This is a genomic window from Erwinia sp. B116 (genome assembly GCF_002865965.1).
In the GTDB taxonomy this organism is placed as follows: domain Bacteria; phylum Pseudomonadota; class Gammaproteobacteria; order Enterobacterales; family Enterobacteriaceae; genus Erwinia.
In genome coordinates, this window is the sequence record NZ_JRZZ01000006.1 from 56,950 (window position 1) to 112,794 (window position 55,845).

General features: G+C 59.0%; 55 protein-coding genes, 5 tRNA genes and 1 pseudogene (2 of these 61 cut by a window edge). 26 read left to right on the forward strand and 35 right to left on the reverse strand.

Annotated features, from left to right (window positions below; genetic code table 11):
• On the reverse strand, positions 1-102 hold the start of the coding sequence (locus NV64_RS06615) for an MFS transporter (RefSeq protein WP_369814378.1). It extends 1,539 nt beyond the left edge of the window; the window shows 102 of its 1,641 coding nt (coding positions 1-102); its start codon is at positions 100-102; its stop codon lies off the left edge, out of view.
• Between the two features lie 61 nt (positions 103-163).
• On the reverse strand, positions 164-595 hold the full coding sequence (locus NV64_RS06620; RefSeq protein WP_056236671.1) for a MarR family winged helix-turn-helix transcriptional regulator: 432 nt from the start codon (positions 593-595) through the stop codon (positions 164-166).
• Positions 596-737: 142 nt separating this feature from the next.
• Between NV64_RS06620 and NV64_RS06625 the strand changes: the two genes are divergently transcribed.
• A complete protein-coding gene (locus NV64_RS06625) occupies positions 738-1,208 on the forward strand; it encodes a GNAT family N-acetyltransferase (RefSeq protein WP_056236673.1) in 471 nt (156 codons plus the stop codon).
• Positions 1,209-1,462: 254 nt separating this feature from the next.
• On the opposite strand, the gene NV64_RS06630 is transcribed toward NV64_RS06625, so the two are convergent.
• Both NV64_RS06630 and NV64_RS06635 read right to left on the reverse strand, forming a co-directional pair.
• Positions 1,463-1,717 carry a hypothetical protein gene (locus NV64_RS06630; RefSeq protein WP_056236675.1) on the reverse strand — a complete coding sequence of 85 codons (255 nt, stop codon included), beginning with the start codon at positions 1,715-1,717 and terminating at the stop codon, positions 1,463-1,465.
• A 216-nt stretch (positions 1,718-1,933) separates the two neighbouring features.
• Positions 1,934-3,535 carry a D-alanyl-D-alanine carboxypeptidase family protein gene (locus NV64_RS06635; protein WP_101505586.1) on the reverse strand — a complete coding sequence of 534 codons (1,602 nt, stop codon included), beginning with the start codon at positions 3,533-3,535 and terminating at the stop codon, positions 1,934-1,936.
• 118 nt (positions 3,536-3,653) lie between these two features.
• Here NV64_RS06635 and NV64_RS23920 point away from each other — a divergent pair.
• A pseudogene (locus NV64_RS23920) lies at positions 3,654-3,804 on the forward strand (integrase); the annotation flags it as partial.
• A gap of 115 nt (positions 3,805-3,919) precedes the next feature.
• Here the strand turns inward: NV64_RS23920 and NV64_RS06645 are convergent.
• The 6 genes from NV64_RS06645 to uvrY form a co-directional block, all read right to left on the reverse strand.
• Positions 3,920-4,005, reverse strand: a tRNA-Leu gene (locus NV64_RS06645).
• 12 nt (positions 4,006-4,017) lie between these two features.
• A tRNA-Cys gene (locus NV64_RS06650) sits at positions 4,018-4,091 on the reverse strand.
• Positions 4,092-4,134: 43 nt separating this feature from the next.
• A tRNA-Gly gene (locus tag NV64_RS06655) sits at positions 4,135-4,210 on the reverse strand.
• A 155-nt stretch (positions 4,211-4,365) separates the two neighbouring features.
• Positions 4,366-4,914 carry a CDP-diacylglycerol--glycerol-3-phosphate 3-phosphatidyltransferase gene (pgsA, locus tag NV64_RS06660; protein WP_101505587.1) on the reverse strand — a complete coding sequence of 183 codons (549 nt, stop codon included), beginning with the start codon at positions 4,912-4,914 and terminating at the stop codon, positions 4,366-4,368.
• A gap of 71 nt (positions 4,915-4,985) precedes the next feature.
• Complete coding sequence (uvrC, locus tag NV64_RS06665) at positions 4,986-6,818, reverse strand: excinuclease ABC subunit UvrC (protein ID WP_056236770.1); 1,833 nt, start codon at positions 6,816-6,818, stop codon at positions 4,986-4,988.
• A gap of 7 nt (positions 6,819-6,825) precedes the next feature.
• Positions 6,826-7,470 carry a UvrY/SirA/GacA family response regulator transcription factor gene (gene uvrY / locus NV64_RS06670; protein WP_056236772.1) on the reverse strand — a complete coding sequence of 215 codons (645 nt, stop codon included), beginning with the start codon at positions 7,468-7,470 and terminating at the stop codon, positions 6,826-6,828.
• A gap of 505 nt (positions 7,471-7,975) precedes the next feature.
• On the opposite strand from uvrY, the gene NV64_RS06675 reads away from it, so the two are divergent.
• Complete coding sequence (locus NV64_RS06675; protein ID WP_056236774.1) at positions 7,976-8,200, forward strand: DUF2594 family protein; 225 nt, start codon at positions 7,976-7,978, stop codon at positions 8,198-8,200.
• Positions 8,201-8,264: 64 nt separating this feature from the next.
• A complete protein-coding gene (locus NV64_RS06680; protein WP_056236776.1) occupies positions 8,265-8,603 on the forward strand; it encodes a GlpM family protein in 339 nt (112 codons plus the stop codon).
• Positions 8,604-8,605: 2 nt separating this feature from the next.
• On the opposite strand, the gene NV64_RS06685 is transcribed toward NV64_RS06680, so the two are convergent.
• The 4 genes from NV64_RS06685 to NV64_RS06700 all read right to left on the reverse strand — a co-directional run bounded on the left by NV64_RS06685 (position 8,606) and on the right by NV64_RS06700 (position 11,321).
• Complete coding sequence (locus NV64_RS06685) at positions 8,606-9,232, reverse strand: acyl-homoserine-lactone synthase (protein WP_056236778.1); 627 nt, start codon at positions 9,230-9,232, stop codon at positions 8,606-8,608.
• Between the two features lie 129 nt (positions 9,233-9,361).
• Positions 9,362-10,084: a transcriptional regulator SdiA gene (gene sdiA / locus NV64_RS06690; protein ID WP_056236780.1), complete on the reverse strand. Its 723-nt coding sequence runs from the start codon at positions 10,082-10,084 to the stop codon at positions 9,362-9,364.
• Entirely contained in the window at positions 10,084-10,299 is a 216-nt protein-coding gene (locus NV64_RS06695) for a hypothetical protein (RefSeq protein ID WP_101505588.1), read from the reverse strand. Before NV64_RS06695 ends, sdiA begins: the two co-directional genes overlap by 1 nt.
• Before the next feature lie 329 nt (positions 10,300-10,628).
• Complete coding sequence (locus tag NV64_RS06700) at positions 10,629-11,321, reverse strand: extensin family protein (RefSeq protein WP_056236783.1); 693 nt, start codon at positions 11,319-11,321, stop codon at positions 10,629-10,631.
• Positions 11,322-11,602: 281 nt separating this feature from the next.
• On the opposite strand from NV64_RS06700, the gene cycA reads away from it, so the two are divergent.
• Positions 11,603-12,997: a D-serine/D-alanine/glycine transporter gene (gene cycA / locus NV64_RS06705; protein ID WP_056236785.1), complete on the forward strand. Its 1,395-nt coding sequence runs from the start codon at positions 11,603-11,605 to the stop codon at positions 12,995-12,997.
• Positions 12,998-13,031: 34 nt separating this feature from the next.
• Here the strand turns inward: cycA and rutR are convergent, their stop codons facing one another.
• The gene (rutR, locus tag NV64_RS06710) at positions 13,032-13,679 is read right to left on the reverse strand and encodes an HTH-type transcriptional regulator RutR (protein ID WP_056236787.1); all 648 of its coding nucleotides are present in this window, start codon (positions 13,677-13,679) and stop codon (positions 13,032-13,034) included.
• 433 nt (positions 13,680-14,112) lie between these two features.
• Here rutR and rutA point away from each other — a divergent pair, with 433 nt between their 5' ends.
• The 6 genes from rutA to rutG all read left to right on the forward strand — a co-directional run bounded on the left by rutA (position 14,113) and on the right by rutG (position 19,135).
• Entirely contained in the window at positions 14,113-15,204 is a 1,092-nt protein-coding gene (gene rutA, locus NV64_RS06715) for a pyrimidine utilization protein A (protein WP_056236789.1), read from the forward strand.
• Positions 15,204-15,956, forward strand: a complete 753-nt coding sequence (gene rutB, locus NV64_RS06720; protein ID WP_056236790.1) for a pyrimidine utilization protein B — start codon at positions 15,204-15,206, stop codon at positions 15,954-15,956. Before rutA ends, rutB begins: the two co-directional genes overlap by 1 nt.
• Positions 15,957-15,969: 13 nt before the next feature.
• Complete coding sequence (gene rutC, locus NV64_RS06725; protein ID WP_056236792.1) at positions 15,970-16,356, forward strand: pyrimidine utilization protein C; 387 nt, start codon at positions 15,970-15,972, stop codon at positions 16,354-16,356.
• An 11-nt stretch (positions 16,357-16,367) separates the two neighbouring features.
• The gene (rutD, locus tag NV64_RS06730) at positions 16,368-17,186 is read left to right on the forward strand and encodes a pyrimidine utilization protein D (protein ID WP_101505589.1); all 819 of its coding nucleotides are present in this window, start codon (positions 16,368-16,370) and stop codon (positions 17,184-17,186) included.
• Between the two features lie 9 nt (positions 17,187-17,195).
• Complete coding sequence (gene rutF, locus NV64_RS06735) at positions 17,196-17,726, forward strand: NADH-dependent FMN reductase RutF (protein WP_056236796.1); 531 nt, start codon at positions 17,196-17,198, stop codon at positions 17,724-17,726.
• An 83-nt stretch (positions 17,727-17,809) separates the two neighbouring features.
• Entirely contained in the window at positions 17,810-19,135 is a 1,326-nt protein-coding gene (rutG, locus tag NV64_RS06740) for a pyrimidine utilization transport protein G (protein WP_056236797.1), read from the forward strand.
• Here rutG and NV64_RS06745 read toward each other — a convergent pair.
• Entirely contained in the window at positions 19,132-20,055 is a 924-nt protein-coding gene (locus NV64_RS06745) for a DMT family transporter (RefSeq protein WP_056236799.1), read from the reverse strand. The genes rutG and NV64_RS06745 overlap by 4 nt on opposite strands.
• Before the next feature lie 220 nt (positions 20,056-20,275).
• Here NV64_RS06745 and NV64_RS06750 point away from each other — a divergent pair, with 220 nt between their 5' ends.
• Positions 20,276-20,506, forward strand: a complete 231-nt coding sequence (locus NV64_RS06750) for a YccJ family protein (protein ID WP_056236801.1) — start codon at positions 20,276-20,278, stop codon at positions 20,504-20,506.
• Positions 20,507-20,657: 151 nt separating this feature from the next.
• Positions 20,658-22,028: an NAD-dependent succinate-semialdehyde dehydrogenase gene (locus NV64_RS06755; RefSeq protein ID WP_056236802.1), complete on the forward strand. Its 1,371-nt coding sequence runs from the start codon at positions 20,658-20,660 to the stop codon at positions 22,026-22,028.
• 67 nt (positions 22,029-22,095) lie between these two features.
• Here NV64_RS06755 and agp read toward each other — a convergent pair whose 3' ends face one another.
• The 4 genes from agp to NV64_RS06775 all read right to left on the reverse strand — a co-directional run bounded on the left by agp (position 22,096) and on the right by NV64_RS06775 (position 28,901).
• Positions 22,096-23,736, reverse strand: a complete 1,641-nt coding sequence (agp, locus tag NV64_RS06760) for a bifunctional glucose-1-phosphatase/inositol phosphatase (protein ID WP_101505590.1) — start codon at positions 23,734-23,736, stop codon at positions 22,096-22,098.
• Between the two features lie 209 nt (positions 23,737-23,945).
• Positions 23,946-26,057 (reverse strand): 3-hydroxyacyl-CoA dehydrogenase NAD-binding domain-containing protein, encoded by a 2,112-nt coding sequence (locus tag NV64_RS06765; protein WP_101505591.1) that lies wholly within the window; start codon positions 26,055-26,057, stop codon positions 23,946-23,948.
• Positions 26,050-27,189 (reverse strand): CaiB/BaiF CoA-transferase family protein, encoded by a 1,140-nt coding sequence (locus tag NV64_RS06770; RefSeq protein WP_101505592.1) that lies wholly within the window; start codon positions 27,187-27,189, stop codon positions 26,050-26,052. The genes NV64_RS06765 and NV64_RS06770 overlap by 8 nt, the downstream gene beginning before the upstream one ends.
• Entirely contained in the window at positions 27,189-28,901 is a 1,713-nt protein-coding gene (locus NV64_RS06775) for an acyl-CoA dehydrogenase family protein (protein ID WP_101505593.1), read from the reverse strand. Before NV64_RS06775 ends, NV64_RS06770 begins: the two co-directional genes overlap by 1 nt.
• Positions 28,902-29,030: 129 nt before the next feature.
• On the opposite strand from NV64_RS06775, the gene NV64_RS06780 reads away from it, so the two are divergent.
• Positions 29,031-29,933 carry a LysR family transcriptional regulator gene (locus NV64_RS06780; protein ID WP_101505594.1) on the forward strand — a complete coding sequence of 301 codons (903 nt, stop codon included), beginning with the start codon at positions 29,031-29,033 and terminating at the stop codon, positions 29,931-29,933.
• Positions 29,934-29,996: 63 nt separating this feature from the next.
• Here the strand turns inward: NV64_RS06780 and lhgO are convergent, their stop codons facing one another.
• The 4 genes from lhgO to NV64_RS06800 all read right to left on the reverse strand — a co-directional run bounded on the left by lhgO (position 29,997) and on the right by NV64_RS06800 (position 32,942).
• A complete protein-coding gene (gene lhgO, locus NV64_RS06785; RefSeq protein WP_056236810.1) occupies positions 29,997-31,277 on the reverse strand; it encodes an L-2-hydroxyglutarate oxidase in 1,281 nt (426 codons plus the stop codon).
• A gap of 30 nt (positions 31,278-31,307) precedes the next feature.
• A complete protein-coding gene (gene glaH, locus NV64_RS06790) occupies positions 31,308-32,261 on the reverse strand; it encodes a glutarate dioxygenase GlaH (protein WP_101505595.1) in 954 nt (317 codons plus the stop codon).
• Between the two features lie 151 nt (positions 32,262-32,412).
• Positions 32,413-32,500 (reverse strand) — tRNA-Ser (locus tag NV64_RS06795).
• A 354-nt stretch (positions 32,501-32,854) separates the two neighbouring features.
• A tRNA-Ser gene (locus NV64_RS06800) sits at positions 32,855-32,942 on the reverse strand.
• A 216-nt stretch (positions 32,943-33,158) separates the two neighbouring features.
• Between NV64_RS06800 and yccA the strand changes: the two genes are divergently transcribed.
• Positions 33,159-33,815, forward strand: a complete 657-nt coding sequence (gene yccA, locus NV64_RS06805; RefSeq protein ID WP_056236813.1) for an FtsH protease modulator YccA — start codon at positions 33,159-33,161, stop codon at positions 33,813-33,815.
• Between the two features lie 104 nt (positions 33,816-33,919).
• Complete coding sequence (gene tusE / locus NV64_RS06810; protein WP_056236814.1) at positions 33,920-34,246, forward strand: sulfurtransferase TusE; 327 nt, start codon at positions 33,920-33,922, stop codon at positions 34,244-34,246.
• A 126-nt stretch (positions 34,247-34,372) separates the two neighbouring features.
• Here the strand turns inward: tusE and yccX are convergent, their stop codons facing one another.
• Entirely contained in the window at positions 34,373-34,651 is a 279-nt protein-coding gene (gene yccX, locus NV64_RS06815) for an acylphosphatase (protein ID WP_056236816.1), read from the reverse strand.
• A gap of 88 nt (positions 34,652-34,739) precedes the next feature.
• Here yccX and rlmI point away from each other — a divergent pair, with 88 nt between their 5' ends.
• Together rlmI and hspQ are read left to right on the forward strand one after the other, a co-directional pair.
• Positions 34,740-35,930 carry a 23S rRNA (cytosine(1962)-C(5))-methyltransferase RlmI gene (rlmI, locus tag NV64_RS06820; RefSeq protein WP_056236817.1) on the forward strand — a complete coding sequence of 397 codons (1,191 nt, stop codon included), beginning with the start codon at positions 34,740-34,742 and terminating at the stop codon, positions 35,928-35,930.
• A gap of 61 nt (positions 35,931-35,991) precedes the next feature.
• The gene (hspQ, locus tag NV64_RS06825; RefSeq protein ID WP_056236819.1) at positions 35,992-36,309 is read left to right on the forward strand and encodes a heat shock protein HspQ; all 318 of its coding nucleotides are present in this window, start codon (positions 35,992-35,994) and stop codon (positions 36,307-36,309) included.
• 30 nt (positions 36,310-36,339) lie between these two features.
• Here the strand turns inward: hspQ and NV64_RS06830 are convergent, their stop codons facing one another.
• Positions 36,340-36,759 carry a CoA-binding protein gene (locus tag NV64_RS06830; protein WP_101505596.1) on the reverse strand — a complete coding sequence of 140 codons (420 nt, stop codon included), beginning with the start codon at positions 36,757-36,759 and terminating at the stop codon, positions 36,340-36,342.
• Between the two features lie 197 nt (positions 36,760-36,956).
• Here NV64_RS06830 and NV64_RS06835 point away from each other — a divergent pair, with 197 nt between their 5' ends.
• Together NV64_RS06835 and NV64_RS06840 are read left to right on the forward strand one after the other, a co-directional pair.
• Entirely contained in the window at positions 36,957-37,598 is a 642-nt protein-coding gene (locus NV64_RS06835; protein ID WP_056236822.1) for a DUF2057 family protein, read from the forward strand.
• A gap of 82 nt (positions 37,599-37,680) precedes the next feature.
• Positions 37,681-38,139 (forward strand): methylglyoxal synthase, encoded by a 459-nt coding sequence (locus NV64_RS06840; RefSeq protein WP_056236823.1) that lies wholly within the window; start codon positions 37,681-37,683, stop codon positions 38,137-38,139.
• Positions 38,140-38,151: 12 nt separating this feature from the next.
• On the opposite strand, the gene helD is transcribed toward NV64_RS06840, so the two are convergent.
• The gene (gene helD / locus NV64_RS06845) at positions 38,152-40,206 is read right to left on the reverse strand and encodes a DNA helicase IV (protein WP_101505597.1); all 2,055 of its coding nucleotides are present in this window, start codon (positions 40,204-40,206) and stop codon (positions 38,152-38,154) included.
• A 130-nt stretch (positions 40,207-40,336) separates the two neighbouring features.
• Here helD and NV64_RS06850 point away from each other — a divergent pair, with 130 nt between their 5' ends.
• The gene (locus NV64_RS06850) at positions 40,337-40,783 is read left to right on the forward strand and encodes a YccF domain-containing protein (RefSeq protein WP_101505598.1); all 447 of its coding nucleotides are present in this window, start codon (positions 40,337-40,339) and stop codon (positions 40,781-40,783) included.
• Between the two features lie 9 nt (positions 40,784-40,792).
• Positions 40,793-42,928, forward strand: coding sequence for a YccS family putative transporter (gene yccS, locus NV64_RS06855; RefSeq protein ID WP_101505599.1), 2,136 nt, complete (start codon positions 40,793-40,795; stop codon positions 42,926-42,928).
• Between the two features lie 13 nt (positions 42,929-42,941).
• Here yccS and NV64_RS06860 read toward each other — a convergent pair whose 3' ends face one another.
• Positions 42,942-43,553 carry a TfoX/Sxy family protein gene (locus NV64_RS06860; RefSeq protein WP_101505613.1) on the reverse strand — a complete coding sequence of 204 codons (612 nt, stop codon included), beginning with the start codon at positions 43,551-43,553 and terminating at the stop codon, positions 42,942-42,944.
• A 213-nt stretch (positions 43,554-43,766) separates the two neighbouring features.
• On the opposite strand from NV64_RS06860, the gene sulA reads away from it, so the two are divergent.
• Both sulA and ompA read left to right on the forward strand, forming a co-directional pair.
• Positions 43,767-44,273, forward strand: a complete 507-nt coding sequence (sulA, locus tag NV64_RS06865; RefSeq protein ID WP_056237171.1) for an SOS-induced cell division inhibitor SulA — start codon at positions 43,767-43,769, stop codon at positions 44,271-44,273.
• Between the two features lie 344 nt (positions 44,274-44,617).
• Positions 44,618-45,688, forward strand: coding sequence for a porin OmpA (gene ompA, locus NV64_RS06870; protein WP_056236830.1), 1,071 nt, complete (start codon positions 44,618-44,620; stop codon positions 45,686-45,688).
• Positions 45,689-45,793: 105 nt separating this feature from the next.
• On the opposite strand, the gene matP is transcribed toward ompA, so the two are convergent.
• Entirely contained in the window at positions 45,794-46,249 is a 456-nt protein-coding gene (matP, locus tag NV64_RS06875) for a macrodomain Ter protein MatP (protein WP_056236831.1), read from the reverse strand.
• 185 nt (positions 46,250-46,434) lie between these two features.
• On the opposite strand from matP, the gene NV64_RS06880 reads away from it, so the two are divergent.
• Together NV64_RS06880 and fabA are read left to right on the forward strand one after the other, a co-directional pair.
• Positions 46,435-48,189 carry a Lon protease family protein gene (locus tag NV64_RS06880; protein ID WP_101505600.1) on the forward strand — a complete coding sequence of 585 codons (1,755 nt, stop codon included), beginning with the start codon at positions 46,435-46,437 and terminating at the stop codon, positions 48,187-48,189.
• Between the two features lie 68 nt (positions 48,190-48,257).
• Positions 48,258-48,776 carry a bifunctional 3-hydroxydecanoyl-ACP dehydratase/trans-2-decenoyl-ACP isomerase gene (gene fabA / locus NV64_RS06885; protein WP_056236835.1) on the forward strand — a complete coding sequence of 173 codons (519 nt, stop codon included), beginning with the start codon at positions 48,258-48,260 and terminating at the stop codon, positions 48,774-48,776.
• A gap of 115 nt (positions 48,777-48,891) precedes the next feature.
• Here the strand turns inward: fabA and rmf are convergent, their stop codons facing one another.
• The 6 genes from rmf to rlmKL form a co-directional block, all read right to left on the reverse strand.
• Complete coding sequence (gene rmf / locus NV64_RS06890) at positions 48,892-49,059, reverse strand: ribosome modulation factor (protein ID WP_072166377.1); 168 nt, start codon at positions 49,057-49,059, stop codon at positions 48,892-48,894.
• 276 nt (positions 49,060-49,335) lie between these two features.
• Positions 49,336-49,899, reverse strand: a complete 564-nt coding sequence (gene pqiC / locus NV64_RS06895; RefSeq protein ID WP_101505601.1) for a membrane integrity-associated transporter subunit PqiC — start codon at positions 49,897-49,899, stop codon at positions 49,336-49,338.
• Positions 49,899-51,539, reverse strand: coding sequence for an intermembrane transport protein PqiB (gene pqiB, locus NV64_RS06900; RefSeq protein WP_056236838.1), 1,641 nt, complete (start codon positions 51,537-51,539; stop codon positions 49,899-49,901). Before pqiB ends, pqiC begins: the two co-directional genes overlap by 1 nt.
• A complete protein-coding gene (pqiA, locus tag NV64_RS06905; RefSeq protein ID WP_056236840.1) occupies positions 51,526-52,800 on the reverse strand; it encodes a membrane integrity-associated transporter subunit PqiA in 1,275 nt (424 codons plus the stop codon). Before pqiA ends, pqiB begins: the two co-directional genes overlap by 14 nt.
• A 31-nt stretch (positions 52,801-52,831) precedes the next feature.
• Positions 52,832-54,745: an ABC transporter ATP-binding protein gene (locus NV64_RS06910; RefSeq protein WP_056236842.1), complete on the reverse strand. Its 1,914-nt coding sequence runs from the start codon at positions 54,743-54,745 to the stop codon at positions 52,832-52,834.
• A 6-nt stretch (positions 54,746-54,751) separates the two neighbouring features.
• Positions 54,752-55,845 carry the 3' portion of a bifunctional 23S rRNA (guanine(2069)-N(7))-methyltransferase RlmK/23S rRNA (guanine(2445)-N(2))-methyltransferase RlmL gene (gene rlmKL / locus NV64_RS06915; RefSeq protein ID WP_056236843.1) on the reverse strand. 1,024 nt of this gene lie beyond the right edge of the window, so only the last 1,094 of its 2,118 coding nucleotides appear in the window; the start codon falls outside the window, past its right edge; its stop codon occupies positions 54,752-54,754.

A 55,845-nucleotide genomic window follows, 5' to 3' on the forward strand; every position in this document is an offset into this window, starting at 1 on the left:
GTTGCTCAGCGCGCCGGTGATTGAAATCAGCAGGCCGACGATGCCAAAAGCGAGCCGTTTGTGCGTGGGGTGTTGCGGGGTTGAGGGGGAACCAGGCAGCATCGGCTTTTCGCCGGGCGCCCACTCCCGTGGCGCATAAGGGTTGGTTTTCACACGCGACACATTACTTACCTTCCGTCGCCACCAGCAGCTGTTGCAGCACCCGCTCAGTGATCCGCAGCTCGCCAGGATCGATATCTGCCAGCAGCTCGCTGCGCAGCGCATCAGCCTGGATTTTCAGATCCCTGTACAGTTCATCCCCCAGTGGGGTAACGTGGAGCAGGCGCTTGCGGCGATCTTCCGCCGGCTGCACACGCTCCACCAGCTGCTGTTTTACCAGCCGGTCGATCAGTGGCACCACGCTTGCATCTTCCAGGCCAAGCGCCTGCGCCAGCGCCTTCTGGGTGATTGGCGTCTCCTGGATCGCAATGGTGGCCACGGCCATCCAGCTGCTCATGCTCAGGCCGTTATCTTTGACCCGGCGATCCACCGCCTGGCGCCAGGCATGAGCGGTAAGATGCAGCAGGCGGGAAAAGTTAAGTTCCTGCGTATTCAATGTTTAGGCACCTAATGATTAGAGATCTAACTAAATGGCCCTGCAATTATAACCGTGCGCGGTTAAACAAGGGAAGAGCTAAGAAAAAGTTTAGATAATTCTGAACCACAGCGCCACGTGGTGGATAAACAAAGGAAAAAAAATGTCATCAAGCGCAATTATACCCCTCAGACAACAGCCTCAGCGTGCGGAGGAGATCGCGCATTTTCTCTTCCAGGAGTGGCACCAGCTGGATAACTGGGCCGATCCTCTCGAGGTGGCTGAACGTCTGCATCAGCGTAATCTGCCGGGCAGCGTCGGCTTTACCCTGCTTGCCCTTAGCGACAGCGGTGAGCTGAGCGGTACGGCCAGCGTCATTGAATATGAACTGAGCGATAACCCCGCCCGCCGCTACTGGCTTGGCGAAGTATTTACCCTGGCCGAGTGGCGCGGCCAGGGGATCGGCTCACGGCTGGTCAACGCCTGCATCGCCCACGCGCGGCAACAGGGGGTGGCAGAGTTATGGCTGTATACGCCGGATCGGCAGGCACTGTATAGACGTCTGGGCTGGCGCGAAGTCGAGCAGCGCGAGGTCAACGGAGAGTGGGTGTCGGTGATGGTGCGGGCACTGTAGTTCCCGGGCAGGCTGTATCAGCCGCGATCTTCAGGCGTAATCCGCAAGCAGTTAATTTTGAAATGGATGCTGCGCTAACGATGATTGCCGGGCTGACGCGATAGCCGTCATTATTCAGGAGGCTGCATTGGCGCTGATTGCCGGGGGTAATGCGATAACACCATTGTTCTGCGGCAGCGCTGACTTAGGGTGAGTGCAGAAGCCGTAATAGCCGGATACGCCTGCGGCAGGCGTATCCGTCTGAGGCCGCATCGTTACGCGGCTTTGTTCACTTCAATTTCGATATCACTGATGATCGATTCAATCTCATCATGCAGCTTGCCCTGGGCATTCAGCAGCTTATCGATCTTGTCCGCCAGGTCCTTATCTTTGTACTCGCCGGTATCGAAAGCCAGCCATTGAGAAGACAGGGTCTCCGCATTATTCTGCGCGTAGTGACGGATCTCCTTCAGCTGAGAAAGAACGTCATGGAGGTACTGCTCTTTAGTTTTGTTTTCAACTTCTGACATGCCTGTTTCCTTCTGTTGGCGTTGGAAGGAATAAGCTTAGCTGGGGAAATCTGAACTTCATTAAGAATATTCGCAAACGCGCTTCCGGCTGGTGACCGGAGATACCGGGGGCTTGCCACCAGACCATTTCAAATGATTTGGTGCAATGAAAAACCATATTATGATAAGTGATGAAATTTATAATAAACAGGTGATCCCGCACCGGCACGCGCAGAATTAGTCGTACTGCGCCTTTATCGCCGCCAGCATCGCTGCACAATCGGTAGCCCGGTCCTGTTTCGCGCTGGCCGCCAGCGCGATGACCACTAATCGCTGATGGTCCGGCATATGCGCCAGACAGAACAGGTTAAACAGGGGGGTCAGCGTGCCGGTTTTGCCGCCGATCACCGTCGGGTCTGAAAACAGCAGATCGTTGGTGTTAATAATATATTCCAGCCGCGGCGCGTTCCCCGAGACCTTAATAGCGTGAGTCTGGGTTCGCCAGCTCTGCATAATCAGAGGATATTGCGTTGCCGCCGCGACCATTTTCAGAACATCAAGCGCGCTGGCGCTGTTTCTCCCCAGCCCGGAGGGCGTGGTAAAACGCGCCGAGTGCATCCCCAGCGCCTGCGCCCTGCTGTTCATCTGTGCCACCCAGCGGCTGACCGCCTGCGGGACGCTGTAACCGCTCTGCCCTTCTGCCGTCAGCAGTTTGCCGCCATAAATCCGCGCAACCATATTCGCCGTCACGTTGGACGAGGGCAACATCAGGTTGTAAACCGCATCCCGCAGGCAGAGCGTATCCCCTTCGGCCAGGTTAGCGCCCGATCCGGTGGCGGGATCGCAGGAAAGCCGGGTAAGTTTCTCGCTATATTCCGGCTGGCCGTCAAGTAACACGATGGCCGTCATGATTTTAGTCAGCGAAGCCAGCGGGTGAATCGCGTTTTCGCCATCAGCGATTAATACCTTTTCCGGATTTATGCTGCCGTCATGGTTAATTATCGCGGCAACACGCGCCTGTGAGGTGGTCACCGATACCTGACTGACCGGATGAAGCGCACGCGGATTGTATTTTTCGGGCCGGCCAGCCGGCGAAGAAGCGCCACCCGGTTTATACCCCGCCGCAAGCCAGGCCTGAATCTTCGCTATAACCGGCTCTGCCGGTAGCGGGCTGGTCGCCACTATCCGCCCTAACAGCAGCGGGCTGGACGGCACCTGGCGGCCAACGGTGCCAAACAGGGTAAAAGGCGTGGCAGGGATTGCGCTAAGCGTAAACGTATCGATCTCTCTGCCATCGACGATCAACCGTGAGGCATCAGGCTGTGCGCTGAGAACCAGCTGCACCCGGTGCCAGACGCCGGGCGATACCGCCACCGGTTGCGGCATCCCCCCTGCCCCTTTTCCCCCTGAAGCACCGGCAATAAACACGCCAAGCAGCGTCGGGAGGTGGGCCAGTGCGACACCGTTGAAGGCACCGTTCTGCACGATTTGCAGGCGAGCGACGGCCCCGGTAGCCTGCTGCCAGATAACACGCTGCATCGTGGCCGGATCAAGGTAGCGATAGCTGAAGCTGAGCAAAGAGTCGGGTTGCGACACCAGCGGAGCCGATCCGGTCAGCCCTTGCCCCCCGGCGCTTTTTCCCGCCAGCGCGACAGCGCCGTCGCTTTCCAGCAACTGCACATCGCAGCATAAGGCATTGCTGAGGGTAACCTTGCCACACAGGCTGTGGAGTCCGATCAGGGGAGACCCGGCTAACGGAGGCTCGGCATATTCCGGCCGGGTAAAATCAAATGCCGTAAACTCCCCTGACGGGAACAGGCTGGCGATTTCATCTGTCATGGCAGGTACCTGCCACCTCGTAGCGATAGGTTTTCAACGAGAGATGACTGTAGCACAGGCAGCAGTTAACAGGTTAAAGGGTTATCTCATTAACGATAAGTCGAGCGCCTCATCGGGTACTCATCACGATCTGAAAGCAAAGGGCATATCAGACCTGTCCGGCAGACTGGCAGACTATTTTCGTTCACAAAAATATTGAGCAGACCGCACGCTATGACAGGAGGATTGTGGTGGCTCCGGTGGTCGGCGGACATAAGAAAGCTGAATAATATTAGGTAGGAGTATTATGAAAGGACCCGCAGAAACAAAAAAACCGCCTTTAAGGGGCGGTTACGACATCATTCAACTGCTTGTTTTTATTCGTTTTAATCGGTAGTGCGAAGATGGTGCCCAGAGTGGGACTTGAACCCACACAGCCATAAGCCGAGGGATTTTAAATCCCTTGTGTCTACCGATTTCACCATCTGGGCATGGGAATAAATTGGAGGCGCGTCCCGGAGTCGAACCGAGGTAGACGGATTTGCAATCCGTAGCATGGCCACTCTGCCAACGCGCCTTAATTCTGCTGTCATCAGAGAAATTTCTCTGCTGAACTAATCTGGAGCGGGAAACGAGACTCGAACTCGCGACCCCGACCTTGGCAAGGTCGTGCTCTACCAACTGAGCTATTCCCGCTTAGCTTTCAACGTCTTACTTGCTGACGTTGACTGCTGCTTTCGTCTGGCAAACCGTGCTGCCTTTCGATGCGTTGCATTCTACTGAGATAGCGAACTGAGTCAATAAAATAATCCTTACTTTGCATCTGTTTGCTGCTTTTTGAACCGCTTAGATCATCCTTCGAACAGATCGCCGCGCGCGGCGCTTAAATATTGATACATCGACCAGAAGGTCAGCACCGCCGCGATGTACAACGCCACCACGCCAACACCCTCAATCAGCGGATTTGGCCGCCACAGCAGCGCAAACAGCGCCAGCATCTGCGCGGTGGTTTTGACCTTGCCAATCCACGACACCGCCACGCTGCTGCGTTTGCCGATTTCAGCCATCCACTCGCGTAGCGCAGAAATAAAGATCTCACGGGCGATCATCGTTGCCGCCGGCAGGGTGATCCACCAGGAGTGGAAGTACTCCGCTACCAGCACCAGCGCGATGGCCACCATCACCTTATCGGCAACCGGATCGAGGAACGCGCCGAAGCGGGTGGTCTGTTTCCAGCGGCGCGCCAGGAAGCCGTCAAACCAGTCGGTGATCGCGGCCACGATAAAGATCAGCGCACAGAGCAGCGGAGCCCATTGAAATGGCAGGTAAAATGCCAGCACAAAGAATGGGATCAACACTACGCGAAACAGGGTAAGCAGGGTCGGAATATTTAGTGGCATAATTACGCTAACTGTTTGGACAGAGTCGAATTTGTTTCTATGTTCCTACATTGCACCGGGTGTTGCAATGCTTAGTGTTTCAGCGCATAGAAGATTTTTTCGGCCAGTGCCTGAGAAATTCCCGGGACCTTCGCTATCTCCTCCACCGAGGCATTCGTCAACGGTTGCAGGCCCCCCATATACTTAAGCAGCATCTGCCGACGTTTAGGACCAATCCCTTCAATGGTCTCCAGCGAGCTGGTGTTCTTCACTTTTGCCCGTTTGTTGCGGTGGCCGGTAATTGCATGATTGTGAGAGTCGTCACGAATATGCTGCAGCACGTGCAGGGCCGGCGAGTCCGGCGGCAGCGAGAACCCCTCCCCTTCCGGTTCGAGGAACAGCGTTTCCAGCCCGGCTTTACGATCGGTGCCTTTGGCGATGCCCAGCAGCAGCGGATGGTGTTTGTCCCACTCCACCTCCAGCCCGGCGAACACCTCTTTCGCCTGGGCCAGCTGCCCTTTACCGCCGTCGATCAGTACCACGTCGGGGATTTTGCCCGGCTCCAGCGCTTTACCGTAGCGGCGGCGCAGCACCTGATTCATTGCCGCGTAGTCATCGCCTGGGGTAATACCGTTGATGTTGTAGCGGCGATATTCGCTGCGCAGCGGGCCGTTGGCGTCAAACACCACGCAGGAGGCGATAGTCTGCTCGCCCATGGTGTGGCTGATATCGAAACACTCCATCCGTTTAATCGGCGGCAGTTTCAGCGTTTGCGCCAGCGCTTCCAGCCGCTGATGAATAGTAGAGTGCTGCGCCAGCCGGGTCACCAGCGCGGTGGCGGCGTTGGTGCGCGCCAGCTTCAGGTAACGCGCGCGGTCGCCGCGCGGTTTGTTCTGAATCGTCACCCGTCGTCCGGCCAGTTCGGTCAGCGAATCGGCCAGCAGCTCTTTTTCTGGCAGGGTGAAATCCAGCAGGATATCGCTGGGTAGCGTACGCGCCTGGCTGCCCTGCAGGTAGAACTGCCCAACGAAGGTCTGTACCACTTCCGCCAGTTCGGTGCCGCCTGGCACCCTGGGGAAGTAGCTGCGGCTCCCCAGCACCTTGCCCTGACGAATAAACAGCACGTGCAGGCAGGCCATCCCGGACTCGAACGCCACGCCAATCACGTCAAGATCATCGCCCTGGTTGGAGACAAACTGCTTCTCGGTGACCCGACGCACCGCCTGAATCTGATCCCGCAGCCGCGCGGCCTCTTCAAAACGCAGCCCCTGCGCCGCCTGTTCCATGCGGGCAACCAGCTGGTTAAGCACCTGATCGTCTTTACCCGAGAGGAACAGCCGCACGTAGTTGATCTGCTGTGCGTACTCCTCTTCACTGACCAGTCCGGCTACGCAGGGGCCCAGGCAGCGGCCAATCTGATACTGCAGGCAGGGGCGTGTGCGGTTACGGTAAACGCTGTTTTCACACTGGCGCACCGGGAACACCTTCTGCAGCAGTGACAGCGTCTCCCGTACGGCGTAGCCGTTAGGGAACGGGCCGAAGTACTCGCCTTTGGCATGTTTAGCGCCGCGATGGCTGGCCAGCCGCGGATGCGCGTCACCGCTGAGAAAGATATAGGGATAGGACTTATCGTCACGCAGCAGCACGTTGTAGCGTGGCTGGTAGAGCTTGATGTAGTTATGCTCGAGCAGCAGCGCTTCCGTCTCGGTATGGGTGACCGTAACGTCAATCTGACGGATCAGGGCCACCAGCGCTTCGGTTTTACGGCTGGCGAGATTGTCACGGAAATAGCTGGAAAGACGCTTTTTCAGGTCTTTTGCTTTTCCGACGTAGATTACCGTTTCCTCGGCATCATACATCCGGTACACGCCCGGCTGGCTGGTGACGGTTTTCAGGAACGTTTTAGCATCAAACACATCACTCACTACTGATTTACGGCTCCGTACTGTACAGACCATGACGAATGGCCAGGTGGGTCAACTCGACGTCACCGCTGATGTTCAGCTTGCTGAACATGCGGTAGCGATAGCTGTTAACCGTTTTCGGGCTAAGACTGAGCTGTTCGGAAATTTCCGTCACTTTCTGCCCTTTGGTGATCATTAGCATAATCTGCAATTCGCGTTCCGACAAACAGCTGAACGGCGAGGCCGCCTTTTGCGGCTCAATCTGGCTAAGCGCCATCTGCTGCGCAATATCTGAGGCGATGTAACGCTGCCCCGCATTCACTGAACGAATAGCGCTGACCACTTCCTGCGGCGCGGCACCTTTACTCAGGTACCCGGCGGCCCCGGCCTGCATCACTTTTGCCGGCAACGGGTTCTCAGTATGGATGGTCAGCATGATGATTTTGCTGTCCGGCGTGTAGCGGATTATCTTGCGCGTCGCTTCCAGCCCGCCAATCCCGGGCATGTTCATATCCATCAGCACCACGTCAACGTTGTTAGCGCGGCACCACTTGACGGCATCTTCACCGCAGTTGGCTTCACCGACTACCTGGATACCTTTAATATCCTCAAGGATACGACGAATCCCAGCGCGTACCAGTTCATGGTCATCAACGAGAAAAACGCTTATCAAACGGAACTCCCTAAATGGCTGAGGCAGGTAACGATTAGTCACACAGGCAGGCTGATTATGTTACTCCTTTTCCGGCGACGAAAGAACAGAAATAATAGCCACATTAAGGCAAACGTTTATTTAACAGACATGAAAAAAAGTAATAATAATAATTATCCCTTTCCAGAAATCTTTTTTAGCTACCATAAAAAACTCAGTAAAGCGCCGACAAACAGAATCAATAAAAACTATACTAATCAATTAGATAATTATTAATCCATGAGTTTTTATTATGCGTAACGGCAATAACATGCTCAGCTTTTGCGCAATTTTTGCATTTTTAGTCACATCATTCAGTGGCGACAGGCAGGCAGGTAAACGCCAGATTCTCCACGCCAGGCATCCTGAAGCAGGCCAACACGTCACGCGATTTTTTTCCTGCAGAGTATGGTATGCTTTTAACACTTTCAGGCAGACGGCCGCGCGGCCAGAAACCTGTTTTTCTTTATGATTTTCAGGAGCGATTATGAGTCAGATTGATTTTTCAACCAGCGATGATGCTAAAACCCTGGCCCACGAAGTCACCTGTCTGAAGCAGTTAGTGACCCTGATGCTGAAATCGATTGGCCAGGCTGATGCGGGTAAGGTGATCATTAATATGGAACGCTACATCGCCCAGCTGGAAGACGCCGAGCAGGCTGAAGTGCTGGGCAATACGGTGAAACAGATTAAAGTCGCCTTCCGCCAGTAACGCTGCCTCAGATACCGTGCTGAATGGCACGGTATCTGCCTTCCCTTACCTGACGAAGATCATCATGGGTTTACTGATTAAAGCCGCCGTCGGCGCGCTGGTGGTGGTGCTGATTGGCATTCTGGCCCGTACCCGCCACTACTACATTGCCGGACTGATCCCGCTGTTTCCGACTTTTGCCCTGATCGCCCACTATATCGTTGCCAGCGAGCGCGGCATTGAGGCACTGCGTGCCACGCTGATTTTCGGCATGTGGGCCGTTCTTCCCTATCTGGCGTACCTGATTTCGCTGTGGTATTTCGTGGCGCTGATGCGGCTTCCCTGGGCGCTGCTCGCCGCCGTTTGCTGCTGGTGCGTGGCAGCCTGGCTGCTGATTACCTTATGGTCGAGGTGGCAGGGATAACCTCACTGCACCTGCTGCCCCCAGTTGGCGGAAACGCCAAGGGTCGGCAGCACCTCTTCCGGCCTGAAGCGTCGGGCGCCGTGGAATTTTTCCGCCAGATGCGGCTGCTCCACCGGAATTTTTACCGCAAAAAGGTTGTCTTCAGACTGAATAATGCCCGGCGGCAGAGGATCGAACTGCACGCGCTGCGCGTCGAACAGATTTTCGAGCAGGGGGGTGGCCGCGCTGAACAGCAGATCGATGCCGGACTGGCTGGCTAACTGTACAGCATGCCAGAGGATAGTTAACGGCAGCTCCGCATCGATCTCCATACGCGCGGAGAAGCGGGACATCTCCCAGACCCGCTGCCCTTCGGCAAGAGGGTGTTCTCCCGGTGCGAGGATGCGGTGACGGTCAGGATCCTGCCACGGCATCAGCCGCGCACAGCCGCAGATGCCGTGCTGGGCTGACCAGGCAATCAGCCACACCACTTCGGAGCGATCGTAGCGATCGAATTCCTGGCCCGGCGTACTGAGGCGGGAGGGAATTGACCAGCCCTGGCCGCTGGCAAAAACGCTGTAGCGGTAACTTCCCAGTTCGGCCAGTAACGATGAGGGCATATCCCTCAGTCTGGTCTGAATAATTTTCATCTCTGCTCCCCTGTCGCTTTCGCTCATGTATTCCGTTTAAACGGTTCGCGCAGGGTTGCTACCCCTGTCGCAGGGTAGACAACCGATTGGTAATACGAAACTACTAAAGTTAGTAGTTGCAACTTCATTTCATATTAATCCGATAGCTGCGGCGTAAGATGCAATTTGCGTTTTGTTCGGTGCATTCAATCGTTTTTGCATGTTTTTCTGATGAAAATTAACCGTATTCAACGAAATACTGAGGATCAGAGATATTTCCATCGACGTTTTCCCCTCAGCCGTCCATTTAAGAATCTCCAGCTCTCTTTTACTCAGCTCCAGTTTTGTCGATGACATGGAAATATCGTTCAGTCGGATTAATGCCGTTAAAAACAGATCCAGCAAATACCTGAGTTTAAGCTCCAGCTCGGTGGTCAGCACGACCTCTCTTTTGCTGCTCGCCGACGAGAATGACAATATACCGATGGCCCTGTTTTTTGCCATCGCGGACGCCGAAACGCCCGCATAAATGCCGTGTTGCCTGGCCGCCTCAAACACGCGTGAATTGCTGTCCGGGAGAGTCTCATCCCATACCCACAGCTCGCCGGGCTGATGACAAATTTTTAACACCGGATCCTGATCATAAAACGCGTGCAACAAATAATAGTCCAGCCACGCCTGCGGATAATTGGTGTAAAGAAACGTTTTGGGCCGGGTAAATGGCACCGGTTGCCGAATATACAGCGCGTAAAAATCGAATTCCATCTCGCGCATTTGCTGCTCTGTTACGCGGGTAATCTGAGCAACGTCAGCGCCCTGACCGAAGGCTGAATACGCTTCGTTTCGCCAACTGAAATAGTTCTCAGCAGTCATCAATGCCTCAATGGAGCCAGGAACATCCTCGCCCGGTTTGCCACCACCGCCGGGGAACCGCCCACACCGCTAATGGCAAGAAAATTAATTTTAAAGATGAATTTTAACGCCGGGCAATCAATTACAGACAGAAGATGATCTTTTTCCTCTGCCTGATTCAGATCGGTAATCAATGAACCCTCAATTAAGGAATGAATAATACCTGAGGTTATCATTACTCCTTGTATCATCCGCGTTCACTCACGTCAGCAATAACAGAACAGAGATACTGATAAATCACCTATAACAAGAATAGGATTTTTCCTACTACTATTCAATAATTTTGACCCGCTTACGTGCAGTTTTAAGTCCAGGTTTGTTACTGCAAATTTATCATAAATGGCATTTTATGCGCCCAACCCCCTTCACTCGATGATTTAATACAATGATAAGTAAGAACTTTACTTTAAAATGCGAAAAGTTTGGTTTTTTGAAGATTGATAAGCCAGCCTGAATAACGGACTTTAGCGGCAGCGCCCACGCCGCACGCTGGTCCGGCCATTGACTAGCGGCACAGATTAAAACCCCGCATGCCTAAATGAAAGTGATTAGCATGCGCAGCGTTGTACTCCGGCCCGAGCGCATTACCAAACCAGACGCACCCTTCACTGAACACCTGCCTCAGCCAGCGCCCCTCGGGGGTCTCCCGCGGCCATTCGCGCAACACGTCGATGCGCTGGCCGTTTGCCAGCCGGAACCCGCTCAGGTCCCACGCGTCAGCGCTGGCGTGTTCGCTGAGCCGCCCCTGTGCCCGATGGTAAATGTTGCGGCAGGCGTAGCTGCCAAGATGCTCGATCCGCACCAGCGGTGACCCCAGTTCGCTGAGAGCTCGCGGCCGCAGCGTCTGGCTGACCAGCATGGTGCTGCTGACCGCCAGCGGGCAGCTGCTGAGAAAACTGCCGCTGAGCCGCACGTCACCGAAACCGGTGATGCGCAGCGGATCGTCCAGTGGACAGTTGCCCGCGGAACGGCCAGGCCGGCTGTAACTGACCAGTCCGGCTTCGCGGGCCCTCGCCATCACGTCCATACAGGCCGCATCGCTGCTTAGCCTTTGCAGTTTATAACGCGTAACCAGCGTCGGAGGATCGCTGACCGACAGCGGAGCGAACGGGTTCCACCACGGCGGCAGCTGCGGCCAGAGTATAGCGGCCCCCCCTGCCAGGGCGGCCAGTAAGGTCAGCGTAACGAGCCAGCGCATCGCTCCTCCGGCACATCAGAAGACCGGCCAGCGCCGGATTTATGTTCATATACAGGCATCGATTCCAGTTTAGCTCCATTTTTTGCGCTTTCCGGCGCTTTTTTACGTTAAGCTCCAAAGCCGTGGTAACGGACCAGGCTTTCGCAGTCGCCGTCACTATTGCTAAAAAGAATTAGTCAGTAACGACTTAAGTACATTATGTTATGTCACTTATGTCTGGCATCGTCAGATCAAGGAAAAGCCAACAGAGCTTACTCGTTATTACAGGACAGGAACCCGTTATGGTAAACCAACTCAAAGAGGCCGCGCCCTCTGAAGACGCGCCGGTGGAACTCCGGCGTAGTCTGCATAACCGTCATATTCAGCTGATCGCCATCGGCGGTGCTATCGGCACCGGCCTGTTTATGGGATCGGGCAAAACCATCAGCCTTGCCGGTCCGTCGATCGTCTTCGTCTATATGATCATCGGCTTTATGCTGTTTTTCGTCATGCGTGCGATGGGCGAGCTGCTGCTCTCTAACCTCGAATATAAGTCATTCAGCGACTTCGCCGCCGATCTGCTTGGCCCGTGGGCCGGCTACTTTACCGGCTGGACCTACTGGTTCTGCTGGGTGGTGACCGGCATCGCCGACGTGGTAGCGATCAGCTCCTACTTCCAGCTGTGGTTCCCCGGGTTCCAGGTGTGGATGAGCGCCCTGCTGTGTATTGTGGTGTTCGTGTCGCTGAATATCGCCACGGTGAAGCTGTTTGGTGAGATGGAGTTCTGGTTCGCGATTATCAAAATCGTCGCCATCGTCGCGCTGATCGCGACCGGCATTGTGCTGGTGGCCATGCACTACCCTTCACCGGGCGGCGGCCATGCGGCGCTGAGCAATATCTGGGATCACGGCGGTATGTTCCCGAAAGGGCTGAGCGGCTTCTTTGCCGGCTTCCAGATCGCGGTGTTTGCCTTTGTGGGTATCGAACTGGTGGGAACGGCGGCGGCTGAAACTCACAACCCGCGCGTGGTGCTGCCGCGCGCGATAAACGCCATTCCGCTGCGCATCATTATGTTTTACGTGCTGGCGCTGCTGGTGATCATGGCGGTAACGCCGTGGAACCAGGTGGTGGCGGATCGCAGCCCGTTTGTGGAGATGTTTGTGCTGATTGGCCTTCCGGCCGCGGCCAGCATCGTTAATTTTGTGGTGCTGACCTCGGCGGCGTCATCAGCTAACAGCGGTATCTTCTCTACCAGCCGTATGCTGTATGGCCTGTCGCAGCAGGGCGTGGCGCATCGCCGTTTTGGCATGCTGTCCCGCCGTGCGGTTCCCACCGCCGGGCTGTTCTTCTCCTGCTTCTGCCTGCTGGGTGGGGTAGCGCTGATCTACCTGATCCCGAACGTGATGACGGTCTTTACCCTGGTGACCACCGTGTCGGCGATTCTGTTTATGTTCGTCTGGACCATCATCCTCTGCTCGTATCTGGCGTACCGTAAAAAGCATCCGCAGCGTCACGCTGAGTCTGCCTATAAGATGCCGCTGGGTAAGCTGATGTGCTGGGTGTGCATGGCGTTCTTCGCCTTTGTCATCGTGCTGCTGACGCTGGAGGATGATACCCGCCAGGCGCTGATGGTCACGCCGCTGTGGTTCCTGCTGCTGGCCGTTGGCTGGTTTATGCGCAACCGTAAAAAAGCCTGATAGCTCAGGGAGGCCGGCATCTGCCGGCCTCTGATTACCGTACCCGAATCCCTTCGATCACCATCCGCTGCACGTTTTCCACCGTCTGCGCAAAAAAGTCCTCATCCGCCAGCGTTTTGCCGGTCACCGCTTCCACCTGGCTGGCAAAGTCGGCGTAGTGCTGGGTGGTTGCCCACAGCATAAAGATCAGATGGTGCGGTTCGACCGCCGCCAGTTTGCCCTGCCCCACCCAGGTTTCAATCACCTGCGCTTTATCTTCCACCAGATGACGTAAATCGCCGGCCAGCTCAGCCTTCAGCAGCGGTGCGCCCTGCAGCATCTCCAGGCAGAACAGCCGGGACGCCTGCGGATGATCGCGCGAGACTTCCAGCTTGAGGCGGATATAGTCACGAATCGCTTCCAGCGGCTGCTGGTCGGCTCGCAGCGCGCGCAGCGGTGCCAGCCAGACGTCGAGCAGGTCTTTCAGAACCGCAATGTAGAGCGCTTCTTTCGAGGGAAAGTAGTAAAGAAGATTGGTCTTAGAGACGTCGGCACGCTCTGCAACCTTATCGAGGCTGGTGCCGTGGATGCCAAAACGGGAAAAAAACTCCAGCGCGGCGGCGAGGATCGCCGTGCGTTTGGCGGCTACCGCACGGGAACGGCGCGTGGCCGTTTTTGTCGGAACATTATCAACAGAATTCACCGTAACTCCTTTTTCCACGGGACTCGCGGAATCATAGCAAATCGCCCGGCGCACTCCTACCCCGCTCGACGGTTCGCTGCAGCCACTCGACGCGGCGCGCTGCCCCACCGGTTCCTCTGCCGGCCGATCCGCTTTTCCTGTTCACCCATGTGCTGCTTATAAGCGAGCCGCGCCTGCTTCCCGGTTCCCGTCCGCACTGCACTTTTAGCGGGCAGCCTGCCTGCTGGTTGTGCAGCCATTTTTGACCAAATGGTCTGTTACAGACCATTCACTCCATTCACCGAAATCAGTAACAGATTAACTGCATGATCTGATTGTACTTTTAAATAGTGGCACGGCCTTTGCAATCTTTCTCACGAGCGCCGCGATCGGGGAGTGCAGGAAGCAACGCAGCGCCGGGATAACATCACACACTTAAACCAAGGGGTTTCGTATGAAAATGGGCGTCTTTATCCCGATCGGCAATAACGGCTGGCTGATCTCCCGTAATGCACCGCAGTACATGCCGACCTTCGAGCTGAACAAGGCGATCGTGCAGCGGGCAGAGCACTACAACTTCGATTTTGCGCTGTCGATGATCAAGCTGCGCGGCTTCGGCGGCGAAACCGAGTTCTGGGACCATAACCTGGAGTCGTTCACGCTGATGGCCGGCCTGGCGGCGGTGACCTCGCGCATTGAGATCTACGCCACCGCCGCTACCCTGACCCTGCCGCCGGCGATCGTCGCCCGCATGGCATCGACCATTGACTCCATCTCCGGCGGCCGCTTCGGCGTCAATCTGGTGACCGGCTGGCAAAAACCGGAATATGACCAGATGGGGCTGTGGCCCGGCGATGAGTACTTCTCGCGCCGCTATGACTACCTGACCGAATATGTCAGCGTGCTGCGCGATCTGTGGGGCACCGGCAAATCGGATTTAAAAGGTGAGTTCTTCACCATGAACGACTGCCGCCTGAGCCCGCAGCCGCAAAAGCCGATGAAGGTGGTATGTGCGGCGCAGAGCGACGCCGGCATGGCCTTCTCCGCCCGCCACGCGGACTACAACTTCTGCTTCGGCAAAGGGGTGAACACGCCGACCGCCTTTGCGCCGACCACTCTGCGGATGAAGCAGGCCGCCGATGCCGCTGGCCGTAACGTCGGCTCCTACGTGCTGTTTATGATTATCAGCGATGAAACCGACGAAGCCGCCCGCGCGAAGTGGGAGCATTACAAAGCCGGTGCCGATGAGCAGGCGCTCTCCTGGCTGACCACCCAGAGCCAGCAGGACCAGCGCTCCGGCAGCGACACCAACGTGCGGCAGATGGCCGACCCGACCTCGGCGGTCAATATCAATATGGGCACGCTGGTCGGATCTTACGCCAGCGTGGCGCGGATGCTGGACGAGGTGGCCACCGTGGAGGGCACCGAAGGCATTTTGCTGACCTTTGACGATTTCCTGCAGGGCATTGAGAACTTTGGTCAGCGCATCCAGCCGCTGATGCGCTGCAGAACAGACGCGATTGATGCCGCACAGGAGGTGGCCTGATGAACCCGAAACAGCCTGTAGTGTGCACCACCGCCAGCCAGCACAATGCCGTGACCCTGCCGGCACGCCCGGAGCCGATCCGGTTCCCGCCGGAGCAGACCGCGCTGATCGTGGTGGATATGCAGAACGCCTACGCCAGCGCGGGCGGTTATCTCGACCTGGCCGGTTTTGACGTTTCGGCCACCCGGCCGGTGATCGAGCAGATTAAGGTGGCGGTCGCCGCCGCCCGCGCCGCCGGCCTGCAGATCATCTGGCTGCAGAACGGCTGGGATGAACAGTATGTCGAAGCGGGCGGCCCCGGCTCCCCCAACTGGCATAAGTCCAACGCGCTGAAAACCATGCGCCGCCAGCCGGAACTGCAGGGCACGCTGCTGGCCAAAGGCGGCTGGGACTATCAGCTGGTCGATCAGCTGACGCCGGGCCCCGGCGACATTGTGCTGCCTAAACCGCGCTACAGCGGCTTCTTTAACACCGCGCTCGACAGCATGCTGCGCAGCCGCGGCATCCGTCACCTGGTGCTGACCGGGATTGCCACCAACGTCTGCGTCGAGTCGACGCTGCGCGACGGCTTCTTCCTCGAGTACTTCGGCATCGTGCTGGAGGATGCCACCCACCAGGCGGGGCCGGCGTTTGCCCAGCAGGCCGCGCTGTTTAATATCGAAACCTTTTTCGGCTGGGTGTCTGACGTCAGCAGCTTCTGCAGCGCGCTGCAGGCAGAACCCATCCCGGCGGCGCAGGCCACCGCCCTTTAACCGGAGCACGCTCATGCCTAAAACGATTATCACCCCGCCGGGCACCGGCGTGCCGATTGCACCGTTCGTCCCCGGTACGCTGGCAGACGGCGTGGTCTATGTATCAGGAACGCTGCCGTTCGATAAGGACAACAACGTGGTGCATGTCGGCGATGCGGCGGCGCAGACCCGCCACGTGCTGGAGACGATTAAAAGCGTGATCGAAACCGCCGGCGGCACGCTGGAGGACGTCACCTTTAACTCGATTTTCCTCACCGACTGGCAGCACTATGCGGCGATCAACGCGGTGTATGCCGACTACTTTCCGGGGGAGAAGCCGGCCCGCTACTGCATTCAGTGTGGCCTGGTGAAGCCCGACGCGCTGGTGGAAATCGCCAGCGTGGCGCACATCGGTCGTTAAGGAGGCTGCGCATGCACATAACCCTTTCCGGCCGTGACGACGCGGCCGCCACTACGCTGGTGTTGTCCGCAGGGCTGGGCGGGCTGGGCAGTTTCTGGCTGCCGCAGCTGGACGCGCTGCGCGCGCGCTATCGCGTGGTGAGCTACGACCAGCGCGGCACCGGGCGCAGCGCCGATAGCCTGCCGGCCGGCTACAGCATGCAGCAGATGGCCGATGAGCTGATCGCGGCGCTGGATGCGCAGGGTATCGATAAATTTGTGCTGGTCGGCCACGCGCTCGGCGGCCTGATCGGCCTGCAGCTGGCGCTGGATCATCCGCAGCGCCTGCTCGGGCTGGTGGTGGTCAACGGCTGGCTGCAGCTGGACGCCCACACCCGCCGCTGCTTCCGCGTGCGCCAGGATCTGCTGCTGAACAGCGGCGTCGAGGCCTTCGTGCGCGCCCAGCCGCTGTTCCTTTACCCGGCGGACTGGCTTTCCCGGCATCAGGCGCGCATTGAAGCCGAGGACAGCCTGCATATCGCCCATTTTCAGGGCACGGATAACCTGCTGAAACGCCTGCAGGCGCTGATGGCCTGCGATTTCAGCGCCAGCGCCGCGCAGATCGCCCTGCCGGTGCTGCTGCTCTGCTCACGCGACGATCTGCTGGTGCCCTGGACCTGCTCTGAACAGCTGCAGGCGGCCCTGCCAGACGCTACCCTGCAGCTGATGGACTGGGGCGGCCACGCGATGAGCGTGACCGACGGCCCGGCGTTTAACCGCTTATTGCTGAACTGGCTGGAGAGCACGCCATTCTCCACGCCCCACCGTCACCCCACTCCCGTTACCGGGTAAGGAACCGCAATGTCCCTGGCCACACTGAATCCCTCCCCTTCCGCCGCCGTGGAACGGCAGCAGTTTCGTAACGCGATGGCGCAGCTGGCGGCAGCGGTCAACATCATTACCACCGATGGCCCGGCCGGCCGCGCCGGCTTTACCGCCTCGGCGGTGTGCAGCGTCACCGATACGCCACCCACGCTGCTGGTGTGTCTGAACCGTTCGTCGTCGGTGTGGGAGACCTTTACCCGCAACGGCCGCCTCTGCGTCAATACCCTGGCCGACGGGCATCAGCCGCTGTCGAACCTTTTCGGCGGCAAAACGCCGATGGCGGAACGCTTTAACGCCGCCAGCTGGACGACGCTGGCCACCGGATCGCCGGTGCTCAGCGGCGCGGTGGCATCGTTTGACTGCACGCTGATCCGCACCATCAGCGTCGGCACCCACGACATTCTTATCTGCGAAGCGCAGGCGCTGATCTGCAACGACCAGGCCCACGGCCTGATCTACTACGACCGTAATTATCACCCGTTGCAGCGCAGCGCCAGTTTACCGTAACGCCGCGGGCAGGGTTTCCCTGCCGCGGGCTACCCGGCGGCGGTGCCGTCACTTAACGCAGTTCCCTCACTCTGGAGAAGACGATGGCGAGTTCCTGGTTTCCTCAATGGTCCAAAACGCGGGCAGGCTCTGCGGAGATTGTTGCCCCCGATGAAGCGTTACCTGCCGGACAGACGTTGGTAATGGGCCTGCAGCATGCGGTGGCGATGTTTGGTGCCACGGTGCTGATGCCGTTGCTGATGGGGCTGGATGCCAACCTTGCCATCCTGATGTCCGGCGTGGGCACGCTGCTGTTCTTTGTGATTACCGGCGGCCGGGTACCGAGTTACCTTGGCTCCAGCGCCGCATTTGTCGGGGTGGTGATTGCCGTCACCGGTTACAGTGGCCAGGGGATGAATGCCAACCTTGGCGTGGCGCTGGGCGGCATTATCGCCTGCGGTGCCCTCTATACGCTGATCGGCGTGATAGTGATGAAGTCCGGCACCCGCTGGATTGAGTCGCTGATGCCGCCGGTGGTCACCGGCGCGGTGGTGATGGCGATCGGTCTGAACCTGGCGCCGATCGCCGTGCGCAGCGTGTCGGCCAGCGCCTTTGACAGCTGGATGGCGGTGATGACGGTGCTGTGCATCGGTGCCGTGGCCGTCTTCACCCGCGGGATGGTGCAACGCCTGCTGATCCTGGTCGGGTTAATCGTCGCCTGGGGGCTTTATGCGCTGCTGACCAACGGCTTTGGCCTCGGTAAGCCGGTGGACTTCAGCCTGCTGAGCGCCGCGCCCTGGCTTGGCCTGCCGCAGTTTACCGCGCCCTCCTTCAGCAGCCATGCGATGTTCAGCATCGCGCCGGTGGCGATCATTCTGGTGGCTGAAAACCTCGGCCATCTGAAGGCGGTAGCCGGTATGACCGGCCGCAGCCTCGATCCGTATATCGGCCGGGCCTTTGTCGGTGACGGGCTGGCAACCATGCTGTCAGGCGGCGTCGGCGGCAGCGGGGTCACCACCTATGCAGAGAATATCGGCGTAATGGCGGTGACCCGGGTGTACTCAACGCTGGTGTTTGTTGCCGCCGCGCTGATTGCGCTGCTGCTGGGCTTTTCGCCGAAGTTTGGCGCGCTGATCCACACCATTCCCGGCCCGGTGATCGGCGGTGCGTCAATCGTGGTGTTTGGCCTGATCGCCGTGGCCGGCGCGCGCATCTGGATCCAGAATCAGGTCGATCTCAGCCAGAACGGCAACCTGATTATGGTGGCGGTGACGCTGGTGCTGGGCGCGGGGGATTTTGCCCTGAATATCGGCGGCTTCACCTTCGGCGGCATCGGCACCGCCACCTTCGGTGCCATTCTGCTGAACGCTCTGCTCAGCCGTAAAGGCGCGGCAGCGCGTGCTGACAGCGTCATCCGCCAGCAGGGTTAAGCGTTATCACACTTCAGCGGCGCGGGCTCCTGCGCCGCTTTTTTTCGTTTCAGCTTCAGCTCGCTGACCAGCACCCCCAGCACGATCAGCGCCCCCCCCAGCAGAGCGATGGCGGGCAGGCGTTCGCCGGCGATCCGCCCGACGATGCCGGCCCACACCGGTTCCCCGGTGTAAATCACCGTAGCGCGGGTCGGTGAGACGCTGCGCTGCGCCCAGTTCATCGTGACCTGAATAATGGCGCTGGCCACTCCCAGCCCGACGGCGCTCCACAGCAGGTACGGGCTAAAGGGCGGTACCGACTCCTGGTTGGGCAGCATCAGCAGAAAACCAAACAGCGAGGCGGTCGCCAGCTGGACCACCGTTACCCGACGCACGTCAACCCGCCCTGCGCTGGCGCTGATCAGGATGATCTCGGCGGCAATCGCCAGCGCGCTGAGCAACGTGACGATCTCTCCCACATTAAAGGCGACCGATCCGACGCTCGGGCCGGCCAGCAGCAGCAGGCCGATGAAAGCCAGCAGCACGCCGATCCACGACATCAGGCCCGGCATCCGCCCGAGGAAGATCCACTGCAGCAGCGGCACCAGCGGCACGTACATGGCGGTAATAAACGCCGACTGGCTGCTGGTGATGGTCTGCATGCCGTAGGTTTGCAGGCCGTAGCCGAGGCTGATGCTCAGGCCGATCAGGGTACCGGCTTTAACCTCCTGCCAGGTCATGCCGCGCATGCTGCGCCAGAAGATCGCCCCCAGCAGCAGCGACGCCGCGGCAAAACGCACGCCGATAAAGAAAAACGGGCCGCTGAACTTCATCGCATGGTGGACGGTGAGAAAGGTGCCGCCCCAGATGATAGTGATCAGCACCAGGATCAGCTCCTGACGGCTGAGAGAGAGTTTGTAACGCGAGAAAAAACCAGCCATAGCCCACCCGGAAAAAAATTTGCGCCAGTGTGCGCACTTCGTGCGGGCGGGTCAAGCACATCGCCACAGGCGCCGGCATGGCGGGTTGCGGGAGCACACCCTATTTTCGCGCCGACAGGCACACCGGCGGCGATCTTCTATACTGAGGAGTCAGGCGCACCGGACGGTGCGCCGCCTGTGGCGAGAGTCCGATCCTTCATCATTCAATCAGGAGAACGGAATGACAACGCATCAAGCAAAAGCCCACCATGTGGCACAGTGGGCCGATCTGCGGCTGACCTCCCATGAGATCGCCGAAGCGATTTTTGAAGTGGCCAACTACGACGAGCGGCTGGCGGAAACCATCTGGGCGCAGCAGGGCAGCGACGACGTGCTGATCCGCGCCTTTGAAAAGACCGACCAGGATATTCTCACCTGGGATAACAAACAGGTCGAACGCCGCAACGTGTAGCCTGCCGGGGCAGGCGTCTCTGCCCCGGACTGCCTTACCGGCCGTGAGAGTCCTCCGAAACACGGCCTGTCCCCTTTTTTGCCTACTACGCTTATTCCGTGCAGCAACACAATGGCCCACTCAGGCTGAAAACTGACTCAAGGAGAGCGCAATGTCCTATCAGAGCATTAATCCCGCAACCAATTCGCTGATTAAGTCCTGGCCCGACCACAGCGATCGGCAGATCGAGCAGGCGCTGGCCACGGCCGATGCCCTCTACCATTCAGACTGGTCCAAAGGGCCTATTCAGCCACGCCTGCAGGTTCTGCATAAGCTGGCCGACCTGATTGACGCACGCGTCGATGAGCTGGCCAAAACCGCCAGCATTGAGATGGGCAAGCTGCTGCGGCAGAGCCGCGGCGAAGTGCAACTTTGTGCGCAGATCGCCCGTTATTACGCCGACAACGCGGAGCGTTTTCTGGCACCTGTCCCCTATCCCACCGACCTCGGTGAAGCCTGGGTCGAACACCATCCGATCGGCGTTCTGGTGGCGGTAGAGCCGTGGAACTTCCCGTTCTACCAGCTGATGCGCGTGCTGGCACCGAACCTGGCGGCCGGTAATCCTGTGCTGGCCAAGCACGCCGCCAACGTGCCGCACTGCGCGGTGCTGTTTGAGCAGCTGGTCAGGGAAGCGGGCGCGCCGGAGGGGGCCTGGACCAACCTGTTCGCCAGCAATGAACAGATAGCCGACCTGATCGCCGACGACCGCGTGCAGGGAGCGGCGCTGACCGGCTCCGAACGCGCCGGCAGCGCTGTTGCCCAGCAGGCCGGTAAACACCTGAAGAAAACCACCCTGGAGCTGGGCGGTAACGACGTGTTTGTGGTGCTGGATGACTGTGACCTTGATAAAGCGGTAAAAAACGGCGCGGGCGCCCGCCTGAGCAACTGCGGCCAGGTTTGTACCGCCGCAAAACGTTTCCTGGTGCATGAAAAGGTCGCCGATGCCTTTCTGCAGAAGCTGACCGAGGCGTTTAAAGCGGTCAAAATTGGCGACCCGCTGGACGAAGCCACCACCCTTGGCCCGCTGTCGTCGGCGGACGCGCGCGATCGCCTGCAGGAACAGGTCAGCCGGGCGCTGGAGAACGGCGCGCAGTTGCTGATCGGCGGCGGTCCGGTAGCCGGCCCCGGCTGCTTCTACCAGCCGACCATTCTGACCGGCATCACCCGCGATAACCCGGCGTATTTCGAGGAGTTCTTTGGCCCGGTGGCGCAGGTGTATATCGTCAAAGACGATGACGAGGTGGTGAAGCTGGCTAACGACTCCCACTACGGCCTGGGCGGCGCGGTGTTCAGCCAGAACATTGCCCGCGCACGCGCGCTGGCCTCACGGATTGAGACCGGAATGGTCTATATCAACTCCGCCAGCGACACCGCCGCCGAGCTACCGTTTGGCGGCGTAAAACGCTCTGGCTTTGGCCGCGAACTGTCCGATCTCGGCATCAAAGAGTTTGTGAATCAGAAGCTGGTGGTCGTGGCATCGTAAACCGTTCGTATAAAAAAAGGCCGACATCACGTCGGCCTTTCTGTACGGCGATTGTAGCGAATGGAACTTAGCCGGCCGCAGGCTGGGCCGGTTTCGCCTCTGCCTGAGGCTGAGCCTCTTTGGCCGCAGGCTGGTCAGCCGCTTTATCCACGGCTTTGTCGTTAGCCGCCTTTTCTGTTGCGGCTTTATCCGCCGCGGCCTTCTCTTTCTCTTTCGCGACCTGCGCAGCCTTGTCCGAAGACGCTTTGGCCTGCGCAGCCTTCTCTGCCGTTGCTTTATCCGCTGCGGCTTTAGCCTGAGCTGCTTTCTCAGACGCTGCTTTATCCGCTGCCGCTTTGTCCGCCGCTGCCTTATCGGCTGCGGCTTTGTCACCAGCCGCTTTCTCTGCCGCATCCGCATTCGCGGCCGGGGCTTTCGCCGCATCAGCCGCTGCAGCTGCCGGAGCCGCTACCTGCAGTGGAGTGCCCTGCAGCGTATCGGTCAGCACTTTGGTGAAGGTGTCCCACGAGCAGAAGCCGTTGGCATCGGTCGGGCAACCGGCCATCTGCAGCGTCACGCGCTTCGGCGGGGTCTCTAGCGACAGCGGTTGTGCATCACGCAACTGTTCGCTGCTCTGGTAAACGTACTCCACCTTGACCAGGTCCCGGTCGTTTTTCTTATCGTGCCAGCGCTGGAACTGCACCATACCACCGATCGGCGTGCGTTCATTCTGCCCGTTCAGTTCATAGGGCTTAAAGTCCATCGCCGACAGCAGCGAAGCAATGTTGGAGTCGTGGCCAACCATCAGCGTCACCGCCGGGGTATCGTTTTTATCCTGCTCTACCAGCAGGCTGCGAATGTAGTCAACCAGCGGTGCGGCAACGTTGCGGGCCACCTGTGGCGAGGTAAACAGGGCATCCTGATAGCCATTTTTGATCGCCGACAGCTCCTGCCACTGCTCCGGGGTTTTGATCTGCCCCCAGGCCACCTGCTCCAGCGGCAGGCCTTCGTAATACTGCAGGGTAAAGGCATCCACCAGCGAATTGCCTACCTTCAGCGGACCGGCAACGTTCGGCTCCTTGCCCTTGTCAGCACTGAAGCTGTTCTGCCCGTCACGGCTCAGATCGCACTGCTTTTTGCCGTCGCAGGCCGCAGAATTTTTGTAATCAATGATTTTTTCCAGCCGCTGGAACGCCGGTTTCAGCGCCAGCTTCTCACCGGCGGCGTTCATCGCCGACAGCGCCTGCTGGTGGAAGGCATCACTGCCGTCTGTGATCTCCGGACTGAAGATCGGATCCATCACGCCCATCTCATCCTGATGGGAAACGCTGATATCACAGCCGGGGAAAGCACCGGTAATAAAGAACTGTGCGGTGGCCACGGTACGCTGCAGGCTGTTGGCATAGGCGTAAATAGCGCCTGGATTCGGGCATTCGCCGTCCTTCACCAGCCCCTGCTGCGCCAGCCATTCACGGGTGTAGCGCCCCATGTAGACCTCCAGCACGCCACCTTTGGTGGTCAGCTGACCTCCCTGCACATCCCACTTTGGCCAGGACTTTTTGGTCGCCTGCGCCAGCACGCTGCCGTTATCCGCCAGCGGAGCACGCAGGTTGTGACGGCTGAGCATCAGTACCTGTTCCAGCTGATAGTCGCTATCGGCCGCCCACGCGGCGGAGCCGGAAAGTGCAGAGCAAACGGCGACTGCACACAGAGTTAACTTATTGATCATAAGTGGGTTCCAATACTCGCTTGAAGTGTAATGAGGGTAATATAGCAGATTCTGACGCCGGCGGTTTAGAGGCTTCACTGCGTTGAAACGAAACAAGATGTTTACACAATGCTCTGCCCCTCTCTGCACAGAAGAAAATAACAGGAAGCAGGGGAAAACAGAAGGCATTAAACGGGCGTCAGGGCGGTGTTACCCACCCTGGTCAACAGTTAGCGGTGATTGAGGCTGGCAAAGGTCTCGCCGGCGGCAACCAGACGCAGCAACAGCGCAGAGGGCTGCCAGAATGCCGGCTCATCGCGGGCATAGTCAGCGATATCAGCGAGGACCTGTCTTAAGCCAATCCCGTCCGCCCGGTACATCGGCCCACCGCGATAGCGCGGAAAACCGTAGCCGTTCAGCAGTACCACATCAATATCCAGCGGCCTGCCCGCGATGCCCTCCTCAAGAATACGGGCACCCTCATTGATCATCGCGGCCAGATAACGCTGGACGATTTCGTCATCGCCGAAGGCGCGTGGCCGAACGCCGGCACGCCGACGCTCGGCCGCAACGATCTCCAGCACCTCCGGGTCGACGGTACCTCGGGGTTCGCCGGTATCGTAGCGATACCAGCCGCGCCCGCTTTTCTGACCAAACCAGCCCCGTTCGCACAGCCGGTCGGCCACCTGCACATAGCGCTCCTGCGGGCTGCGGCTGGCCGCACGGCGCTGGCGGGTCGCCCAGCCGATATCGCCACCGGCCAGGTCGCTGGTCTGGAACGGACCCATCGCAAAACCAAAGTGCCTTAACGCAGCATCGATCTGATAGGGCGAGGCGCCCTCCTCCAGCATCGCCTCTGCGGCACGCCGGCACACCGAGAGTATCCGGTTGCCGATAAAGCCGTCGCAGATGCCGGTGCGCACCGGAATTTTCCCCAGGCGACGCGCCAGCCCGAAGGCGGCGGACACCACGTCGCAGGGCGTCTCCGGCGGGATTACCACCTCCAGCAGGCGCATCACCGGAGCGGGCGAAAAAAAGTGCAGGCCGATCACCTGCCGCGGCCTGCCGGTAACGCGGGCGATCTCCCGAATGTCGAGATAAGAGGTGTTGCTGGCCAGCATGGCGGTGGGTTTACAGTGGTGGTCAAGTTCGCGGAACACCGCCTGCTTAGCCGCCAGATCCTCCCATACCGCTTCCACCACCCAGTCGGCGCTGGCGAGATCCGCATAGCGGGTAGTTCCGCCGTAGCGTGCCAGCCGGGCGTTCACCGCCGCAGCGGTGACCCGCTGCTTCGACACCTGGCGATGATAGTGTTCCTCAATTCGTTGCCGTGCGGCCGCCAGCCGCGGCTCATCCTGTTCGCACAGCACCACTTCCAGCCCGGCGTCCAGCAGCACAATGGCAATGCCGCTGCCCATGTTGCCACCGCCAACTACCGCCACCTGACGGCAGGCGACCGGTGGCATCGGTGCGGTCCTGGCCAGCTTCGCGGTGCTGCGTTCGGCGTTAAAGGCGTAGAGCAGCGCCGCATGCTCGGGGCTGTGCTGACAGCGCATAAACTGTGCGGCCTCCAGTCGCAGCCCCTCGTCAAACGACGATTCACAGGCGGCGGCCACGCACTCAACAATCAGCCCCGGTGAGAACTGTCCGCGATACGCGCTGCTCAGGCTGCCCCGCGCCGCGACCAGCGCCGCATGCCAGGCCGCTACGTTCTTCAGCGCCGCCGTCTGGTGGCGGGTCGGGCGCGGGCCTGAACCGCTGGCCAACAGTTCCCGTGCCAGCGCCAGGCCATCGCGGCGTGCCTCGGTTCCCAACCGGTCCGCCAGCCCCTGCGCTACCGCCTGGGTGGCACTCAGCGGACGGCCGCTGAGGATCAGCGCCAGAGCCGCCTGCGCCCCCATCAGCCGCGGGGCGCGCTGGGTACCGCCCGCTCCCGGCAACAGCCCCAGCCGCACCTCAGGCAGGCCGAGGCGGCAGCCGTCCACCGCCAGCCGGTAGTGGGCGGCCAGCGCAATTTCCAGTCCGCCGCCCAGGGTGTTGCCGGCCATGGCGGCGATCACCGGCTTACCGCAGGACTCCAGCAGATTGCACAGGTCGCGCAGCGCCGGCGGCTGGCGCGGCTGGGCAAACTCGCGGATGTCCGCCCCGGCGGAGAAATGCCCCTCCGCCCCCAGCAACAGCAGCGCCCGCAGGCTGGCGTCGGCTTCCAGCCGCTCCACGGCGGCCCACAGCGCGGCACGCACCGCATGGCTGAGGGCATTGACCGGCGGGTTATCGAGAAGGGCGATCAGGATCTCGCCATCGCGTTCAAGGTGCACAACAGGCCGTTCGACGTTATCCATGATGACTTTCCTTTTTTTTCCGTTCCAGAGCGGCAACCGGCGGGGCCAGCCGGTAGCTGGCCGGGGTGCGGCTGAGTTTGATCGGCGAGGCCACGCCGCGATAGCCGTCACCAATGGTGACCAGCATCTGACGATGGGCGGTATGCGGGTGGTTCAACGCCGCCGGTACGTCCAGCTGTGGCGCGGCAGGCACCCCACTCTGCAACAGCCGATCGGCCACGGCAGCCCCCTGCCGATCGGCCAGCAGCTCCACCAGCAACTGGCGCAGCGGGATGCGGTTGATGGAACGCAGCGCCGGCTCCGCAAAACGCGGGTCGTCACGCAGCGCCGGTGCATCAAGGCAGTCGCACAGCAGGGCAAACTGCCGGTTATTGCCAACGCCGATAAAGACCGGCACGGTGGCCGTCGGGAACACGTCATAGGGATAGAGGCTGACGTGGGCGTTGCCGGTGCGCTGCGGCGGCTGCCGGCTGGCAAACCAGTTGGATGAATAAGGGTGCAGCAGCGAGATGCCGGTGTCGAACAGGCTGCACTCGACGAACTGACCCAGCCCGCTCTGCGTTCGCTCGTACAGCGCCAGCAGAATACCGCTGACCGCGTTCATCCCGGTGCACTGATCGACCAGCGGGATGCCGACCCTTAACGGTTCACCCTGTGCCTCCCCGTTGACGCTCATAATGCCGCACAGCGCCTGGATCGCCGCGTCGTAGCCCACCCTTCCCCCCAGCGGACCATCGGCACCGAAGCCGCTGATGCGGCAGTGGATCAGCCGTGGAAATCGCTGCGACAGCAGGTCAAAACCGAGGCCCCACTTCTCAAGGGTGCCGGTTTTGAAATTTTCAATCAGTACATCGGCATCGGCCAGCAGTTCATACAGCGCTTCAACGCCCGCAGGCGTGGATAAATCCAGCGTTGTGCCGCGTTTGTTGCGGTTGAGGCCAAGATAGTAGGCGGCCACGCCGTCCTGGAACGGTGGCCCCCAGAAGCGGGTTTCGTCGCCCTTCGGCGGCTCAACCTTGAGCACATCGGCACCGTGGTCGCCCAGTACCTGGCCGCAGTACGGGCCGCCCAGCACCCGTGACAGATCGATAACCCGGACGCCGGCTAAGGCTCCGGTGACGTAGAGCGTCATCAGCGGGCCTCCCCGGGCAGTGCCCACGCCGACGCCAGCAGCCGCGCTTCGTCTTCCGCGCTCAGGCCATCGTCTGCCGCCAGCGGGTCGGCGGGCAACAGCTTGTGCTGCAGCACCAGCCCGGCCAGCAGCAGACGGTCTGGCAGCTGCGCCTGCTGGCTCTCCCAGGCCATAATCGTCGCGCTGATCAGGTGGTACAGGGCGCTGGTGGCTCGTCGCACCTGCCCGCCAGCGTTATCGGCCACGGCAGCCTGCACCAGAGCAAACACCCGCTGCTGCGCGTGGAGGAACTGCTGCTGCAGCGAACGGGGCAACTGAGACTCATCCAGCAACCGGCCCAGCCAGGGCTGCAGCGCATCCAGCGAGTGCTCGCGCAGCACGGCACGGCGCACGTCCAGCGCCACAATATTGCTGGTACCTTCCCAGATCGAACCAAGATGCGCGTCTCTGACCAGCCGCGGATCCCCCCACTCTTCGATATAACCGCAACCACCGCGGATCTCCATCGCGTCGCCGGTCACCCTGCGCGCGTCACGGCAGGCGCGGAACTTGATCAGCGGGGTGAGTAGCCGCAGCAGCGCATAGGCCTGCTTATCGCCGCCGTCCGCCTGCTGCAGCACGCAGGCCGTCTGAAACACCATGCTGCGCGCCTGCTCCGCGGGCAGCAGCAGCTTCAGCAGCTGGCGGCGCATTAGCGGCATCTCAATCAGCGTTTTGCCAAACGCCCGCCGGTGACGGGCAATAAAGAACGCTTCGCTGACCGCCCGGCGCATCAGCCCGGCGGAACGCACGCCGTTAGAGAGCCGCGAGTTGTTGACCATATCGGCCATCTGTACAAAACCCCGTCCGGCTTCCCCCACCAGCCAGGCGCTGGCCCCCTCAAGACGAATCTCACCGCTGGCCATCGAGCGGGTGCCCAGCTTGTCTTTCAGCCGCAGAATGCGGTAGGCGTTAAGCGAGCCGTCCGGCAGCGTGCGCGGCAGCAGAAACAGCGAGACGCCTTTCATCCCGTCCACGGCACCGTCAATGCGCGCCAGTACCATCGCCAGCCCGGCATCAGGGTTAGAGCAGAACCATTTGTCGCCGTACAGCAGATAGTTTTCCCCCTGCGCCACCGCCCGAGTGGTGGTGACGGCGATATCGGACCCGCCGCCCTGCTCGGTCATAAACATCGCCCCCTGCAACAGGCTGGCAGGGTCCCGCGAGGTCAGGCACGGCAGATAGCGGTCAACCAACTGGGGTGAGCCGAATTTTTTCAGGGTGCGGGCCAGCGAGTCGGTCATTGAGACCGGGCACATCAGGCCGAACTCCGCCTGCACAAACAGATAGGTAAACAGGTATTTTACCAGCGGCGGCAGCTGTCCCTGCCAGCCGAGCTGGTCCGGGCAGTGAGAGATCGCCGCCAGCGCAAACTCGCTGAACGCGCAGTGCTCCATCTCGCAATACGCCGGGTGTTTAATCACCTGCTGAACGTCGTCGCCGGTACGGGTGCGCTGCTGCAACTGCGGTGGATTTTTATCGGCGCGATCGGCCAGCTCACTCAGCCGCCCCCCCGCCAGCGCCCCAAGCTTCTGCAGCAGGGGTCGCAGATGATCGGCCAGCCCGGCGGGCAGATAGGCGTTAATCAGCGCGTCCAGCGTGGGATCGGTTTGCCACAGGCTGGTGCCGAAAGCGTCCGGAATAGCGTTGTGTTGATCGTTCAAGGGCATCATGGCCTTCTCCTGTCATTGCGTCAGCCCCTACCTTTTGCCGTTTACGCAGGATTGTCTAATACCGTCTGACTATCGGCTGATAGGCTGGAAAAATCGTGGTGCATCAACGGACACTGAGGCAGGCAATAGATGGATATTCGGCATTTACGTTACTTCCTGGTGCTGGCGGAAGAGCTGCATTTTGGCCATGCGGCCAGACGTCTGCTGATCTCGCAGCCGCCGCTAAGCGTGAGCATTCGCCAGCTGGAAGAGAGCATCGGCGCACGGCTGTTTGAGCGCAGCCACCAGCAGGTGCGGCTGACCGACGCCGGGCAGGCGCTGATCCCGGCGGCCCGGGCGCTGATTGCCGGCATGAACACCGCGATGGAGCAGGTACGCGATATCAGCAATGGGGTGACCGGCCACCTGCGAGTCGGATTTGTCGGCGCGCTGCTCTATCAGGGATTGCCCGCGCTGCTGCAACGCTTTCAGCAGCAGAGGCCAGGATTACGGCTGAGCCTGCTGGAGCTGAACACCCGCGAACAGCTGAGCGACCTGCTGCACGGTGGCCTCGACGTGGGCTTTGTCCATCACTGTCAGCTGCCGGCCGGCATTGCGGCGCGGCGCTTTTCCCGCGACCGCATCGCCCTGTGTCTGCCGCAGCAGCACCCGCTGGCAGGCCAGCCGAAGGTCGGTTTAACCCAGCTGCGCGGGGAACACTTTGTGGTGTTCTCCCGCGCGCTGTCGCCGTTTTACTACGATCGCATTCAGTCGCTGCTGCTTGCTGCCAGTATCGACGCGGATGCCCGCTGTGAAGCGCGCCACTGGCTGAGCGTCATTGCGCTGGTGGCAAAAGGATTTGGCGTGGCGCTGGTGCCCGCCAGCCTGGAACATGCGGCGATGGCCGGGGTGACATTTGTGCAGCTCGACTGTGCTGTCACGCAGTCTGAGGGCTGGTGCGTATGGAAAAAGGACGATCCGCGTCCGCTGCTGGCGGCGCTAACGGCCATGCTGCCGCCGCACCTGGCTGAAGATGGCGAACGGGGCCAGTAGATCCTCTCACATCATTATCCAGGGCTGCCGCGTAGCCTGCCCGGGTGCCGCACCGCGTAATCTCTAAAAGCCGTGTTTTGCTGCAGAGCCACACTCCCCTCCTCTTCTGCTCCGGCTAAAACGGCCACGCCTGGCCACGGACAGCGGATGCCGTTTCACCATCTCTTTCACCCGCTCAACGATATGCTGGCCGATAGGGATCGCCGACGTGGCCGCCGGGGACGGTGCATTACACACGTGCAGGGTGCGTTCGCTGGCGACAAACAGAAAGTCGTCGATCAGTTTGCCGTCGGCAGAGACCGCCTGCGCCCTGACCCCCGCCGGGTACGGCTGCAGGTCGGCCAGTTGCAGGCTGGGGCAGTACTTCTGTACCTGCCGCAGATAGCCCTGTTTGAAAAACGAGTTTTTCATCTCGTTGATGCCCAGTGAGAAATTTTGTTTCAACAGTTTGCGCACTCCCGCATTACGCGCCATTTCGAACAGGTCCCGGCAGCTGATGGCGCTTTTCCGGTAGCCTTCGCGACGCCAGGCCAGTACCGCATTCGGCCCGACGGTGACGCCGCCATCAATGGTGCGCGTCAGGTGAATGCCGAGGAAAGGCACGGCCGGGTCCGGGATCGGGTAAATCAGATGATTAACGATGTGGTTGTGCTGGGCGTCGAGGCGGAAATATTCGCCACGGAACGGGCAGATGATAAAACCCGGTTCGATGCCCAGCATGCTCACCAGGCGATCTGCCATCAGACCCGAGCAGGCAATCAGATAGCGGCTGGCCAGCTCCTCCTGTGCGGTTACCAGGGTGACGCGGTCAGCCTCTTCACGCAGCCCGAGGATCTCCGTCTGCAAACGTATCTCCCCACCGGCTTCGGTGAACACCCGCGCCATAGCAACGGTAACCTTATGGTAGTCAACGATGCTGCTGGAGGGTACGAATATCCCGCCGAGACCGGTGATATTCGGCTCGCGCCTGGCAAGCTCACCGGCCGAAAGCCACTCGCGCTCCAGTCCGTTAGCTTTGCTGCGCTTCCACAGCGCCTCCATCCGTTCCATCTCCAGCGGCGTGGTGGCCACCAGCATCTTGCCGCACTGCAGCCAGGGAATCTTCTGCGCGGTGCAAAAGGCTTTGGTCGCCTGGTTTCCCGCCAGGCAGAAATGTGCCTTAAGGCTGCCGGGCTTGTAATAGACCCCGGCATGGATCACCCCGCTGTTATGGCCGGTCTGGTGCTGTGCAAGGCGGTGCTCTTTTTCCAGCACCACAATACGGGCATCCGGGTAACAGGAGATAAGCTGCATGGCGGTGGAGATGCCGACAATTCCTCCGCCGGCAATCGCGAAATCATACATACGATGATGCCCCTCAGTGCCTGGCGGCCACTATTGCCCGCACAGCGGAGTGAAGTAGCCACGCTGGCGCATCAGCTCGCGCCGCAGATCGGGATGCGGGGTAAACCGATCGCGGCCATGCAGCCAGAAATGATTGTTGATCAGCAGGAGACTGCCCACCGGCACCGGGAGGGCGAATTTGGCCGGGCTGTTCTCCAGCGCGTCTGACAGATCGGCCAGCCAGTTCCCCTCGCTGAAGTCCCGCGGCTGCACAAACTGATCGATATAGCTCATCACCGGGCGGCCGCACTCGTCGGTGCTGAAAATCGGGTGATAAACGTTTTGCGGAGCGTTCTTACTCGGCGGCGAGGCCCAGCGCATACTACGGCGGGCCAGCGGGTGGTGAAAAAAGGTTTCCAGCTGCGGCCAGTCGTCCAGATGCAACAGCAGCGAGTCGCCACCCTGCATGTTCTGCTCGTCAATTTTCATCATCATCACGTAGTCGGTGGCTTGCTCGACATAGGTGCCGTCGTTGTGCAGCTCGAGCGGTTTATCCGGCTTACGCAGGTAGCTGTCAGAGCTGTCGACATTTTTCACCACGAAGCGCGCGTAATACTGCCCGCTCATCGAATCGAAGTTGGAGCGACCAATAAGATGGGCAATTGCCGTGGCCAGCCGCACCATATCGTCGGCCTGTTCCACCTGATTAAGCCCATCGGCGGCGATCAGCAAGGCTCCCTGCTCGCGGCCCAGTAAGGTGGTTAACAGCAGCGGGCGCAGCTGACCGCCACACAGTTCGTCCAGAATTTTAGCAACGCGAAAACGCAGCATCGACTTGTACTCCAGCGCCTGCACCGGCCAGCCGCTGCACTGTTGCAGAAAGCGTTGCGTCAGCTCAGCGCTGAAACGCAGTTGGAGCAAACGGCAGGAAACGGCAGAGACGGATAACGACACGCCGGGGATCGGCGGTTTTTGCTGGCGTCTGACGGGGGTTAAGGTTCCCATGATGGAGTTCTCCTGAATGGTCGTGGGCGACAGGCGGCGGCCTGTGCAGACAATCGCAGGTTATATCGACGTTTTTCAGCATGAGCGACATTTGATGCGCAGCACCAAAGCAAAAACCCCAGTCTCTTTCGAGACTGGGGTTTGAATTTGATGGTGGAGGAACAGAGATTCGAACTCTGGAACGGTTTCCCGTCGACGGTTTTCAAGACCGTTGCCTTCAGCCACTCGGCCATCCCTCCACGCTATCAGCCTGCGAACACATCCGCTAACTGATGGAGCGAAGTATAGGGAGTATTGGACACGTTGCCAAGTAAAATTTTCTCTAGTTTGTTGATTTAATGAACATTTAGATTCAGGTGCTGATTAAAGCGCCGTTATGCGCAAATTCACATCACGATCGGGTTATTCTGACGTCAGCCGGGCAAATCCGCGCCGGGAGGATGCAGGGTCGCAGGGTCGCAGGGTCGCAGGGTCGCAGGGTCGCAGGGTCGCAGGGTCGCAGGGGCAATGCTGACGGAGCAGGCTTCAGCAAGCCCGTTATTTTTCCTGCACAAAACAAAACGGGCCAGCTTGCGCTGACCCGTTGAATTTGATGGTGGAGGAACAGAGATTCGAACTCTGGAACGGTTTCCCGTCGACGGTTTTCAAGACCGTTGCCTTCAGCCACTCGGCCATCCCTCCACGTTGGGGCGCACTATAAACATCCCCCTGCGGCTTGTAAAGTTGATTTTTCTGCCAGTGGGCAAAAAAAAGCGTTCCGGCTATCGACTGCTGCAAAAAACGCCGGATTGATGATAAATAAAGCGGGCAAGCGAGTAAAGAAGGGTAAAACGCCTTTTCCTGACGGAAGCCTCTCTTTATGCTCGTTTTTATTTATTGGACCTTGAGAGGTGCTTTATGGATCGCCTTGTTACTTCCGCCAGTGATAGCTCGCTGCTCAGTACCCACCGGGTATTACGTAATACCTACTTTCTGCTTGGGCTGACGCTGGCGTTTTCAGCGTTCACCGCCACCATGAGTACGGTGTTTGCGCTGCCTGCGCCGGGCTTTATTCTGATGCTGGTTGGTTTCTACGGACTGATGTTCCTGACCTATCGTCTGGCTAACAGCCCGGCGGGGATTCTGGCCGCCTTTGCCTTCACCGGCTTCCTTGGCTACTGCCTGGGGCCGATGCTGAACAGCTTCCTGTCCGCGGGTATGGGTGACGTGATTGGCCTGGCGCTTGGCGGTACGGCGCTGGTGTTCTTCTGCTGTTCAGCCTATGTGCTGACCACGCGTAAGGATATGTCGTTCCTGTCAGGTATGCTGATGGCGGGCTTTGTGGTGCTGCTGGTGGCGGTCGTCGCCAACATCTTCCTCAACATCCCTGCTCTGCATATGGCGATCAGCGTGCTGTTTATCCTGTTCTCCGCCGGCGCAATCCTGTGGGAGACCAGCAACATCATTCACGGCGGCGAAACCAACTACATTCGCGCTACCGTTAGCCTGTACGTTTCAATCTACAACATCTTTGTCAGCCTGCTGAGCCTGCTGGGTATGTCACGCAGCAACTAAGCCTTACGGCGCAAGATCCGGCCCCGCCTCGTGCGGGGCTTTCTGTTTAGTGCGGCTGAGTTTTGCTACACTGCGCGCCGCAAAACAAGACGTGGGGCAACAGAGTGCAATTTAACGGTAAAGAGATCGAACGCGATGCGGAAGGCTACCTGAAGGTGGTCACCGACTGGAATGAAGCGCTGGCACCGCTGCTGGCCGCCGAAGAGGAGATCGCGTTAAGCGAGGCACACTGGGAAGTGGTCCGCTTTGTGCGGGAGTTCTATCTGCAGTTCAATACCTCCCCCGCCGTTCGCATGCTGGTCAAGGCGATGGCGCAGAAATATGGTGAAGAGAAAGGCAACAGCCGCTATCTGTTCCGCCTGTTCCCTAAAGGCCCGGCCAAACAGGCCACCAAAATTGCCGGCCTGCCCAAGCCCGCCAAATGCCTGTAATACGCACCCGCGAGGTAACTCCCCTACAGGCGCGTAAGCGGAAGAAGTAACAGCCTGACTTACACGCTGTAGTAACAATTCCCTTAGTGCAGCCGCACGCCCTCTGCCGGGTGCGGACGCGCAGCGTTACCCGGTGGTGAAACCGCTGGGTAGCGCATTGCCGACGTGCGGCTCCACCAGCACCTTATCGACACGCGCGCTGCGCGGACCACCCGCCTGTAACCACGCCAGCAGGGCGTCCAGCTGTTCAGTTTCGCCGCAGGCGAGCACCTCCACGCTGCCGTCATCAAGATTATTCGCGTAGCCGCGCAGCCCCAGCCGTAGCGCTTCACTCCGCGTGCTGTAACGAAACCCGACGCCCTGTACCCGGCCGTGCACCCACATTTTTCGAGCCTCAATCGCCATTTTTCCTCCTTACCCCGGCAGCGATTGCTTTTTGGCAACCGGCACCGGACAATACCCGTCGATCTTTCTGAATATAAGCATAGCAAATATGACCGTTCGTTTAATTCTTGCCAAAGGGCGTGAAAAGTCCTTACTTCGTCGCCATCCGTGGGTCTTTTCCGGCGCGGTTGCCCGCCTGGAAGGTAAAGCCAGTTCGGGTGAAACCATTGACGTCTGCGACAGCCAGGGAAAATGGCTGGCGCGTGCCGCCTGGTCTCCCGAATCACAGATCCGCGCCCGCGTCTGGAGCTGGGACGCAGATGAATCCATTGATATCGACTTCTTCGTCCGTCGCCTGCAGGCGGCCCAGCGGCTGCGCGACTGGCTGGCGGTACGTGACGATCTCGACAGCTACCGGATTATCGCCGGGGAATCCGACGGTCTTCCGGGCGTCACCATTGATCGCTTCGGCAACTTCCTGGTATTACAGCTGCTATCCGCCGGTGCGGAATACCAGCGCGCCGCGCTGATCACCGCACTGCAAACCTGCTACCCTGGCTGTGCCATTTACGACCGCTCTGACGTCAGCGTGCGTAAGAAAGAGGGGCTGGATATGACGCAGGGCGTGGTGCTGGGCGACACCCCGCCAGCGCTACTGCCGATTACCGAACACGGTATGAAACTGCTGGTCGACATTCAGACCGGCCACAAAACCGGCTATTACCTCGATCAGCGCGACAGCCGTCTGGCGACCCGCCGTTACGCAAAAGACGGTCGTGTGCTGAACTGCTTCTCCTACACCGGCGGCTTCGCCGTTTCCGCGCTGATGGGCGGCTGCAGCGAAGTGATCAGCGTCGATACCTCACAGGACGCGCTGGACGTGGCGAAACAGAACGTTGAGCTGAACGGGCTGGACCTGTCTAAGGCGCAGTTTGTGCGTGATGACGTGTTTAAACTGCTGCGCCGCTACCGCGACGAAGGTGAAAAGTTTGACCTGATCGTGATGGACCCGCCGAAGTTCGTTGAAAATAAAAATCAGCTGATGGGCGCCTGCCGCGGTTATAAGGATATCAACATGCTGGCGATGCAGCTGCTGAATCCGGGCGGCACGCTGCTGACCTTCTCCTGTTCCGGCCTGATGACCACCGACCTGTTCCAGAAGATTGTCGCTGACGCCGCGATTGATGCACGCCGTGAAGTGCAGTTTATCGAGCAGTTCCGCCAGGCGGCCGATCACCCGGTGCTGGCCAGCTACCCGGAAGGGCTGTACCTGAAAGGATTTGCCTGCCACGTTCTGTGACTTGAAAAAAGGTTGTCCTGCCCCGATATTATGTTCAGGGCAACTTTTTCAGGAGGTCATGATGATTGCCAGCAAATTCGGTATTGGCCAGCAGGTGCGTCACCAGCTGCTGGGTTTCCCTGGCGTGGTGGTGGACGTTGACGCGGAGTACTCGCTGAAAGATCCGGCGGTCACCGAGATCGACGGTTACGATGCGTTTCGCACCGCACCCTGGTATCACGTGGTGATGGAAGATGACGAGGGCCAGACGGTGCACACCTATCTGGCTGAGGCGCAGCTTTCGTGGGAAGCCCCGGATGACCATCCCGGGCACTCCTCCCTTGATGAACTGGCCGCCTCGGTGCGTCAGCAGCTAAGCGCGCCTCACCTGCGTAACTGAGTCCGGCCCCGCGATCGGCGGGGCCGGATTTCAGGCGCTTTTCAGCAGCCCCAGCCGCGGTATCTCTACCTTCGGGCAGCGATCCATTATTACCTTCAGTCCGGCGTCAGCCGCCAGTACACCCGCCTGTTCATTGATCACCCCAATCTGCAGCCACAGCGTTTTAGCGCCAATGGCGATCGCTTCCTGCGCTACCCCCCACGCGGCTTCAGAATTGCGGAATACGTCAACCATGTCTACCGGCTGCGGAATATCGGCCAGCCTGGCGTACGCCTTCTGCCCCAGCAGCTCCTTTCCCGCCAGCTTCGGGCTGACCGGGATCACCTGATAGCCCTGCGCCAGCAGAAACGCCATCACGTGGTAACTGGCGCGCGCCGGATTGTCACTGGCCCCCACCAGCGCAATGCTGCGGGTGGTATTCAGCACGTCATTAATCGTTTGATCGCTCATCTAAGGCCTCCATTTGCTGATAAAGCGTGTCAGAGAGTGTGGCTGACACGGGCGACGCCATCCGGGGATCGCCGATCCCGGTTGTGCGTTTTATGATATATAGCACGATTAAATATTTTAAAATGTTAATATGCTGCCATACTGAAAGACTTTGATACATTCGAATTTATGCCGTCGCTGACCGGGCTGGAGAAACAATGAAGTTGTATAAGGTTATCACCGGGTTGGTCATGATGCTGGTTGCCGCCGCGGTACCCGCCACCACGTTAAAACTCTCCCCTGAACTGGACCTGCTGGTGCTTGACGGGCGCCGGATTTCAGGATCTCTCCTGAAAGGCGCCGACGGGCTGGAACTGGAACGTGGTGAACATCAGCTGCTGTTCCGCCTGGAAAAAAACCTTAATCCACTGGCCCACCAGCGCGACACCTGGCGCTCAGCACCACAGATCGTCACCTTTATCACCAACAGCCGTTCGGTAGTGATCCAGTTCCCGGCGATCGGTACGCCACACGACGGCAGGGCCTTTGATAAAAAGCCGCAGTTCAGGCTGGTCGATGAGCAGGGTAATGAAATAGCCAGCAAGCGCGACCGGCTGCTGCAGCCGATCAACGGCGATGCGGAACAGGTGATGATCCAGTACAACCTCACCGGTAAAATTGCCTCGGTGCCGCGTTTCGCACAGTCAGGGCAGCGTTCAGCGCTGGCCGGCCCACCGGCCGCAGAGATGGCCGACAGCCACAGCGCCGCCGAGCGTATGTTGCACCTGTGGTATCAGCAGGTGGACTCCGCCACCCGCCAGCGTTTTGTGATGCTGCTGAAGGCGCTGCATACCAGTTGATCCCGCTTTGCCGCTGGCGCTACACTCAACTCCCTGTTTGACCTGATAATAACATCACCCTCTTTGCTCACAGGAAAGTTGAATGGACCAGACAAGCCGTACCCTCGCGCCGAGTAAGCATATTGCGCTGGTGGCGCATGACCACTGTAAAGACACTCTGATGCAGTGGGTAGCCGCCCACAAAACGCTGCTGCAGCACCATACGCTCTACGCTACCGGCACCACCGGCAATCTGGTGCAGCGCGCTACAGGACTGCCGGTCACCGCCATGCTCAGCGGCCCGATGGGCGGCGATCAGCAGGTGGGTGCGCTGATTTCAGAAGGCAGGATCGACGTGCTGATCTTCTTCTGGGACCCACTTAACGCGGTACCGCACGATCCTGACGTTAAGGCCCTGCTGCGGCTGGCCACCGTGTGGAACATTCCGGTGGCCACCAACCTGGCGACGGCCGACTTCATTATCAGTTCACCGCTGTTCTCCGGCGAGCTGGCCATTCAGATCCCTGACTACGAGCGTTACCTGCAGCAACGTCTGAAGTAACGCCCGCTGGCGTCAGGGTTTTCTCAACTGCGGAACGCCCTGACGAATTAACTCTGCAACAAAGGCCGAAGGCTGCTGGCGATCGACCATCAGCCACACCTGGTGACGGGCGCGGGTCAGCGCCACGTAGGCCAGCCGCCGCTCTTCCGCATCCGGGAAATCTTCTGCCTGGGGTAGCAACGCCGCCTCCATTACCGATTCGCGTGCCGCGGCCGGGAAGCCCTCTTTACCCGCGCTCAGCCCCAGCAGGATCACGTAATCCGCCTGCTGCCCCTTACTGGCATGAATGGTCATAAAATCCAGCGTCAGATTAGGCCAGCGGGTCGCAGCCTTATCGAGCAACGGCGGCCGGAGATAGTGATAGCGCGCCAGCAGCAGCACCCGTTCGCCACTTTTTACGTAACCGCTCATTTTATTAATCAGCGCTTCCAGCTGGTCATCCGGCAGCAGCTGTACCGCTTTAGCACCGCCCTTCGTCAGGCTGTTGAGCGGCTTTTTTAACTGATGCGGGTTGCTCTGCACAAAGCGGTTGGCCACCTCGCCGATGCGCTGGTTAAAGCGGTAGGTGGTGTCGAGCACGCAGCGGTCACCTTCACCAAAGTAGTGATGGAACGCGGTGGTCAGGGTCATCTCGGCGCCGCTGAAGCGGTAAATCGCCTGCCAGTCATCACCGACGGCAAACAGCGTGGTCTGGCTGTTCTGCCGCCGCAGCGCAGACAGCAGCGCGGCCCGCTGCGGGGAGATATCCTGAAACTCATCGACGAGGATATGCTTCCACGGGCTGACAAAACGGCCTTTTTCCAGAATATTGACCGCCTGATGGATCAGGCCGGCGAAATCCACCGCTCCCTCCTCCTTCAGCGCGTTTTTCCACGCTTTCAACAGCGGCGCCATCAGCCGGATACGTTTGCTGAACAGATCGCGCACCGCTTCCGGCGCGCTGTCGATCATCGCCGCCTGCGCGCCGCCGTGCGTGCGCATCAGCCCCAGCCAGCGGTCGAGCCGGCTGGCCAGTTTTTTAGCCAGCCGGTCATCCTGCCAGAAACTGCCGTCGTCCAGCTGCCACTCCAGCTCATCGGTCAGCCACTGCCGCCAGCCGCTGGCCTGCGCCTTCTTCTCGCTGCACTGCTGACGCCAGGCGTCGATAAGCAGCCGATGGCGGGCGTCGGTATCGCTTTCAAGACGGCTGACCTTCGGGGACTTCTTGCTGCCCTGCTGAATAATGAGCAGCGCCAGCGAATGGAAGGTGCGGGCTTCAATCTCGTCGCTGTGCAGCCGTTCACTGATGCGCGCGTTCATCTCCTGCGCCGCCTGGCGGCCGAAGGCCAGTAGCAGGATCTGGCTGGCGACCGCCTGCTTACGCAGCAGCAGCCAGCCGGCTCGCGCCACCAGCACCGAGGTTTTACCGCTGCCCGCCCCGGCCAGCACCAGCACCGACTCCTCGCCGTTGACCACCGCCCGCGCCTGGGCATCATTCAGCGGCGAGCTCTCCACACCGTCGAAGAAATCAGCATACTGCTGCAGCATGCGCCGGGTCCATGCACCGTTACGCGTCTGCCGCTGGCTCTCGCTGTCCTGCAGCCACCGCAGGCAGTACTCATAGGGCTCGCTGCAGGCGTCAAAGTCCATCAGCCGGTCAACGGGTAGCGGCAGGGCGGCAAAGGTGTCATCGATCTGCTGTTGAAAGCTGCTGATATCCGCCCGTTTCAGCCAGCGGTCCTGCTGTTCCAGCTCGCGCAGACGTCCGGCCTGCGCCTCCAGCACGACGGCGGCAATGCCGCTCATCTCTTCGCTCCACTGCTGCCACGCATGGCTGAAGTAGTGGAAGAAACGCTGAGTTTCACCCCATTCGGTACCGTGTAAACGCACAACTTTGTCATCCGGCAGGGAGAATTCCAGCTCTCCCCACACCAGCCCACGCTTGCACCTGACGGCCAGCAGCTGGTTAAACGGGATAACGTACTCATGCTTTTCGCCGCTCACCTCGACGCCCGCGTTCAGCAGCCGCACGCGATTATAGGGATGCTGTGCCAGATGTTTGCCCAGCGACGTTGCTTTCAGTTCCATTCCGGTGCCCCTGGGCTGCGGTTATTTTCTTCTGACGACAGTTTAACGGGCGCGGCGATACCGCTCCAGTGCTAAAACACGTTACAATCAAGCGATTGTCCTGACACCCTGTCTGAGAAGGAGCCCCGCGATGCGCGCAGTTCTCAATATTCTGAATTTTGTTCTTGGTGGCTTTCTGACCACGCTATCCTGGCTACTGGCCACCGTAGTCAGCATTATCTTCATCTTCACGCTGCCGCTCACCCGCTCCTGCTGGGAGATCACCAAACTGTCGCTGCTGCCTTTTGGCAACGAAGCCGTTCACGTCGATGAACTTAATCCGGGCGGCAAAAGCGCGCTGCTCAACTCCGGCGGCACGCTGCTGAATATCCTGTGGTTTATCTTTTTCGGCTGGTGGCTGTGCCTGATGCATATTATGGCGGGTATCGCGCAGTGCATCACTATTATTGGCATTCCGGTTGGTATCGCCAATCTGAAAATCGCGGCCATTGCGCTGTGGCCGGTAGGCCGCCGCGTGGTGTCGGTCGAGGTGGCCCGCGCCGCGCGCGAAGCCCGTGCGCGCGGACAGTTCCGCTAAGATCCGGGAATGACTGCACTTATCACCCGCGGGCTGCACCGCTACGCTTTCAATACCAGCTGGCTGTATAACCTGCGCATTACCCTGGCGCTGGCCGGCACCGCGGCGCTGCCGTGGTGGCTGGATCAGATTAGCTGGACCATTCCGCTGACCCTTGGGGTGGTGGCTGCGGCGCTGACCGACCTCGACGATCGCCTGAGCGGCAGGTTGCGTAATCTGCTGATCACCCTGACCTGTTTCTGCATCGCCTCGGTCTCCGTGGAGCTGTTATTCCCCCATCCGTGGCTGTTTGTGGTCGGACTGGCGATCTCCAGCTGGGGATTTATTTTACTGGGTGCACTGGGGCCGCGTTACGCCACCATCGCCTTTGGCGCCGTGCTGATCGCTATTTATACCATGCTTGGCATCAACCTGTTTGAGCAGTGGTATCTGCAGCCGCTGCTGCTGCTGCTGGGAGCCGTGTGGTACAACCTGCTGACACTGAGCGGACACCTGCTGTTTCCGATCCGCCCGCTGCAGGATAATCTCTCCCGCTGCTTCAGCCAGCTGGCGCAGTACCTGGAAGCGAAAGCCAGCCTGTTTGACCCGGACCTGGAGCAGGATGACCGCCAGGCGCTGATAGCCGTAGCGATGGAGAACAGCAAACTGGTGGCGGTGCTTAACCAGGCGAAAAGTTCGATTCAGTCGCGCCTGCGCGGCGATCGTGGCCAGCGCGGCACCCGGCGCACGCTGCACTTCTATTTTGTCGCACAGGATATACACGAACGCGCCAGCTCGTCGCACGTGCAGTACCACCACCTGCGTCAGTCATGGGGGGCCAGCGATATCCTGTTCCGCTTCCAGCGTCTGCTGACGCTGCAGGCACGCGCCTGTGAGCAGCTGTCGCAGGCGATCCTGCTGCGCGTGCCCTACCAGCACGATGTGCGCTTCGAGCGAATGTTCCACAACCTCAATGCCACGCTGGCGCGTCTGGATGGCCAGCAGCCGGACAGTACCGAGCTGCAGGCGATGCACTATCTGCTCAATAATCTGAAGGCGATCGACGCCCAGCTGGCCACGATTGAGTCCGGACAGAACCCGCCCGGCACACCGCCGTCCGATCAGCGGCTGTCCAGCGACGGCCTGACCGGCTGGGGCGATATCCGCCTGCGGCTCAGCCGCCATCTCAGCCCGGAATCTCCGCTGTTTCGCCATGCGGTGCGCCTGTCGCTGCTGTTATGCACCGGCTATGCCTTTATTCAGCTGACCGGGCTACAGCATGGTTACTGGATCCTGCTGACCAGCCTGTTCGTCTGCCAGCCTAATTACAGCGCCACGCGCCGCCGGCTGACGCTGCGTATCCTCGGTACGCTGGCGGGCATCGCCATTGGTCTGCCCCTGCTGTGGCTGGTTCCCTCCACCGAGGGGCAACTTCTGCTGATCGTGCTGTTCGGCGTGCTGTTTTTTGCCTTCCGTAATGTGCAGTACGCGCATGCCACCATGTTTATCACCCTGCTGGTGTTGTTCTGCTTCAACCTGCTGGGAGAGGGCTTTGAGGTGGCGCTGCCGCGCATCATCGATACCCTGCTGGGCTGCGGTATTGCCTGGCTGGCGGTGATGTTTATCTGGCCTGACTGGCGATTCCGCCGGCTGCCCGCCGTGGCACAGCGCACCCTGAACGCCAACTGCCGCTATCTGGATGCGATTCTGATTCAGTATCATCAGGGTAAAGATAACCGGCTCGACTATCGTGTGGCCCGCCGCGATGCGCACAATGCGGACGCCGAGCTGGCATCGGTGGTCTCCAGCCTGTCAGCCGATAACAAAAGCGACCGGGCATTGCGGGAAGCGGCGTTTCGACTGCTGGGCCTGAACCATCTGTTCCTCAGCTATATTTCCGCACTGGGCGCGCACCGTGAACGGCTGGAAAGCGACGAGATGCTGCAATTGCTGGATGATGCCGTCTGCTATGTCGATGACATTCTGCACGCGGACGTCGCAAATGAAGACCGCGCGCAAAGGATGATCGACAATCTTGCCGAGCGTATTCAACACCAGGAGAGCCAGGATAATACCAAAGAGCCGCTGGTGCTGCAGCAGGTCGGTTTACTGGTCGATCTGCTCCCTGAAATTGCCCGGCTTAACAGGCGTCTCGCCAGCCGTTAACGGCCCAGACCAGTTATCGCCGATCGCGCTGCGCATTCAAGTAAAACCAGATGCGCAGCTCCTCCTTCACCGCACGCGGCAGGGCTTCGTAATGGCGGCCGACAATTGCCCCCTCCAGCGCGAGGAGTGCGGCAAGGCCAAGGTTTTTATTGCAGGCCCGTAGTTTCAGCCAGCACTGTTTCGCTCCCTGCTGACGGAGATGGTTGATGGTATAAATACCCACCTGGCGCAGCAGCATCTCCATACGAAACCCCATATTGGGCAGATCTTTAATCCGCCGGTTGCTGATGCGCGCCTCGCGCTGCCGCTGGGCACCTTTCAGGCACAGGCTGGAGAGCGCCACCAGTTGATCGCTGTCCGACCAGAGCGCGTTGTCTACCCGATAGTAGTTCATCTCAACCGGCACGCCGCGCTTATGCATACTTAGCGGCACCATTTTACGTTCCGCGATGTAGGGCTGCACCTGCTCACAAGCCCGCAGGTAGAGTTCCCCCTCCGCCACCACCGCGAATACGGTCTTTTCTACCGAGAGACAATAGCCGCCAAATTGCGTGCGTGATTCCACGCAGCCCAGCGCGGCCAGACGCTGTTTGGTGGCTTCAATTCTATCCTTTGAACTTTTCATCATCATCCTCCGCGTCGCTTAAGAAAACTCTCACAACTTCCTTTAAATCAACGCACTGAGGATGCCGCTTCCCCTGTTACTCGTTCAATCAATAATTTAGATAACGCCGTTTTAGATTGCGATTTTGAGAGACGTCATCAAAAAATAAGGTTGATCTTTGCTCAGCAGCCATATACTGTATATTCATACAGTAACAACGTGAGCGAAGACATCATGCGTACTCATTCCCTGAAATCTCAGTCTGTTAACAGCACCTGGCATGGAGCAGCGCGCGGCACCCCCTCCCCTGCCTGCGCCAGCGGCATGGTCAGCGAACTGGTTTACAGTCAGAATCAACCCGGCATGACTCAGCTGTTACTTCTGCCGCTGCTGCAGCAACTGAGTACCCAGTCTCGCTGGCAGCTGTGGCTAAACCCGCAACAAAAGCTAAGCCGTCACTGGTTGCTGCAGTCAGGGCTGCCGTTGGAAAAAATGATGCAGGCCCCCCACTCAGGTTCGATTGCGACCGTGGAAGCGATGATCAAAGCGTTGCAAACCGGAAATTACAGTGTGGTGCTGGGCTGGTTTGATGAGGAAATATCAGAAATCGACCGGCAGCGGCTGGAGCAGGCCGCCGGTTCAGGCCAGGCGCTTGGTTTAATAATGCGGCCAGAACGCTCAGTTTCTGCGCAGGAGAGACCGTTAAAAGGATTAAAAATTCACTCGAGTTTGTATCATTAAGTAAAAATAGGATTTTTCTCAGGATTTTTCGTTGTGCAATGCCGTGCGGGCCTCCGATTATGTCATACCGGGGCTCAGGGATGATTTGGCTGGGGATTTAGACCGTCATTCACCCTCAGAATTCACTCGGAAATGTTAAAAGTTTTGTAAGAAACGCCCTTTTTTTGCTGAGTGGCCTCACATCTTACTTGTAAGTTTGCCGGTACGTTGTAGACTTTATCTCGCCAGGGTGCTCAAAAACCTCCTTTTTTGGAAGAGTCATAAATGAGCTCATAGCCCGGCAAGGATAACCAAAGAGCTTATTTTAAGCTCATTGCCTATTTGGATGATAACGAGGCGCAAAAATGAAAAAGACAGCTATCGCAATTGCAGTGGCACTGGCTGGCTTCGCTACCGTAGCGCAGGCCGCCCCTAAAGATGACACCTGGTACACCGGTGCTAAACTGGGCTGGTCTCAGTACCATGACACAGGTTACTACGGTAACGGTTACGAAAACAACAATGGTCCTACCCACGAAAATCAGCTGGGCGCGGGTGCATTCGGTGGTTATCAGGCTAACCAGTACCTGGGCTTCGAGCTGGGTTATGACTGGCTGGGCCGTATGCCTTACAAAGGCACCGTGACCAATGGCGCATTCAAAGCGCAGGGCGTGCAGCTGGCAGCTAAACTGAGCTACCCAGTGCTGGACAACCTGGACGTGTACACCCGTCTGGGTGGTATGGTATGGCGTGCAGACTCCACTCAGAAACGTTCTGATGGCAGCCGCATCTCTGACCACGACACCGGTGTTTCTCCACTGGCCGCGGTTGGTGTTGAATACGCACTGACCCCTGAGTGGGCTACCCGTCTGGACTACCAGTGGACCAACAATATCGGCGACGCCGGTACTGTGGGCACCCGTCCTGACAACGCCTTGCTGAGCGTAGGTGTTTCTTACCGCTTCGGTCAGGAAGAAGCTGCTGCACCGGTTGTTGCTCCGGCACCAGCCCCGGCTCCAGTTGTTGAAACCAAGCGTTTCACTCTGAAGTCTGACGTGCTGTTCAACTTCAACAAATCTACCCTGAAGCCAGAAGGCAAGCAGGCTCTGGATCAGCTGTACACTCAGCTGAGCAACCTGGATCCGAAAGACGGTTCAGTAGTTGTTCTGGGCTACACCGACCGTATCGGTTCAGAGCAGTACAACCAGAAACTGTCTGAGCAGCGCGCTCAGTCTGTGGTTGACTACCTGGTCTCTAAAGGTATCCCGGCTAACAAAGTTTCTGCACGTGGCCAGGGTAAATCTAACCCGGTTACCGGCAGCACCTGTGACAGCGTGAAAGGCCGTGCGGCCCTGATCGACTGCCTGGCGCCAGACCGTCGTGTAGAGATCGAAGTTAAAGGCATCAAAGACGTTGTGACTCAGCCACAGGCTTAAGTCATCCCGTGATGCAAAAAAACCCCGCTCTGCGGGGTTTTTTATTGTCCTGATTTTGTGCAGTACGGGCGATACCTGCATCGGGTTAACGTACCGTTCCTGACGTTACTCCGGTTTGCCAAGCATATCCTTTAGTCCCTGCTTCAGTGAAGACATCTGGCTGGCGTACTCTTCTTTGCGTTCGGCATCTTCAATCAGCTGCACGATGGTTTCCGACAGCGTGCTGTCACGACGCTGGGCCAGACCGGCAAGGCGCTGCCAGACAAGATACTCCAGATCGATGGATTTCTTACGCGTGTGCTGATGTTCCGCATTGAAATGACGCTTGCGGCGGGCGCGGATGGTCTGTTTCATCCGGTTTTCAAGCAGCGGATTGATGTGTGCAGCAATCCAGTTGGCGACGTCAACCGGCCGGTTCTCCATCGCCAGCAGCTCCTCCACCACCGCCTGGGCGGCGCTCTGCTCAATATAACGCGTGATCAATTCTCCCTCGCGGTGTTTTTTCACCAGGTACTTCCATTTCCACCCGCTTTCAAGATTTTCCAGTTGCTGATATTTCATCGGAATCTCATGCTGATCACATAACGACTTAAGAATAACAGCTTTTTTTCATCTGGCAGTAAAGAAAACCGACGAGGTGAGATGAATAATGTGTCTGCCGCCGCGTAAGCGCATGTCTGCGGTGCTTAACAGGCTGAATTATTGTATAATGCTGCTTTTATTCCAATGTGAAAAATACGATAACTTTGACCAGCAACCAACTCGAGTGGCGTGCCCTACAGCCCGATACTGAACGCTTTCAACATCTTCTTTCCCAGGACGTTGTTGCCGATGCAGAGTGCTTTGCCTCGGTACAGTCGCGCCTGTTTAATGGCCTGAACCTGTTCCTGCAAACCCCGGCAAAAGTACCGCTTATGCTGGTTAAATGTGCCGAAAGTGCTGAATATCTGGCTTTACTGCACCGTATCCTCTCCTCCCTGCACGAGGATGAACCGGATGCGCTGTATGGTGGTTCTTATCAGATCGACGGTACGACCGTTCACTGGCATCCGGCACAGAGCACCGGCGAGCCGTTCGCCAGTGAAGGCGGCGTCCATTGCGCCGACTGGATTGAAGCCGAGCAGCTGTTTGGCTGCGTGCGCCAGTACCAGGGCAACGTCCAGCTGACGCCGGGGCTGGTTCACCAGGCCAACGGCGGTGTGCTGATCCTGTCGCTGCGCACGCTGGTGGCACAGCCGCTGCTGTGGATGCGGCTGAAGCAGATGCTGACCACCGGCCAGTTCATCTGGTACTCGCAGGATGAAACCCGCCCGCTGCCGCTGGCGATACCCGCGATGCCGTTGAGTTTCCGCCTGCTGCTGATCGGCGAACGCGACGTGCTGGCCGATTTCCAGGAGATCGAGCCGGAACTGGCCGCGCAGGCGCTGTACGCTGAATTTGAAGAAAATATTCAGCTGGCGGAAGATGAAGAGTTCAGCCAGTGGCAACAGTGGGTGACCGGTATCGCTCAGGACCTGGGCTATGAGGCCCCGGCTGCCGACTTCTGGCCGTTACTGGTGCGTGAAGGCGCGCGTTACACCGGCGATCAGGATACGCTGCCGCTCGATCCCCTGTGGCTGACCAGCCAGTTGCAGGAGGCCGCCCTGTACAGTGAGGCCGGCCTGCTCAGCGGTGAAAACCTCAGCGATGCGTTGACCACCCGCGAATGGCGTGAAGGCTTCCTCAGTGAGCGGATCCGTGATGACATCCTGCTCGATCAGATCCTGATTGAAACCGAGGGTGAGGCCGTTGGCCAGATTAACGCCCTCTCGGTGATCGAATTTCCCGGCCATCCGCGGGCGTTTGGCGAACCGTCACGCATCAGCTGCGTGGTACACATCGGCGACGGTGAGTTCACCGACGTTGAGCGCAAGGCCGAGCTGGGCGGCAATATTCACGCCAAGGGCATGATGATCATGCAGGCGTGGCTGATGGCCGAACTGGACCTGGATCAACAACTGCCCTTCTCGGCGTCGATTGTGTTTGAACAGTCCTACGCCGAAGTGGACGGTGACAGCGCCTCGCTGGCTGAACTCTGCGCGCTGGTCAGTGCTCTGGCTGACCAGCCGATCAATCAGCAGATTGCGGTCACCGGCTCCGTCGACCAGTTTGGCCGCGTGCAGCCGGTCGGCGGCCTGAATGAAAAAATTGAAGGCTTCTTCGCCATCTGCAACCAGCGCACCCTGTCAGGCAGCCAGGGGATTATCATCCCGACGGCCAACGTACGTCATCTCTCTTTACAGCAGGATGTGGTGGACGCGGTGCGTGAGGGTAAATTCCACCTGTGGGCCGTCTCAGGCGTGGAAGAGGCGCTGCCGCTGTTAACCGGCGTGGAATGGTACAAAGAGAAGCAGCCTTGCCTGTTACAGTCCATTCAGGAGCGTATCGCACAATTCAACCTGCCAGACGCGCGTCAGCGCCCCTGGCCGCTGCGCTGGTTAAACTGGTTCAACCAGCGCTGACAGGGCTTGCTCAGCTTACACGTGTTCGCTAAACTTCGTGCTTCATTAAAATAAGGCTTATAGAGAATATGGTAGATAAACGCGAATCCTATACAAAAGAAGACCTGATCGCTTCTGGTCGCGGTGAACTGTTCGGTGCTGAAGGCCCGCCACTGCCGTCCGGCAACATGCTGATGATGGACCGTGTAGTTAAAATGACCGAAGACGGCGGTAACTACGGTAAAGGCTTCGTGGAAGCAGAGCTGGATATCAATCCGGACCTGTGGTTCTTCGGCTGCCACTTTATCGGCGATCCGGTGATGCCTGGCTGCCTCGGCCTTGATGCCATGTGGCAGCTGGTTGGCTTCTACCTCGGCTGGTTAGGCGCTGAAGGTAAAGGCCGCGCGCTGGGCGTGGGCGAAGTGAAATTTACCGGTCAGGTGCTGCCGACCGCGAAGAAAGTCTCTTACCGCATCCACTTCAAACGCGTGATCAACCGCAAGCTGGTAATGGGCGTGGCAGACGGTGAAGTGCTGGTTGACGGTAACGTAATTTATACAGCCACCGACCTGAAAGTGGGCCTGTTTAAAGACACTACCGCGTTCTGATAGTTTTGCCCCCGCGTTCACCCCCGGCAGAATATTGCCGTGCCGGGTGAACCGCGGGGTACAAAACGAAAACCTCCGCTTAAGCGGAGGTTCATTCCTTTTCTGTGAACAGGGGTTACGCGTTAACCGTCCTGTCCTCCATGGCCTGTCGCCAGCCTCCCAACCAGTGAGATCGTGCATCCAGTAATTGGTATGGACACATCTCTTTAGAGCGCCCGGTAATGCCGGCCTGATAACCTCTTGAATGTGCCCGATCCAGGCGATCTCGTTTCTGTCTCTTCATGCCGCGTTTCCCTCATCTGAGTCTTGGAATCTGGTGGAAAGAAAACAGTGGTTAGATTGTGCGCAACCACAGGACAGTTTTACCCCGGCTAAAATGAAAGATCAACGCGCAATTTTCACGCCAGCGTCATAATAGTGACGTAAAAAAATCGTAATCAGCGTGACTTTTTTTAGCGAAAAGCACCCTAACCTGCTGACGGGACGAAAAAAAACCTTTGATTCTGAAAATTCTGAATTTTCAAAAATCAAAGGCTTAGGCACTAAGTAAAGATTTTAATTAAGGTTTTGCAGCAATCGCATTAGCCATCTGCCGGCTGGCCTGCAGCCAGCCCTGCGCGAGCGTACGCACCATCGCGTCATAGCCATCCTCCGGCTGCGGCAGGGTAATGGCGAAGCTCTGCCGGCGCAGCTGTCCATCATGCTCCAGCACCCAGGCACCGCTGACCACTACGTGGCCATCATAACGGCCCTGGAAGCCGGTCACCGTCACGTTAAGCGTATCGTGGTCCGCCGCGGGCTGAGTGGTGGTCACCAGCGCGCCGGGTAACGCGGCGCTCAGGTTGCTGACCAGCGTCTGCTGCAGCTGCTGATCCAGCGGGCTGGCCCACAGGTTGCTGCTGGCAATCACGTACTGCACGTCGCTGGTCTGGTAAACCACGCCGTTGCCCGCCAGAGAATCGGGCACCGCAACGTGTTCAACCCACAGCGGGCGCATCTGCGCCTGACTGCTGACCGCGGTACCAGCTGCCGTCAGGTTTGGCAGCTGGTAGTAACGGGTCTCGCTGGTGCTGCTACAGGCGGTCAGCACCAGTGCCAGCGCAACCGGCATCCATTTGATCATTATTTCGCCCTCTTCGGCTGTGGGTCTTCGCCAGGTTTGGCCTCAAATACCAGCGCGTTGCTCTTGCTGTTCAGCGTGCGTAATACCGGCTGCAGCTCGCGCAGCACCTGGTCGAGACGCTGCATATCGCCGACCATCTTATTGTAAACCGGTGAGCCCGGCTGGAAGCCTTTCATGCTGCGGTTCAGCTCACGCAGCGTGCCCTGCATATCGGCGGGCAGCTGCTGCATCGACTGGCTGGAGGTGATCTTGTTCAGATTATCCAGCGTTTTCTGCAGCTCGCGCAGCGTGCGCTGGCTCTCTTTCAGCGTACCGGTCGCCTCATTCACCATCGGGTTCAGCGGCAGCGCGTTGATCTTATCCAGTGATTCCATCAGCTTCTGCTGGATCTGCGCCAGGCCACCGCTGGTGGTCGGGATCAGCTCATAGTTAGCGAAAGTGGTCGGGCCGGTAACCGCTTTGGCGTTAGCGTAGAAATCCAGATCGACGTACAGCGAACCGGTCAGCAGGTTAGCAGACTTCATCGAGGCGCGCAGGCCGGATCGGATCCCGTCCTTCAGGTGCTCTTCGAAGTTAAAGTCGTCACCCAGCTGCTTGCGGAAACGGTCCGGTTCGATGCGGATCAGCACCGGGATGCGGTAGTCGTTGTTCAGGCGCTGCGCGATGCCCGGCGCGGTAAACGGCACTTCTGCCACGGTACCCAAACGAATGCCGCGGAACTCCACCGGCGCCCCGGCCTGCAGGCCGCGTACCGAGTCGTTGAAGAACAGCAGGAAGTCTTTATGGTCGGTATACAGCGAATCCTGGGTGCTGCGCTGGTCGTCGAAAAGCTTGTATTCCGCCTTGTTCTGCGCCAGCTCTCCACGGTCCCAGCCGTCCGGGACGTCAAAGCTGACCCCGCCGCTGAACAGCGTAGTCAGCGAGCCCATCTCGACTCGCATGCCGTTCGCTGACATATCCACCGCGATACCGCTGTCCTTCCAGAAGCGCACGTTGGTGGTGATCAGGCGGTCATAAGGCGCGGCGACAAACAGCTGATAGGTCATCAGGCGTTTGTCGGCGTCAAAGGCGCTGGTCTCCACGGAGCCGACGCGGTAGCCGCGGAACAGCACCGGATCGCCGGCGTTAAGCTGTCCGGCCTTGCTGCTGTCCAGCGTAATACGAATACCCTTCGCATCCGGCGGTGCCAGCGGCGGCGCATCCAGCAGCTTATACTGCTCGGCACGTTCGCCTTTTGAACCCGGCTGCAGCTCGATATAGGCCCCGGAGAGCAGCGTGCCCAGCCCGGTGATGCCTTCACGGCCGATGGCTGGCTTCACTACCCAGAAGGCGCTGTCTTCGCGCAGCAGCTTTTCCATACCGGAATTCAGCCGCGCGGTGATCTCGACATGGTGCAGATCGTCGGTCAGCACGGCGCTTTCGACCACGCCAACGTCGACGCTGCGGCTTTTGATGGTGGTTTTCCCCCCTTCAATGCCCTCGGCGTTGGTGGTGATCAGCGTCACCAGCGGCCCCTGATGGCTGAAGTGGTAAAACAGGATCCAGGCACCGATCAGCACGGTGACGATCGGAATGATCCACACCGGTGACCAGCGTTTAATCTGATCTACCTTTGCGGTAGCGTGGTTATTGTCCGTCACGTGAAGACTCCTCAAGACTTTTTTCTCTGGTCCGATCCCAGATTAAGCGGGGATCAAAGGTAATGGCAGCAAACATGGTCAGGATCACCACCAGCGCAAACAGCAGCGCCCCGATGGCCGGGTAAATACTCATCAGCCGCCCCATACGCACCAGCGCAGAGAGCACGGCAATCACGAACACATCGATCATCGACCAGCGGCCCACCAGCTCAACCAGCTCATAGATGCGGTGCATACGGTCGCTGTCTCGCGGTTTCATGCTGTGCCCGTTGGCATCCCAGCACAGCCAGGCTATCGCCAGCATTTTCAGCGACGGCACCATAATACTGGCGATAAAGATCACCAGCGCCACCGGATAAGAGCCATCGCTCCACAACAGGATCACCCCGGCCATAATGGTCGAGTTCATCTGAGTGCCCAGCGCTTCAGTGACCATAATCGGCAGCAGGTTAGCCGGAATATAGAGCACCAGCGAGGTAATCAGCAGCGCCATGGTCCACTGCAGGCTGTGCCTGCGCCGCGCATGCCCGTGCGTGCCACAGCGCGGGCAGATAGCGGTGTCGCTGGCCAGCACCGCGGTACAGCAGGTGCAGGAACGCAGACCCTGACGCAGACCGCTGATGGCCGGCACCGGTTTTGTAGGCAACGGCGGCAACGGCGCCACCTGCTGCCACAGCGTGCGCCTGTCGATGCACTGGAAAGCGCGCAGCTGAAGCAGGCAGAACAGGCACCAGGGCACGAAGCTGAGGCCAATGCCGATATCGCCGTAGGCCATCAGCTTGACGAAGCTGACCAGCACGCCGGCGAGGAAAATCTCCGCCATGCCCCAGCTTTTCAGCTGAAACAGCGTGCGCGCCAGCGTTTTTTTCAACGCTGGCGGCACCCGCAGCGGGTTAACCAGCAGCAGGATCGCCACCATGCACAGTGCAGGTACGCCCTGAACAAACAGCAGGAACAGCGTCGCCAGACTGCTGTAGTCCTCCGCAACCATAACCGAAGGGATACGCATCAGGGTAATTTCGCTGCTCAGACCGGCAACGTGCATATTGACGAAGGGAAAAAGGTTGGCCAGCAGCAGCATAAACAGCGCCGCCAGTGCATAGGCGGTTGGCCGCCTGCGCGGCTCAACCCAGTTCATTTGGAGTGTGGTATGACAACGCGGGCAGCTTGCTTTGCTGCCCGGCCGGAGTTCTGGCATTTGTGTCATCAGGTCACACTGCGGACAGAGCATCCAGTGATGCGCGTGGTGCGACGAACACATACCTGACCCTCGGTGAATTTAACTCACTGCCTTATTCGCCGTTACTTAACGACTCAAGGTATTCCCAGCGCTCAAAGGCCACTTCCAGCTCTTTTTCCGCAACGGCCAGCGCATCCAGTACCGGCTGCGTTACCTCACGGGGCTGATTGAAGAAACTGGCGTCCGCCACCTGCGCCTGGTAAGACTCCAGGGTGGCTTCCAGCGCTTCCATTTTCTGCGGCAGCTGCTCCAGCTCACGCTGTAGATTGTAGCTCAACTTTGCCACCGGTTTTTTGGCCGTTTCCGCTTTTACATTTTCCTGACGCGGCTGGGCGCTGCTGCCTTTAGTAACCGCACGGGTTTGTTTAAAGGCGCTGCGCTGCAGCTGGGCATCATGATAGCCACCAACGAAGGCACCGATCTCGCCGTTGCCTTCAAAAATCCAGCACTCGGTCACGGTGTTATCGACGAACTGACGGTCGTGGCTGACCAGCAACACGGTGCCCTGATAGCCGTCGATCAGCTCTTCCAGCAGCTCCAGCGTTTCAACGTCCAGGTCGTTGGTCGGTTCATCAAGAATCAGCAGGTTGCTTGGCTTGAGGAACAGGCGTGCCAGCAGCAGGCGGTTACGCTCACCGCCCGACAGAGCGCGCACCGGGGTCATTGCGCGCTTCGGATGGAACAGGAACTCCTGCAGGTAGCCCAGCACGTGGCGTGGCTTACCGTTGACCATCACCTCCTGCTTGCCTTCCGCCAGGTTGTCCATCACCGTCCGGTCCGGATCCAGCTCGGCACGGTGCTGGTCAAAGTAGGCCACTTCCAGCTTGGTACCGATATGTACACGGCCGCTGTCGGCCTTCAGCTGGTCGAGCATCAGCTTGAGCAGCGTAGTTTTACCACAGCCGTTCGGGCCAATCAGGGCAATTTTATCGCCGCGCTGTACCTGACGGGAGAAACCGTTCACCAGCTGTTTACCGTTGATGCCGTAAGCGACATCTTCCAGCTCAAAGACGATCTTGCCGGAGCGGCTCGCCTCTTCCACCTGCATGTTGGCTTTGCCCATCACTTCACGGCGTTCAGAACGTTCGCGACGCAGCGCTTTCAGCGCACGTACTCGCCCTTCGTTACGGGTACGGCGTGCCTTGATACCCTGGCGGATCCACACCTCTTCCTGCGCCAGCTTGCGGTCGAATTCGGCGTTCTGCATCTCTTCAACGCGCAGCGCTTCCTCTTTGCTCAGCAGGTAAAGGTCGTAGTCGCCCGGCCAGGAGACCAGCTTACCGCGGTCAAGATCGACGATTCGCGTCGCCATATTGCGAATAAACGAACGGTCGTGAGAGATAAAGATAATGCTGCCCTGGAAGGTCTTCAGGAAGGTTTCCAGCCAGTCGATGGTCTCAATATCCAGGTGGTTGGTCGGCTCATCGAGCATCAGCACCTTCGGGTTGCTGACCAGCGCACGCCCCAGCGCCGCCTTACGCAGCCAGCCGCCGGAGAGCGATGACAGCTCAACGTCCGGCTCCAGACCGATCTGCTTGAGCACGTCGTGAATACGGCTCTCCAGCTGCCACAGGTTCTGGTGATCGAGGATGGTCTGCAGACGCGCCATCTCGTTGAGGTTCTTATCGCTCGGATCTTCCATCACCAGATGGGAAATCGCATGATAGGCTTTCAGGTGTTCAGCCTGCTCCTGCACGCCTTCGGCGACGAAATCATACACCGAGCCCTGCACGTTGCGCGGCGGATCCTGCTGCAGACGCGCCACGATCAGATCCTGCTCATAAATAATGCGCCCGTCGTCCAGCGGCTGTTCCCGGTTGATGATTTTCATCAGCGTGGATTTGCCGGCACCGTTACGCCCGACCAGACAGACGCGCTCGTTCTCTTCGATGTGCAGCTCAGTGTTATCCAACAGCGGCGCATCGCTGAATGAGAGGTAAGCGCCATGAATACTGATTAATGACATAACTCTTTATTCCTTACCGGCGTGCGTCAGCAGCCAGCAGTTGTGAATTTGACGGTTGCGGGCAAAATCCTGTGACTGGGTTTTGTCCGTAATTTCGCGGGCTTCCAGGCCCAGCGCGGCAAGGCCGGCCAGATCCATTTTGAAACCACGCTTGTTGTTCGAGAACATAATGGTGCCGTTATTGCGCAGCAGACGCTTCAGATCGCCCATCAGAGCCAGGTGATCGCGCTGTACGTCGAAGCTCTCTTCCATGCGTTTGGAGTTGGAGAAGGTCGGCGGATCGATAAAGATCAGGTCGAACTGTTCGTCGGCGTCGCGCAGCCAGCTCAGGCAGTCCGCCTGCATCAGGCGGTGCTGGCGGCCGGTCAGGCCGTTCAGCCGCAGGTTGCGCTCGGCCCACTCCAGGTAGGTGCGCGACATATCAACGGTGGTGGTGCTGCGCGCGCCGCCCAGGCCGGCGTGCACGCTGGCGCTGCCGGTGTAGGCAAACAGGTTAAGGAAATCTTTGCCGGCGCTCATCTTGCCCAGCATTTTACGCGCGATGCGGTGATCGAGGAACAGCCCGGTATCGAGATAGTCGGTCAGGTTCACCCACAGTTTCGCATCAAACTCGCGCACTTCGAAAAAGTCGCCCTTCTCGTTCATCTTCTGGTACTGGCTGGTGCCCTTCTGCTTTTCACGCGTCTTCAGCACCAGACGGTTGGCCGGCAGCTCCAGCACGCTGAGCGTGGCGGCGATCACGTCAAACAGACGCTGGCGGGCCTTGGTTGCATCGACGGTTTTCGGCGGCGCGTACTCCTGAATAATCACCCAGTCGGCGTAACGGTCGACCGCCACGTTGTAGTCAGGCAGGTCGGCGTCGTAAATACGGTAGCACTCAATGCCCTCCTGGCGCGCCCACTTGTCCAGCTTCTTCAGGTTCTTACGCAGGCGATTGGCATAATCATCTGCCAGCTGTGCCACGGCGCCGCCTGACGGGTTGGCCGCCAGCTGATAGTTTTTCTGTACGCAGTCCAGCGGGCCATTTTTCGCCTTAAACTGGCGATCGGCGCGCAGCTGCAGGCAGCTCAGCAGCTCCGGTGAGGCGCTGAACAGCGACA

Bases quoted from the DNA above. Each gene is read 5' to 3' on its own strand.
- NV64_RS06625 (WP_056236673.1), top strand. From the start codon at position 738: ATGTCATCAAGCGCAATTATACCCCTCAGACAACAGCCTCAGCGTGCG.
- NV64_RS06630 (WP_056236675.1), bottom strand. From the start codon at position 1,717: ATGTCAGAAGTTGAAAACAAAACTAAAGAGCAGTACCTCCATGACGTT.
- NV64_RS06635 (WP_101505586.1), bottom strand. From the start codon at position 3,535: ATGACAGATGAAATCGCCAGCCTGTTCCCGTCAGGGGAGTTTACGGCA.
- pgsA (WP_101505587.1), bottom strand. From the start codon at position 4,914: ATGCCACTAAATATTCCGACCCTGCTTACCCTGTTTCGCGTAGTGTTG.
- NV64_RS06675 (WP_056236774.1), top strand. From the start codon at position 7,976: ATGAGTCAGATTGATTTTTCAACCAGCGATGATGCTAAAACCCTGGCC.
- NV64_RS06680 (WP_056236776.1), top strand. From the start codon at position 8,265: ATGGGTTTACTGATTAAAGCCGCCGTCGGCGCGCTGGTGGTGGTGCTG.
- NV64_RS06685 (WP_056236778.1), bottom strand. From the start codon at position 9,232: ATGAAAATTATTCAGACCAGACTGAGGGATATGCCCTCATCGTTACTG.
- sdiA (WP_056236780.1), bottom strand. From the start codon at position 10,084: ATGACTGCTGAGAACTATTTCAGTTGGCGAAACGAAGCGTATTCAGCC.
- NV64_RS06695 (WP_101505588.1), bottom strand. From the start codon at position 10,299: ATGATAACCTCAGGTATTATTCATTCCTTAATTGAGGGTTCATTGATT.
- NV64_RS06700 (WP_056236783.1), bottom strand. From the start codon at position 11,321: ATGCGCTGGCTCGTTACGCTGACCTTACTGGCCGCCCTGGCAGGGGGG.
- cycA (WP_056236785.1), top strand. From the start codon at position 11,603: ATGGTAAACCAACTCAAAGAGGCCGCGCCCTCTGAAGACGCGCCGGTG.
- rutA (WP_056236789.1), top strand. From the start codon at position 14,113: ATGAAAATGGGCGTCTTTATCCCGATCGGCAATAACGGCTGGCTGATC.
- rutB (WP_056236790.1), top strand. From the start codon at position 15,204: ATGAACCCGAAACAGCCTGTAGTGTGCACCACCGCCAGCCAGCACAAT.
- rutC (WP_056236792.1), top strand. From the start codon at position 15,970: ATGCCTAAAACGATTATCACCCCGCCGGGCACCGGCGTGCCGATTGCA.
- rutD (WP_101505589.1), top strand. From the start codon at position 16,368: ATGCACATAACCCTTTCCGGCCGTGACGACGCGGCCGCCACTACGCTG.
- rutF (WP_056236796.1), top strand. From the start codon at position 17,196: ATGTCCCTGGCCACACTGAATCCCTCCCCTTCCGCCGCCGTGGAACGG.
- rutG (WP_056236797.1), top strand. From the start codon at position 17,810: ATGGCGAGTTCCTGGTTTCCTCAATGGTCCAAAACGCGGGCAGGCTCT.
- NV64_RS06745 (WP_056236799.1), bottom strand. From the start codon at position 20,055: ATGGCTGGTTTTTTCTCGCGTTACAAACTCTCTCTCAGCCGTCAGGAG.
- NV64_RS06750 (WP_056236801.1), top strand. From the start codon at position 20,276: ATGACAACGCATCAAGCAAAAGCCCACCATGTGGCACAGTGGGCCGAT.
- NV64_RS06755 (WP_056236802.1), top strand. From the start codon at position 20,658: ATGTCCTATCAGAGCATTAATCCCGCAACCAATTCGCTGATTAAGTCC.
- agp (WP_101505590.1), bottom strand. From the start codon at position 23,736: ATGATCAATAAGTTAACTCTGTGTGCAGTCGCCGTTTGCTCTGCACTT.
- NV64_RS06765 (WP_101505591.1), bottom strand. From the start codon at position 26,057: ATGGATAACGTCGAACGGCCTGTTGTGCACCTTGAACGCGATGGCGAG.
- NV64_RS06770 (WP_101505592.1), bottom strand. From the start codon at position 27,189: ATGACGCTCTACGTCACCGGAGCCTTAGCCGGCGTCCGGGTTATCGAT.
- NV64_RS06775 (WP_101505593.1), bottom strand. From the start codon at position 28,901: ATGATGCCCTTGAACGATCAACACAACGCTATTCCGGACGCTTTCGGC.
- NV64_RS06780 (WP_101505594.1), top strand. From the start codon at position 29,031: ATGGATATTCGGCATTTACGTTACTTCCTGGTGCTGGCGGAAGAGCTG.
- lhgO (WP_056236810.1), bottom strand. From the start codon at position 31,277: ATGTATGATTTCGCGATTGCCGGCGGAGGAATTGTCGGCATCTCCACC.
- glaH (WP_101505595.1), bottom strand. From the start codon at position 32,261: ATGGGAACCTTAACCCCCGTCAGACGCCAGCAAAAACCGCCGATCCCC.
- yccA (WP_056236813.1), top strand. From the start codon at position 33,159: ATGGATCGCCTTGTTACTTCCGCCAGTGATAGCTCGCTGCTCAGTACC.
- yccX (WP_056236816.1), bottom strand. From the start codon at position 34,651: ATGGCGATTGAGGCTCGAAAAATGTGGGTGCACGGCCGGGTACAGGGC.
- rlmI (WP_056236817.1), top strand. From the start codon at position 34,740: ATGACCGTTCGTTTAATTCTTGCCAAAGGGCGTGAAAAGTCCTTACTT.
- hspQ (WP_056236819.1), top strand. From the start codon at position 35,992: ATGATTGCCAGCAAATTCGGTATTGGCCAGCAGGTGCGTCACCAGCTG.
- NV64_RS06830 (WP_101505596.1), bottom strand. From the start codon at position 36,759: ATGAGCGATCAAACGATTAATGACGTGCTGAATACCACCCGCAGCATT.
- NV64_RS06835 (WP_056236822.1), top strand. From the start codon at position 36,957: ATGAAGTTGTATAAGGTTATCACCGGGTTGGTCATGATGCTGGTTGCC.
- NV64_RS06840 (WP_056236823.1), top strand. From the start codon at position 37,681: ATGGACCAGACAAGCCGTACCCTCGCGCCGAGTAAGCATATTGCGCTG.
- helD (WP_101505597.1), bottom strand. From the start codon at position 40,206: ATGGAACTGAAAGCAACGTCGCTGGGCAAACATCTGGCACAGCATCCC.
- NV64_RS06850 (WP_101505598.1), top strand. From the start codon at position 40,337: ATGCGCGCAGTTCTCAATATTCTGAATTTTGTTCTTGGTGGCTTTCTG.
- yccS (WP_101505599.1), top strand. From the start codon at position 40,793: ATGACTGCACTTATCACCCGCGGGCTGCACCGCTACGCTTTCAATACC.
- NV64_RS06860 (WP_101505613.1), bottom strand. From the start codon at position 43,553: ATGAAAAGTTCAAAGGATAGAATTGAAGCCACCAAACAGCGTCTGGCC.
- sulA (WP_056237171.1), top strand. From the start codon at position 43,767: ATGCGTACTCATTCCCTGAAATCTCAGTCTGTTAACAGCACCTGGCAT.
- ompA (WP_056236830.1), top strand. From the start codon at position 44,618: ATGAAAAAGACAGCTATCGCAATTGCAGTGGCACTGGCTGGCTTCGCT.
- matP (WP_056236831.1), bottom strand. From the start codon at position 46,249: ATGAAATATCAGCAACTGGAAAATCTTGAAAGCGGGTGGAAATGGAAG.
- fabA (WP_056236835.1), top strand. From the start codon at position 48,258: ATGGTAGATAAACGCGAATCCTATACAAAAGAAGACCTGATCGCTTCT.
- rmf (WP_072166377.1), bottom strand. From the start codon at position 49,059: ATGAAGAGACAGAAACGAGATCGCCTGGATCGGGCACATTCAAGAGGT.
- pqiC (WP_101505601.1), bottom strand. From the start codon at position 49,899: ATGATCAAATGGATGCCGGTTGCGCTGGCACTGGTGCTGACCGCCTGT.
- pqiA (WP_056236840.1), bottom strand. From the start codon at position 52,800: ATGTGTTCGTCGCACCACGCGCATCACTGGATGCTCTGTCCGCAGTGT.
- NV64_RS06910 (WP_056236842.1), bottom strand. From the start codon at position 54,745: ATGTCATTAATCAGTATTCATGGCGCTTACCTCTCATTCAGCGATGCG.